The sequence below is a fragment of the Nonomuraea endophytica genome (assembly GCF_014203235.1).
Lineage (GTDB): Bacteria > Actinomycetota > Actinomycetes > Streptosporangiales > Streptosporangiaceae > Nonomuraea > Nonomuraea endophytica.
The window spans coordinates 345,676-400,695 of the sequence record NZ_JACHIN010000003.1; the positions used below are offsets into that span (position 1 = coordinate 345,676).

58 protein-coding genes (2 of these 58 cut by a window edge) are annotated in these 55,020 nt (G+C 70.5%); 37 read left to right on the forward strand and 21 right to left on the reverse strand.

The window, feature by feature from the left end; translation table 11 throughout:
- A protein-coding gene (locus tag HNR40_RS13485) for an SPFH domain-containing protein (RefSeq protein ID WP_184960931.1) crosses the window boundary here: on the reverse strand, positions 1-1,019 show its 5' portion. The gene continues 595 nt to the left of window position 1, outside the view; only the first 1,019 of its 1,614 coding nucleotides appear in the window; it begins with the start codon at positions 1,017-1,019; its stop codon lies beyond the left edge, outside the window.
- A 138-nt stretch (positions 1,020-1,157) separates the two neighbouring features.
- Between HNR40_RS13485 and HNR40_RS13490 the strand changes: the two genes are divergently transcribed.
- From HNR40_RS13490 to HNR40_RS13510, 5 genes are all read left to right on the forward strand, one after another.
- A complete protein-coding gene (locus HNR40_RS13490) occupies positions 1,158-2,063 on the forward strand; it encodes an ABC transporter ATP-binding protein (protein ID WP_376773469.1) in 906 nt (301 codons plus the stop codon).
- The gene (locus HNR40_RS13495; RefSeq protein ID WP_184960933.1) at positions 2,060-2,914 is read left to right on the forward strand and encodes an ABC transporter permease; all 855 of its coding nucleotides are present in this window, start codon (positions 2,060-2,062) and stop codon (positions 2,912-2,914) included. The genes HNR40_RS13490 and HNR40_RS13495 overlap by 4 nt, the downstream gene beginning before the upstream one ends.
- 14 nt (positions 2,915-2,928) lie before the next feature.
- On the forward strand, positions 2,929-3,162 hold the full coding sequence (locus HNR40_RS13500; protein WP_184960935.1) for a helix-turn-helix transcriptional regulator: 234 nt from the start codon (positions 2,929-2,931) through the stop codon (positions 3,160-3,162).
- 30 nt (positions 3,163-3,192) lie between these two features.
- A complete protein-coding gene (uvrB, locus tag HNR40_RS13505) occupies positions 3,193-5,301 on the forward strand; it encodes an excinuclease ABC subunit UvrB (RefSeq protein ID WP_221340302.1) in 2,109 nt (702 codons plus the stop codon).
- 699 nt (positions 5,302-6,000) lie between these two features.
- Entirely contained in the window at positions 6,001-6,765 is a 765-nt protein-coding gene (locus HNR40_RS13510; protein ID WP_184960936.1) for a hypothetical protein, read from the forward strand.
- Here the strand turns inward: HNR40_RS13510 and HNR40_RS13515 are convergent.
- The gene (locus HNR40_RS13515; RefSeq protein ID WP_184960938.1) at positions 6,749-7,291 is read right to left on the reverse strand and encodes a hypothetical protein; all 543 of its coding nucleotides are present in this window, start codon (positions 7,289-7,291) and stop codon (positions 6,749-6,751) included. The genes HNR40_RS13510 and HNR40_RS13515 overlap by 17 nt on opposite strands.
- A 198-nt stretch (positions 7,292-7,489) precedes the next feature.
- Here HNR40_RS13515 and HNR40_RS57175 point away from each other — a divergent pair, with 198 nt between their 5' ends.
- Positions 7,490-8,365, forward strand: coding sequence for a serine protein kinase RIO (locus tag HNR40_RS57175; RefSeq protein WP_184960940.1), 876 nt, complete (start codon positions 7,490-7,492; stop codon positions 8,363-8,365).
- 8 nt (positions 8,366-8,373) lie between these two features.
- On the opposite strand, the gene HNR40_RS13525 is transcribed toward HNR40_RS57175, so the two are convergent.
- The 6 genes from HNR40_RS13525 to HNR40_RS13550 all read right to left on the reverse strand — a co-directional run bounded on the left by HNR40_RS13525 (position 8,374) and on the right by HNR40_RS13550 (position 12,250).
- Entirely contained in the window at positions 8,374-8,997 is a 624-nt protein-coding gene (locus tag HNR40_RS13525; RefSeq protein WP_184960942.1) for a class I SAM-dependent methyltransferase, read from the reverse strand.
- A 7-nt stretch (positions 8,998-9,004) separates the two neighbouring features.
- Positions 9,005-9,787: a MauE/DoxX family redox-associated membrane protein gene (locus HNR40_RS13530; protein ID WP_184960944.1), complete on the reverse strand. Its 783-nt coding sequence runs from the start codon at positions 9,785-9,787 to the stop codon at positions 9,005-9,007.
- Between the two features lie 9 nt (positions 9,788-9,796).
- Positions 9,797-10,393 (reverse strand): cell wall protein, encoded by a 597-nt coding sequence (locus HNR40_RS13535; protein WP_184960946.1) that lies wholly within the window; start codon positions 10,391-10,393, stop codon positions 9,797-9,799.
- 11 nt (positions 10,394-10,404) lie between these two features.
- Positions 10,405-10,851: an RlpA-like double-psi beta-barrel domain-containing protein gene (locus HNR40_RS13540; protein ID WP_184960947.1), complete on the reverse strand. Its 447-nt coding sequence runs from the start codon at positions 10,849-10,851 to the stop codon at positions 10,405-10,407.
- 145 nt (positions 10,852-10,996) lie between these two features.
- On the reverse strand, positions 10,997-11,581 hold the full coding sequence (locus tag HNR40_RS13545; RefSeq protein ID WP_312896328.1) for a Uma2 family endonuclease: 585 nt from the start codon (positions 11,579-11,581) through the stop codon (positions 10,997-10,999).
- Between the two features lie 57 nt (positions 11,582-11,638).
- On the reverse strand, positions 11,639-12,250 hold the full coding sequence (locus tag HNR40_RS13550) for a hypothetical protein (RefSeq protein WP_312896329.1): 612 nt from the start codon (positions 12,248-12,250) through the stop codon (positions 11,639-11,641).
- Positions 12,251-12,469: 219 nt separating this feature from the next.
- Here HNR40_RS13550 and HNR40_RS13555 point away from each other — a divergent pair, with 219 nt between their 5' ends.
- The 3 genes from HNR40_RS13555 to HNR40_RS13565 all read left to right on the forward strand — a co-directional run bounded on the left by HNR40_RS13555 (position 12,470) and on the right by HNR40_RS13565 (position 15,223).
- Positions 12,470-13,270 (forward strand): SDR family oxidoreductase, encoded by an 801-nt coding sequence (locus HNR40_RS13555; RefSeq protein WP_184960951.1) that lies wholly within the window; start codon positions 12,470-12,472, stop codon positions 13,268-13,270.
- Positions 13,271-13,499: 229 nt separating this feature from the next.
- A complete protein-coding gene (gene lipP1 / locus HNR40_RS13560) occupies positions 13,500-14,420 on the forward strand; it encodes a LipP1 family hormone-sensitive lipase (RefSeq protein WP_312896330.1) in 921 nt (306 codons plus the stop codon).
- Positions 14,421-14,428: 8 nt separating this feature from the next.
- The gene (locus HNR40_RS13565) at positions 14,429-15,223 is read left to right on the forward strand and encodes an alpha/beta fold hydrolase (protein WP_184960953.1); all 795 of its coding nucleotides are present in this window, start codon (positions 14,429-14,431) and stop codon (positions 15,221-15,223) included.
- Here HNR40_RS13565 and HNR40_RS13570 read toward each other — a convergent pair.
- Positions 15,212-15,799, reverse strand: coding sequence for a DUF4126 domain-containing protein (locus HNR40_RS13570; protein ID WP_184960955.1), 588 nt, complete (start codon positions 15,797-15,799; stop codon positions 15,212-15,214). The two genes, HNR40_RS13565 and HNR40_RS13570, sit on opposite strands and share 12 nt — an antisense overlap.
- A 175-nt stretch (positions 15,800-15,974) precedes the next feature.
- Positions 15,975-16,874: a choline kinase family protein gene (locus tag HNR40_RS13575; protein WP_184960957.1), complete on the reverse strand. Its 900-nt coding sequence runs from the start codon at positions 16,872-16,874 to the stop codon at positions 15,975-15,977.
- Positions 16,875-17,016: 142 nt separating this feature from the next.
- Here HNR40_RS13575 and HNR40_RS13580 point away from each other — a divergent pair, with 142 nt between their 5' ends.
- Positions 17,017-19,344 carry a GcvT family protein gene (locus HNR40_RS13580; RefSeq protein WP_184960959.1) on the forward strand — a complete coding sequence of 776 codons (2,328 nt, stop codon included), beginning with the start codon at positions 17,017-17,019 and terminating at the stop codon, positions 19,342-19,344.
- Here the strand turns inward: HNR40_RS13580 and HNR40_RS13585 are convergent.
- The 4 genes from HNR40_RS13585 to HNR40_RS13600 all read right to left on the reverse strand — a co-directional run bounded on the left by HNR40_RS13585 (position 19,341) and on the right by HNR40_RS13600 (position 22,688).
- Positions 19,341-20,075, reverse strand: a complete 735-nt coding sequence (locus HNR40_RS13585; RefSeq protein WP_184960961.1) for a GntR family transcriptional regulator — start codon at positions 20,073-20,075, stop codon at positions 19,341-19,343. The two genes, HNR40_RS13580 and HNR40_RS13585, sit on opposite strands and share 4 nt — an antisense overlap.
- Before the next feature lie 4 nt (positions 20,076-20,079).
- The gene (locus HNR40_RS13590; RefSeq protein ID WP_184960963.1) at positions 20,080-21,192 is read right to left on the reverse strand and encodes an NAD(P)H-dependent flavin oxidoreductase; all 1,113 of its coding nucleotides are present in this window, start codon (positions 21,190-21,192) and stop codon (positions 20,080-20,082) included.
- Between the two features lie 33 nt (positions 21,193-21,225).
- Positions 21,226-21,933 (reverse strand): MgtC/SapB family protein, encoded by a 708-nt coding sequence (locus HNR40_RS13595; RefSeq protein WP_312896331.1) that lies wholly within the window; start codon positions 21,931-21,933, stop codon positions 21,226-21,228.
- A gap of 89 nt (positions 21,934-22,022) precedes the next feature.
- Positions 22,023-22,688: an acyltransferase gene (locus HNR40_RS13600; RefSeq protein ID WP_184960964.1), complete on the reverse strand. Its 666-nt coding sequence runs from the start codon at positions 22,686-22,688 to the stop codon at positions 22,023-22,025.
- A 109-nt stretch (positions 22,689-22,797) separates the two neighbouring features.
- Here HNR40_RS13600 and pyrG point away from each other — a divergent pair, with 109 nt between their 5' ends.
- The 7 genes from pyrG (at position 22,798) to scpB (ending at position 28,981) form a co-directional block, all read left to right on the forward strand.
- Positions 22,798-24,459: a CTP synthase gene (pyrG, locus tag HNR40_RS13605; protein ID WP_184960966.1), complete on the forward strand. Its 1,662-nt coding sequence runs from the start codon at positions 22,798-22,800 to the stop codon at positions 24,457-24,459.
- Positions 24,456-25,052 (forward strand): NUDIX domain-containing protein, encoded by a 597-nt coding sequence (locus HNR40_RS13610; protein ID WP_312896332.1) that lies wholly within the window; start codon positions 24,456-24,458, stop codon positions 25,050-25,052. Before pyrG ends, HNR40_RS13610 begins: the two co-directional genes overlap by 4 nt.
- A 6-nt stretch (positions 25,053-25,058) precedes the next feature.
- Positions 25,059-25,964, forward strand: a complete 906-nt coding sequence (locus HNR40_RS13615) for a site-specific tyrosine recombinase XerD (RefSeq protein WP_184960968.1) — start codon at positions 25,059-25,061, stop codon at positions 25,962-25,964.
- Positions 25,965-26,080: 116 nt separating this feature from the next.
- On the forward strand, positions 26,081-27,022 hold the full coding sequence (locus tag HNR40_RS13620) for a ParA family protein (RefSeq protein WP_184960970.1): 942 nt from the start codon (positions 26,081-26,083) through the stop codon (positions 27,020-27,022).
- On the forward strand, positions 27,019-27,837 hold the full coding sequence (locus HNR40_RS13625; RefSeq protein ID WP_184960972.1) for a segregation and condensation protein A: 819 nt from the start codon (positions 27,019-27,021) through the stop codon (positions 27,835-27,837). Before HNR40_RS13620 ends, HNR40_RS13625 begins: the two co-directional genes overlap by 4 nt.
- A 258-nt stretch (positions 27,838-28,095) precedes the next feature.
- Positions 28,096-28,293, forward strand: a complete 198-nt coding sequence (locus HNR40_RS13630; protein WP_184960974.1) for a hypothetical protein — start codon at positions 28,096-28,098, stop codon at positions 28,291-28,293.
- 103 nt (positions 28,294-28,396) lie between these two features.
- Positions 28,397-28,981 carry an SMC-Scp complex subunit ScpB gene (gene scpB / locus HNR40_RS13635; RefSeq protein ID WP_184961682.1) on the forward strand — a complete coding sequence of 195 codons (585 nt, stop codon included), beginning with the start codon at positions 28,397-28,399 and terminating at the stop codon, positions 28,979-28,981.
- Here scpB and HNR40_RS54520 read toward each other — a convergent pair.
- Complete coding sequence (locus HNR40_RS54520) at positions 28,864-29,697, reverse strand: hypothetical protein (protein ID WP_246509032.1); 834 nt, start codon at positions 29,695-29,697, stop codon at positions 28,864-28,866. The two genes, scpB and HNR40_RS54520, sit on opposite strands and share 118 nt — an antisense overlap.
- Positions 29,698-29,997: 300 nt before the next feature.
- On the opposite strand from HNR40_RS54520, the gene HNR40_RS54525 reads away from it, so the two are divergent.
- The 7 genes from HNR40_RS54525 to aspS all read left to right on the forward strand — a co-directional run bounded on the left by HNR40_RS54525 (position 29,998) and on the right by aspS (position 37,204).
- Positions 29,998-30,783: a pseudouridine synthase gene (locus tag HNR40_RS54525; RefSeq protein WP_312896333.1), complete on the forward strand. Its 786-nt coding sequence runs from the start codon at positions 29,998-30,000 to the stop codon at positions 30,781-30,783.
- Between the two features lie 71 nt (positions 30,784-30,854).
- Positions 30,855-31,214, forward strand: coding sequence for a chorismate mutase (gene aroH, locus HNR40_RS13645; protein ID WP_184960976.1), 360 nt, complete (start codon positions 30,855-30,857; stop codon positions 31,212-31,214).
- Positions 31,211-32,287, forward strand: coding sequence for a prephenate dehydrogenase (locus tag HNR40_RS13650; protein WP_184960978.1), 1,077 nt, complete (start codon positions 31,211-31,213; stop codon positions 32,285-32,287). The genes aroH and HNR40_RS13650 overlap by 4 nt, the downstream gene beginning before the upstream one ends.
- Positions 32,288-32,331: 44 nt before the next feature.
- The gene (locus tag HNR40_RS13655) at positions 32,332-33,474 is read left to right on the forward strand and encodes an NAD(P)/FAD-dependent oxidoreductase (RefSeq protein WP_184960980.1); all 1,143 of its coding nucleotides are present in this window, start codon (positions 32,332-32,334) and stop codon (positions 33,472-33,474) included.
- Between the two features lie 100 nt (positions 33,475-33,574).
- A complete protein-coding gene (cmk, locus tag HNR40_RS13660; RefSeq protein WP_184961686.1) occupies positions 33,575-34,258 on the forward strand; it encodes a (d)CMP kinase in 684 nt (227 codons plus the stop codon).
- Positions 34,259-34,296: 38 nt separating this feature from the next.
- Positions 34,297-35,706, forward strand: coding sequence for a ribosome biogenesis GTPase Der (der, locus tag HNR40_RS13665; RefSeq protein WP_184960982.1), 1,410 nt, complete (start codon positions 34,297-34,299; stop codon positions 35,704-35,706).
- Positions 35,707-35,968: 262 nt separating this feature from the next.
- Entirely contained in the window at positions 35,969-37,204 is a 1,236-nt protein-coding gene (aspS, locus tag HNR40_RS13670) for an aspartate--tRNA(Asn) ligase (protein WP_184960983.1), read from the forward strand.
- Here aspS and HNR40_RS13675 read toward each other — a convergent pair.
- From HNR40_RS13675 to HNR40_RS13685, 3 genes are read right to left on the reverse strand one after another with little or no spacing between them, the layout of a single operon-like run.
- Positions 37,155-38,684 carry an MFS transporter gene (locus HNR40_RS13675; RefSeq protein ID WP_184960985.1) on the reverse strand — a complete coding sequence of 510 codons (1,530 nt, stop codon included), beginning with the start codon at positions 38,682-38,684 and terminating at the stop codon, positions 37,155-37,157. The two genes, aspS and HNR40_RS13675, sit on opposite strands and share 50 nt — an antisense overlap.
- Positions 38,681-39,325 carry an LppX_LprAFG lipoprotein gene (locus tag HNR40_RS13680; RefSeq protein WP_184960987.1) on the reverse strand — a complete coding sequence of 215 codons (645 nt, stop codon included), beginning with the start codon at positions 39,323-39,325 and terminating at the stop codon, positions 38,681-38,683. The genes HNR40_RS13675 and HNR40_RS13680 overlap by 4 nt, the downstream gene beginning before the upstream one ends.
- Before the next feature lie 59 nt (positions 39,326-39,384).
- Positions 39,385-39,843 carry a MarR family winged helix-turn-helix transcriptional regulator gene (locus tag HNR40_RS13685; protein WP_184960989.1) on the reverse strand — a complete coding sequence of 153 codons (459 nt, stop codon included), beginning with the start codon at positions 39,841-39,843 and terminating at the stop codon, positions 39,385-39,387.
- A 197-nt stretch (positions 39,844-40,040) separates the two neighbouring features.
- Between HNR40_RS13685 and HNR40_RS13690 the strand changes: the two genes are divergently transcribed.
- From HNR40_RS13690 to HNR40_RS13745, 12 genes are all read left to right on the forward strand, one after another.
- Complete coding sequence (locus HNR40_RS13690) at positions 40,041-40,964, forward strand: cation diffusion facilitator family transporter (protein WP_184960991.1); 924 nt, start codon at positions 40,041-40,043, stop codon at positions 40,962-40,964.
- Positions 40,965-41,080: 116 nt separating this feature from the next.
- Entirely contained in the window at positions 41,081-42,241 is a 1,161-nt protein-coding gene (locus HNR40_RS13695; protein WP_184960993.1) for an MFS transporter, read from the forward strand.
- Positions 42,242-42,425: 184 nt separating this feature from the next.
- Positions 42,426-43,211 carry an MlaE family ABC transporter permease gene (locus HNR40_RS13700; RefSeq protein WP_184960995.1) on the forward strand — a complete coding sequence of 262 codons (786 nt, stop codon included), beginning with the start codon at positions 42,426-42,428 and terminating at the stop codon, positions 43,209-43,211.
- Positions 43,211-44,065 (forward strand): ABC transporter permease, encoded by an 855-nt coding sequence (locus HNR40_RS13705; RefSeq protein WP_184960997.1) that lies wholly within the window; start codon positions 43,211-43,213, stop codon positions 44,063-44,065. The genes HNR40_RS13700 and HNR40_RS13705 overlap by 1 nt, the downstream gene beginning before the upstream one ends.
- A 5-nt stretch (positions 44,066-44,070) precedes the next feature.
- Entirely contained in the window at positions 44,071-45,090 is a 1,020-nt protein-coding gene (locus tag HNR40_RS13710) for an MCE family protein (protein ID WP_184960999.1), read from the forward strand.
- 1 nt (position 45,091) lies between these two features.
- Positions 45,092-46,162 carry an MCE family protein gene (locus HNR40_RS13715; RefSeq protein ID WP_184961001.1) on the forward strand — a complete coding sequence of 357 codons (1,071 nt, stop codon included), beginning with the start codon at positions 45,092-45,094 and terminating at the stop codon, positions 46,160-46,162.
- Positions 46,162-47,187 carry an MlaD family protein gene (locus HNR40_RS13720; RefSeq protein ID WP_184961002.1) on the forward strand — a complete coding sequence of 342 codons (1,026 nt, stop codon included), beginning with the start codon at positions 46,162-46,164 and terminating at the stop codon, positions 47,185-47,187. The genes HNR40_RS13715 and HNR40_RS13720 overlap by 1 nt, the downstream gene beginning before the upstream one ends.
- Entirely contained in the window at positions 47,184-48,212 is a 1,029-nt protein-coding gene (locus tag HNR40_RS13725) for an MCE family protein (RefSeq protein ID WP_184961004.1), read from the forward strand. Before HNR40_RS13720 ends, HNR40_RS13725 begins: the two co-directional genes overlap by 4 nt.
- Entirely contained in the window at positions 48,209-49,243 is a 1,035-nt protein-coding gene (locus HNR40_RS13730) for an MCE family protein (protein WP_246509033.1), read from the forward strand. The genes HNR40_RS13725 and HNR40_RS13730 overlap by 4 nt, the downstream gene beginning before the upstream one ends.
- Positions 49,240-50,583: an MlaD family protein gene (locus HNR40_RS13735; RefSeq protein ID WP_184961006.1), complete on the forward strand. Its 1,344-nt coding sequence runs from the start codon at positions 49,240-49,242 to the stop codon at positions 50,581-50,583. The genes HNR40_RS13730 and HNR40_RS13735 overlap by 4 nt, the downstream gene beginning before the upstream one ends.
- The gene (locus HNR40_RS13740; protein WP_184961008.1) at positions 50,580-51,239 is read left to right on the forward strand and encodes a hypothetical protein; all 660 of its coding nucleotides are present in this window, start codon (positions 50,580-50,582) and stop codon (positions 51,237-51,239) included. The genes HNR40_RS13735 and HNR40_RS13740 overlap by 4 nt, the downstream gene beginning before the upstream one ends.
- Positions 51,240-51,256: 17 nt before the next feature.
- A complete protein-coding gene (locus HNR40_RS13745; protein WP_184961010.1) occupies positions 51,257-51,847 on the forward strand; it encodes a 4'-phosphopantetheinyl transferase family protein in 591 nt (196 codons plus the stop codon).
- Here the strand turns inward: HNR40_RS13745 and nuoH are convergent.
- Both nuoH and HNR40_RS13755 read right to left on the reverse strand, forming a co-directional pair.
- A complete protein-coding gene (nuoH, locus tag HNR40_RS13750; RefSeq protein WP_184961012.1) occupies positions 51,823-53,070 on the reverse strand; it encodes an NADH-quinone oxidoreductase subunit NuoH in 1,248 nt (415 codons plus the stop codon). The two genes, HNR40_RS13745 and nuoH, sit on opposite strands and share 25 nt — an antisense overlap.
- Positions 53,071-53,080: 10 nt before the next feature.
- On the reverse strand, positions 53,081-53,875 hold the full coding sequence (locus HNR40_RS13755) for a helix-turn-helix transcriptional regulator (protein WP_246509103.1): 795 nt from the start codon (positions 53,873-53,875) through the stop codon (positions 53,081-53,083).
- Positions 53,876-54,001: 126 nt separating this feature from the next.
- Between HNR40_RS13755 and HNR40_RS13760 the strand changes: the two genes are divergently transcribed.
- Positions 54,002-54,565 (forward strand): hypothetical protein, encoded by a 564-nt coding sequence (locus tag HNR40_RS13760; RefSeq protein WP_184961016.1) that lies wholly within the window; start codon positions 54,002-54,004, stop codon positions 54,563-54,565.
- Between the two features lie 23 nt (positions 54,566-54,588).
- Here the strand turns inward: HNR40_RS13760 and HNR40_RS13765 are convergent, their stop codons facing one another.
- Positions 54,589-55,020, reverse strand: the 3' portion of a protein-coding gene (locus tag HNR40_RS13765; protein ID WP_184961018.1) for a GntR family transcriptional regulator. Its footprint extends 297 nt past the window's final position; only the last 432 of its 729 coding nucleotides appear in the window; its start codon lies off the right edge, out of view; it ends in the stop codon at positions 54,589-54,591.

Here is a 55,020-nt window from a genome sequence, read left to right on the forward strand (position 1 = left end):
TCGCCCTCGTTCTGCTCCTTGCGCAGCTGGAGCTCGTACTCGTAGGTGTAGGCCTCCTTGGCCACCCGTACCATCTCGGGGGCCGCGAGGTCCATGCGGTATTCCTGGCTGGAGGGCTCGGCGTGGGTGATGTTCACGTCGGTCAGCCGTACCGCGGGCAGGAACTGCTGGTTGAGGCTCTCCAGGATGCCCTGGGTGCTCTCGCCCACCAGGTCGTAGATGTCCTCGGCGCGCTGGGCGTAGATGAGGGAGCGGGTGACCTCGCTGACGGAGTTCTGCAGCTTGGACTGGAAGCCGCTGACCGAGCCGAGCACGAAGATGAACTCCGCCGGGTTCTCGATCCTGAACTGCAGGAACAGGTCGACGCTCGCCTTGACGCCCTGCTGCGTCGGCGCCTCGCTGATCGGGGCGTTGAACGGGTACTCGCGGGTGGTGTTGACGATGTAGCTGACCCGCTTCCACGGGTTGATCAGCGTCACCCGGCCGGGGTCGGCGATCTGCACCAGCTTGCCGAACTTGGTGATGAGCGCCTTGCAGCCCTCGGGCACCATGACGACGCTGCGCCGCCACCACAGGAACACCGCGGCCAGCACCAGCACGAGCCAGTAGTGGGGGCCGAAGAACAGCTCGGTGTTCGGGATGACGCCGCCGAGCGCGCCGATGAGGCCGAGCACCACGAGGATGCCGAGCGGCACCACCACCTTGGCCGTCGTGCCCTTGGGGATCACGACGGGGGAGATGACGTGCATGCCGTTCTCGCTGAAGCTGCGGTTGACGATCTCGCCGGCTTCGTTGAGCGAGGCGCTTCTGGCCTCGATGACCGTGCCCGTCGACACGCCGCCGTCCCGGGCGGCCGCGAAGTCGTGCGGGTTGAGGGCGAATCCAGGAGCTTGGGCGGCGAGTTGCTGCCCGGCTTGGTCCACCGCCTGGCCGACCGCCTGCCGCAGGTCGCCGCCTTGAACCACCGCCTGGGCTATCCCCTGGCCTGCCTGGATCAGGGCCTCTCTGGGTCGTGACATCGCACCTCTCTTTTCCTGTTCAGGCCGCTCTTGACCGTATCGGGTGCGACTTACTGTTCGCTTGCAATGCGTTGTCACAGATGTATTGCGGCAGATAGTAGGTATGCTATCAATGTAGTAGTCCTACTATCGGGAGGGATGATGGAAGCTCTGAGCGAGCTCCCGCTCAACGCGGAACCCGCCCGCGACGACGCCGTCATCGAGGTCAGCGGCCTGCGGATGAACTACGGTCCGCGCGAGGTGCTGAACGGTGTCGGCTTCAGCGTGGGGGCCGGGGAGGTGATCGCCCTGCTGGGGCCCAACGGGGCGGGGAAGACGACCACGATCGAGATCCTCGAAGGCTTTCGCGGGCGCTCCGCCGGGCAGGTGCGCGTGCTCGGCCAGGACCCGGCCCAGGGCGGGGAGGCGTGGCGGGCCAGGATCGGCGTCGTGTTGCAGTCGTGGCGCGACCATGGGCGGTGGCGGGTCAGGGAACTGCTGCGGCACCTCGGGCGCTACTACGAGCCTTACCGCGCGCCGTACCCCACGGACGAGCTCATCGAGGCGGTCGGGCTCACCGAGCACGCGGGCAAGCGCGTCAACCGGCTGTCGGGCGGGCAGCGGCGCAGGCTCGACGTCGCGATCGGCATCGTGGGCCGGCCGGAACTGCTCTTCCTCGACGAGCCGACCGCCGGCTTCGACCCGCAGGCCAGGCGCGACTTCCACGACCTGGTGCACCGACTGTCCGACCTGGACTCCACCACCATCCTGCTGACCACCCACGACCTCGACGAGGCCGAGAAGCTCGCCGCCCGCATCCTCATCCTGTCGGGCGGCCGCATCGTCGCCGACGGCAGTCCCGACCAGCTCGCCCGCGGCGTCTCGCGCGACGCCCAGGTCCGCTGGAGCCGCGACGGCGAGCTGTTCGTGCACGCCACCGAGGACGCCACCCGCTTCGTGCAGGGCCTTTTCGCGCAGTACGGCGACGCGATCGAGGACCTGGAGGTACGGCGGGCCACTCTGGAGGACACCTATATGGCCATCGTGCGGAAGGAGGAGCGGTGAACGCCACCACTCACGCGGTGAAGCTCGGCCTGGCCAGGGGCTGGATCGAGTTCCGGCACAGCCTGACCAGCTCCACCGACATGTACTTCAACGCCTTCGTCGCGGTGGCGTTCGTCGTCGTGCTCTACTTCCAGCGCGAAGTGAAGCTGCCCGGCACGGACGTGTCGCTGGCGGCGGCCACGCTGCCCAGCATGCTCGCCCTGCTCGTCGCCGTGGGCGGCCTGGTCGGCACCGTCGGCACGCTGGCGGTCGAGCGGGAGGACGGCACGCTGCTGCGGGCCAAGGCGATGCCGCACGGCATGACCGGCTACCTCATCGGCAGGATCGTCAGCACCTCCACGGCCGGGCTGGTCACCCTGGTGATCGTGCTGGTGGCGGGGCTGATCCTGGTGCCCTCGATGCTCGGCACGGGGCTGGGCGGCTGGCTCATGTTCGCCTGGGTGATCGTGCTCGGGCTGCTGGCCACGCTCCCGCTGGGCGCCATCGTCGGCTCGCTGACCAGCAACCCGCAGGCCGCAGCCGGCTTCTCCATGCTGACCATCGGCGCCCTGACCTCGACCTCCGGCATCTTCTACCCCATCACCTCCATGCCCGAGTGGCTCCAGGTCGTCAGCCAGATCTTCCCGCTCTACTGGCTCGGCCTCGGCATGCGCTCGGCCTTCCTGCCCGACTCGGCGGTCGCCGCGGAGATCGGCCAGTCGTGGCGGTTCTTCGAGACCACGGGCGTACTGGCCCTGTGGGCGGTGGCCGGGCTGCTGCTCGCGCCGCCCATCCTGCGCAGAATGGCCAAGCGCGAGTCCGGCTCGCTGGTGCAGGAGCGCCGCGAGCGGGCGATGCAGCGGGTGAGCTGAGAAGATAGGCGGCGATGAGCGAGATCGTCTACAACCGCATCGCCCTGCTGCGGGCCGAGCGCGGCGTCACCCGCAGGCAGCTGGCCGACGCGCTCGGCGTCCACTACCAGACGGTCGGCTACCTGGAGAGGGGGGAGTACAGCCCCAGCCTGTACCTGGCGCTGCGCATCGCCGCCCACTTCGAGGTGCCGGTCGAGGTCGTCTTCTCCACCACGCCGTTCCCGCGCATCGGCGAGCGCACGGCGTGAATTGTCAGTGGGGTTGCTTACAGTGGCAGCATGCGACCGGTCACAGATTTGCAGCGCAAGGTGGCGCCCTTCGAGGTGATCACCGAGATGACTCCCTCGGGCGACCAGCCCACGGCCATCGCCGAGCTGGAGCGCCGCGTCACGGCCGGTGAGAAGGACAACGTGCTGCTGGGCGCCACGGGCACCGGCAAGACCGCCTCCATCGCCTGGCTCATCGAGCGGCTCCAGCGGCCGACGCTGGTCATGCAGCCCAACAAGACCCTGGCCGCGCAGTTCGCCAACGAGCTGCGCGAGATGCTGCCCAACAACGCGGTCGAATATTTCGTCTCCTACTACGACTACTACCAGCCCGAGGCATACGTCCCGCAGAGCGACACCTACATCGAGAAGGACTCCTCGATCAACGACGAGGTGGAGCGGCTGCGCCACTCGGCGACGAACTCGCTGCTCACCCGCCGCGACACCGTCGTGGTCGCCTCCGTCTCGTGCATCTACGGCCTGGGCACGCCGCAGGAATATGTCGACCGCATGGCCAGGCTCAAGGTCGGCATGGAGGTCGAGCGCGACCAGCTCCTGCGCCGCCTGGTCGACATGCAGTACACGCGCAACGACCTGGCCTTCACCCGTGGCACGTTCCGGGTCAGGGGCGACACGATCGAGATCATCCCGAAGTACGAGGAGCTGGCCGTACGCATCGAGATGTTCGGCGACGAGGTCGAGAAGCTCGCTACGATGCACCCGCTGACCGGCGAGGTCATCACCGAGGACGACGAGCTCTACATCTTCCCCGCCTCCCACTACGTGGCGGGTGAGGAGCGCATGGCCAAGGCCGTGGCCGGGATCGAGGCCGAGCTGACCGGCCGCCTGGCGGAGCTGGAGGGCCAGGGCAAGCTCCTGGAGGCCCAGCGCCTGCGCATGCGCACCACCTACGACATCGAGATGATGCGCCAGATCGGCACCTGCTCCGGCATCGAGAACTACTCGCGCCACATGGACGGCCGCGAGGCGGGCAGCGCCCCCAACACCCTGCTCGACTACTTCCCCGAGGACTTCCTCCTGGTCCTGGACGAGTCCCACCAGACGGTCCCGCAGATCGGCGCCATGTACGAAGGCGACGCCTCCCGCAAGCGCACCCTGGTCGACCACGGCTTCCGCCTGCCCTCGGCCCTGGACAACCGCCCGCTGAAGTGGGAGGAGTTCCTGGAGCGCATCGGCCAGACCGTCTACCTGTCGGCCACGCCCGGCTCCTACGAGCTGGGCCGGGTCAAGGGCGACGTCGTCGAGCAGGTCATCCGCCCGACCGGCCTGGTCGACCCCGAGGTCGTGGTCAAGCCCACCAAGGGCCAGATCGACGACCTGGTCCACGAGATCCGCGAGCGGGCCGACCGCGACGAGCGCGTCCTGGTCACCACGCTCACCAAGAAGATGTCGGAAGACCTCACCGACTACCTGCTGGAGCTGGGCATCCGCGTCCGCTACCTGCACAGCGAGGTCGACACCCTGCGCCGGATCGAGCTCCTGCGCGAGCTGCGCAGCGGCGAGTTCGACGTCCTGGTCGGCATCAACCTGCTGCGCGAGGGCCTCGACCTGCCCGAGGTGTCCCTGGTGGCCATCCTCGACGCCGACAAGGAAGGCTTCCTGCGCTCGGAGACCTCCCTCATCCAGACCATCGGCCGCGCCGCCAGAAACGTCTCCGGCCAGGTCCACATGTACGCCGACAAGATCACCCCCTCGATGGAGCGGGCGATCGACGAGACCAACCGGCGCCGGGCCAAGCAGATCGCGTACAACGAGGCCAGGGGCATCGACCCCCAGCCGCTCCGCAAGAAGATCGCCGACATCCTCGACTCGCTGCAGCGCGAGGACGCCGACACCGAGCAGCTCATGGGCAGCGGCCGCCAGCAGTCGCGCGGCAAGGCGCCCGTGCCCGGGTTCGCGACGAAGGCGGCCGGGCAGCACGCCAAGGCGATCGCGGGGGAGATGCCGCGTGCGCAGATGGAGTCGCTCATCGAGTCGCTGACCGAGCAGATGCACCAGTCGGCGGCGGACCTGCAGTTCGAGGTCGCTGCCCGGCTTCGCGACGAGATCAAGGAGCTGAAGCGGGAGCTGCGTGACATGCGGGAGGCGGGCGTCAAGTAACGGCGTGGTCCCTCGCCCTTGGGGGCATGGTCCCTCGCTGTCGCTCGGGGCTGTGACAGCGGGGCTCCGCCCCACACCCCGGGCGAGGGAGAACCCTCGCGCTCCCCGCGTGGTTGCGGCTCGGTGAGGCGCGCTGGGTGGTTGGTGGGCTGCGGGCCGTCACGTCGAGGCAGGGGGCGCTGGGGTGGCCTTGCGTGGCGTCCGTCGGGTCCGGACTGTGGCTCGGTGCCTACGCCACTGCACCCGCGTCCCCCGAGCGGGGCTTGCCATCGGCGACCAGGCCTGCCTCGCGTCTGCCCGGTGCCCGGGTCGGCTCCACCGGGCGACCAGCGCTGCTGGCTTTCACCCGGCAGCGGGGGCTGCTGTCCGGCGTGGGCACGGCACCCGGACGGTGAACTGACCCGTCCCCACACCCCTGGGGTTAGGGGGAACCTTCGCGCTCCCCGTGTGGTTACGGCTGGGGAACGCGGGCGGGGTGATCGGCGGGTTGAGGGTGGTTGCCTCAGCGGCAGGACGAGAGCGTCGGTCAGGGTGGGCTTGCCGCATGTGGATGTGGGGGTGATCTGTGGGGGTTTGGCTGGCTTTGGGGGTGTGGGGATGGGGGCTGTGGCGGAGTTGGGTCATAACAAGAATCGATTGCCCCAGCGGTCACGGTAAACACAGCGTAATCTGGCGGTCACCCTTTGAAAGGAGTCCGCCGTGTCCGGACCGCAGGTGTACGAGATGCCCTTGGAGATGGTCAGGCGGCATCCGAGTCTCGTCCTGGAGTTGATGTCAGTGGCTCAGGGTGGGCTGCCGACCGGGTATCGGGATGCGCGGCTTGTGGTGGATGAGCCGGAGGCGCCGATTGTGGAGGTCACGGCGGCCAACGGCGGGCGGATCAATGTGTGTCTGCGGTTTCCGCTGGCGTTGGGCGCGGGGCGGGCGGATGACAGAGGGCTGCTGATGGTCGTCTGTTTTGACGAAGAGGTGGCCGACCAGTTCCGGCATGGGCTGGAGACCGTGGTGGTGGGGCCGCGTGACCTGCGGCGGTGGTATGCGCTGGAGAAGATCGCGGAGTCGCCCGAACTGGCCACGCTCTGGGCGATCGCCAGTGGCGATCCTGACGTTCGTGCGTGTGTGGCCAAGGCGCTGCTGGTGTTGAGGGATGAGCGTGGCGCCCACTACTACTCGTATTTGAGCTCCCGGCTTTCCGCCCAGGACCGGGCCGGGCTGGAGAACCTGATCATGGGCGAGCGCTACCTGCTGATCGAGAACGCGGTCACCGGCCCCTTCTGGGAGGCGGGGCGCTGGTATGGGCGGCGGGAGACGTTGCGGTGGCTGCTGGAGCACCGAGGGCTCAAGGTGGACCAGGTTCAGGACGAGGCCATCGACTCCTGCCGCCGCCAGTCGATCGTGCGGGAGTGGATGCGGCGTGCCCTGACCGCCGCCACCGCCGAGGACGTCTTCATCGGAGTCTGGTAGCCACCCACGGGGCCAGTTCGTCGTAGCCGGCGCCCTTGTTGATGCGGGCGCGCAGGTTCTGGGCCTGGGCGGTGGTGAACATCCCGCCGGCCAGCACCAGCGGGAAGCCGAGGCGCCAGCTCAGCAGGGCCCTCTCGCCGTGCCGGTGCGCGTTGCGCAGCACGGCGGCGCCCACGCGGACCGCGTGCTCGTTCAGCGGCGGCACGCCGGGGCGGTCGGGTTCTCTGGCCGAGTAGCGGAAGCCCTCGTCCAGGTCGCACGGCGGGCACCCGGCCGGGCCCCTGCCCCGGCGGCTGCCGCAGTCGGCGCAGGTCAGGCGGTCGAAGGCGGCGTCCACGACGCGCCACTCGTAGGGCTTGATCTCGCTGACGATCATCTCGGCGAGGTCCGGGTCGTCGGGCAGGGCCTGCTCCGCGAGGAAGGCCTGGTAGCCGTCCTCCACGAGGGTGTCCAGAAGGTCGCCGCAGCGGGCGCACGCGGGGGCGCCGCCGTACTCGAAACAGCCGCATTGCGGGCACCGGTGCATCCGCCCAGCGTAGCGAGGGTTAAATCGGTTGCGGGTCGTCGGCGGGGTGGGCATACTCGTCGGAGCTTCGAGAGGGAGGAGGTCGAGACGATGGCGAATGTGTTCCGCGTGCCTTTTTCCGCGTCCTCAGACCTCTCCACCGGTCAGCCGCTGACCTGATCGCCGCGCCGGTGGGCCTTCACTCTGGAGCCTTTCACCGTGCCGAAGCAGTATCGCAAGCGTGGCAAGAACGCCCTCGACGCCGATGACATCGAGTGGCTTGAGAACAATTACCGCGACGAAGCCGCCGAAGACGGGCCGCCCGCGGGGGATCGCTGGTCCACCTGGGATCTCAGTGTGCCGACCGAGCGTGGGCCGCGGCCGTACCCCGGATGGCTGGTCACCGAGCTGGCCGCGGTCGACACCGAGCTGGGCGTGCTCAAGACCGGCAAGGAAGCCGACGTGCACCTCATCTCGCGCGGCGTGCCCGGCACCGACCGGCAGTGTTTGCTGGCCGCCAAGCGCTACCGCTCGGGCGAGCACCGGCTCTTCCACCGCGACGCGGGCTACCTGGAGGGGCGCCGCATGCGCGACAGCCGCATGTCGCGGGCCATGGCGGGGCGCACGGCGTTCGGCAAGCAGGTGATCGCCGGGCAGTGGGCGGGCGCGGAGTTCGCGGCGCTGACCCGGCTGTTCGAGCTGGGGCTGCCGGTTCCCTACCCGGTTCAGATCGTGGGGACGGAGGTGCTGGAGGAGTTCATCGGCACGCCCGACGGCTACGCGGCGCCGCGCCTGGCCAACGTCTCGGACGACCTGCCCGGCCTCTGGGAGCAGCTCGTCGACGCGATGGTACGGCTGGCGCACGAAGGCCTGGCCCACGGTGACCTGTCGCCGTACAACATCCTGGTCCACGAGGGCCGCCTGGTCATCATCGACCTGCCCCAGATCGTGGACGTGATCTCCCACCCGGCCGGGCCCGAGTTCCTGGACCGGGACGCCCGCAACGTGGCCACCTGGTTCGCCGGAAAGGGCCTGCCCCAGGCCGACCCCGACGGGCTGGCCGCCCTCCTGCGCGCGGAGGCCCGGGTGAACTGAACGGGCACTCAGTGGGAGGCGGTGCCCATGACGTGGAACGCCCACGGCGTGCGCCCGCCGGGGAACAGGAACCGGTCCAGCCGCCCCAGCCGCAACCCGGCGCGCTCCACGCCCGCGACCGTGTCCCGCCCACAGTGGCAGCCGCCGAGCAGGTGCGGGCCCACGGTCGCGTCGATGACCCGCTGGGCCCGCCGGATCCCGGCGGTGTCGGCGCGTACGTGCTCCAGGAACCGGAACTGACCGCCGGGCGCCAGCACGCGGCGCACCTCGCGCAGCGCCGCGGCCTGGTCGCGCACCGAGCACAACACCAGGCACGACAGCACGCCGTCGAACTCCCCGTCGCCCACGGGCAGCCGCTCGGCCGGCCCGTCGACGACCTCGACGGGCACCGGCGCCTCCTTGGCGGCCTGCCGGGCGGCCGCGCGCAGGCGGGGTTCGGGTTCGACGGCGAGCACCTGGGTGACCTCGCGCGGGTAGTGGCGGAAGTTCATGCCGTTGCCCGCGCCGATCTCCAGCACGCGGCCGTGGAGCGGGGCGAGCAGCGCCTGGCGTTTCTCGCGCATGCCGCCGCGCTCCATGGCGTGGCTCAGCCGGATGTAGAAGCGGGCGAAGATCGGGTGCTTGACGTCCACCCCTCCATCACATCACCCGGAGGGCGGGTTCTTCGACGAGGGCGACGCGCACGTCCGCGGGGGCGCCGCCGTACAGGGGGATGGAGAAGACGGCGGTACGGCCCCGCGCCGCATAACTCGCATACCGCAGCCCGTCCTCATCCCAGAAGTCCTGGATGTCCGAGGACAGGTGGGCGGCGGCCGTGCAATAGGCGGGGCTGCGGTAAAGCAGTCGTAGCGACGTCTCCAGCGGGATCAGTTCCGGCTCGCGGACGGCCAGCGGACGCGTCAGCCGTACCAGAAGCTGCCGTGACGGCGTCAGCCAGTGACGGTCGAGCTCGGGCGAGAGGGCCAGCAGGGCGAGGACCTCGGCGGCGGCGATCACGACCGCGAGCGGCTCGATCGGGTACGGCCCGGCCGTCACCGCCAGCACGCTCAAGGCCAGCAGCAGCCCGGCGCGGGCGAACGAACGCCACTCGACCGGCCGGCCGTGGGCGCCCAGGCAGCCGCAGGACGAATCGGGTACGGCCCGCGCGGAGTAGGCCAGGTAGGCGAGGAAGCCGGTGGACAGGACGGCGGCGGCCGTACCGTCCCAGGGGGAGGACGGCGGCGCGAGCAGGACGCCCGCCACCGCGAGCTCGGCCACCGCCACCAGACGGAGCAGAGGGACCGCGCGCGCCGGGCCGAACAACCGGGCCAGCGCCGTCCGCCCGGCCTGCGACCGCATCCGGCGGCTGAGCAGTTTCATCAGGGCCGCCCAGAGCAGGAAGGCGGCGATCACGTAAGGCTGCAGCGCGGCGATCCCTTGCATCACACGCTCCTAGTGCGGGGAGAAGACGGTGGCGATGTCGACTTCGTTGGTGTCAGGCCGCCAGGCGCCCATGATCTGGACGTGCTGGCCGACGCGCAGGAGCGACAGGTCGGCCGACGGCGGCGCGTCGGAGTGGACGGCCACGGACCTGCCGGGCACGACGTGGCAGAGCACGTCCTTGCCGTTGTGGTCGAGGTGGATCTTCTCGTTGGTGATGTTCCTGACATGGCCCTTGATGTTGACGATGTTCAGCCATACCGACTCGGCGGCGAGCATGCCGTCGGGCATGCGGACGCCTCTCGCGTAGAGGCCGTCGCCGGGCCTGGCCTGGTCGAAGCCGACCGGGCCGAGCTTCCAGAGGCTCGTCCCGTCGACGACCCTGATCTGGTGGAAGACCATGTTCGAGCCGAGCACCATCAGGGTGTTGTCCTTGATGGACCGGATGCGGCCTTCGGCGAAGTCGGGGTCGAGGACACCGGGTTCCGGCTGATCCGGAGCGGCGGCGAAGGCCGCCTCGGGGCCGAGCGAACCCATCGCGGTGGCGGCCACGACCGTGGCGCCGCTGCCCAGGAGCGCGGATTTGAGCATCTGCCTGCGTGTGGTCATGCTCAGCTCCCTCAGCCGGTCGAGATCTCGCACGGGCGCAGGCCCGTGGACAGGCTGGCGATCCTGGAATACGCCGCCGGGGTGAGGTCGATCAGCCGGTTGCTGGCGCAGGTGGCGCCGCAGCAGCTGCGCTCACCGCAGAACAGGTCGGTCTGCGGGCCGCAGTCGGCGATGGTGGTGACGATGCTGCCGCCGCCGCACAGGGACGTGGTCCGGTGGCGGAACCCGCAGGTCCGGCGGGACAGGGCGTCGCCGCACCGGTCGGGACGGGTGATGTTCCAGCAGGCGTCGGAGGTGTTGGGCCAGGCGTGCTGCAGGCTCCCCGAGTTGCAGGTGCCGCAGGCACCCTTGCCGGTGGAACTGCAGGGTCCCCAGGCGTTCCCGCAACAGAACCAGGAGACTTCGCCTTGGACCGGGCCGAGTAAGTCGATGGGGTCAGTGGGCGTGCTGCGCACCATGCGCGTCCTCCTTGGGGGGTGGATGGGGGAGGCGGTGCAGCGCTGCGTTGAAACTTTCCGACTCGATCTATCAATAGCATGTAAGGAAGTTTCGTCAACGCCCAAAAATACGGCGGCCCCGATGGGGACCGCCGTGAGGTGTGCTTCAGATGAGCTTGGTGTAGTCGAGATCGATCTCGACGTCGAAGCCGATGTTGGTGCTCAGCTTGCCGCGATGGATGCCGGTGGGGACATAGGCCTTCACGGCCGGTTCCAGCTCGAAGGTGTAGGCGATCGCTGCGCCGTCTTCCTCTTCGACGCGCCAGAAGAACCTGATTCCGGCGTCGGCGTATTTGCTCGGCTTGGTGGTCCGGTCCCGCTCCTCGGACTCCTTGGAGACGACCTCCACGATCAGCAGGACCTCTTCGGGCGAGTAGGACGTCCGCTGCGGCTGCAATGCGGCCGCTCGCGACACCACCATGACGTCGGCCTCGGGGCGTTGCCGCTTGCCCAGTGTCACGGTCATCTCGCGTGCCACTGCCAGGTGGTGCGGCGGTCTGATGCCCGAGGCTCGGTCGATCAAAAGGTTGACCACGTAGGCGTGGAAGTTGGTCTGCGGCGACATCATGTGGAGTGACCCATCGATCAGCTCGACGTGCTTGGGCGCGTCGGGAGGGAGATGATCGAGCATGTCGGCGGTCCAGCCGTCCCGGGGTCCTGGGTAGAACCATTCGGGGAGTGCGGTGGTCACGGCCCACCTCCTCTGGAGCGTTTACGCGACGCAATCATGATGTCACACAGCGTTGGTTCAGGATGGCTCTTGGCGGTTCTGGATGGTCTTGCGGTAGAGATCGTCGATCTCGTCCAGGGGATCGCTGAAGGGGGCCGGGCGGCGGGCCTCGATCTCCAGGTCGGTGCGGGAGGAGAGGTCGTCGATGCCGCCCGAGGCGTGTTGCACCTGTGTGCGCATGAGGTCGGCGCGGATGCGGGCGCACATGGCCGTGAGCTTGGCCTGGTGTTCGCGCAGGCGTTCGGCGGTGACGTGGTCGACGACCGAGGAGATGCGCAACTGCTGGGCGTAGATGCCCAGCTGCTGGTCCTGGACCTCGGCCTGCTTGGCCAGCTCGGCCATCAGGTGGGGCAGGTCGCCCAGGCCCCAGCCCGACGCGTGGGCCTGGTCGATCGCCTGGCGGGTCAGCCCGACCTCACGGCGCAGGTCGAGGCGCAGGCGCTCGATCTCGGCCGCCTCGCCGGTGCCCATCGCGTTGACGTGGGCGCTGAGCCGGGTCGTCGCCTTCTTGGCGGATTTGGCCGCCTTCTTGCCCAGCTTGACCATGAAAAAGATCGCCACCCCGCCGAGCACCAGGAACAGCAGGAAAACGACCAGCAGAATCGCGAAGATCGTTTCGATCGGAGGCACCTCCCGTGCACTGAGCATAGTCCGCCGAATCGGCCGGCATGAGGCTCAGCCAGATCGCGTTCCGCTGCGTTCTTATCGCTGTGACCAACGCCGGACGGGGCTCGGGTAGTTCCATCCGGAGCGGATTCGGCACAGGACAGAAAACCGAGCAAGCTCTTGATTGTGTCAGGGGCCTGTGGTTCAGTGCGTCCATTGTCCGGGCCTCTGGAGGAGCCGCGCATGCTCGACGGGAAGGTCGTCGTCGTCACCGGGGGAGCGCGCGGCATGGGCGCCGCCACCGCCCGTCGCTGCGCAGCCGCGGGCGCGAGCGTGGTCGTCACGGACGTTCTCGCCGAGGAGGGTACGGCTACCGCCAAGGAAATCGGCGGCCGATTCCTGCCCCACGACGTCACCAGCGAGGCCGACTGGGCCCGAGTCGTGGACGAGACCGGCCCCTTCCACGGCCTGGTGAACAACGCCGGGGTCGTCTCCTCCCAGCCGATCGAGCAGACGGCGCTGGACGACTTCGAGCGGGTGCTGAAGGTCAACCTGACCGGGGTCTTCCTCGGCCTGCGCGCCGCCGTCGGACCCATCCGGGCGGCGGGCGGCGGCGCCATCGTCAACCTGTCGTCGGTGGCGGGACTGTTCGCGCTACCCGGCACCTCCGGCTACGGCGCCTCCAAGTGGGGCGTGCGCGGGCTGACCAAGATCGCGGCGCTGGAGTTCGCGGCTGCCCGGATCCGGGTCAACTCCGTGCATCCCGGGATGATCGTCACGCCGATGACCGAGCAGTTCGGGGCCACGCTGGAGGACGGCGCGTTCCCGCTGGCGGCCAGCGGGCGGTGGGGCGCGCCCGAGGAGGTGGCCGAGGCCATCACATTCCTGCTGTCGGACGCGGCCTCCTACATCACCGGCGCCGAACTCGCCGTGGACGGCGGCTGGACCGCCGGAGAGGTCGCCCTCCTCGCCGGGCCCCCCATCCCCACACCACCCACCGCACCCCCACCCCCGCCGACGTCCACGACATCGCCGGCGGCCTGATGTGGGTGAAGGGCTGCGTGGTCGCGGGTTCCGAAGGGGCTGACGTGGTGAAGGGCCCGCCTCCGTGATCGTCCGAGGGGTCTGGCGTGGTGACGGGCGCGGTGGTGGCCCTGGTGTGGGCGGGTGCGGGCGGGGTGGTGGCTCTGGGGCGGGGCTGGTGCGGGGCCGGTTGTGGTGGTGGCCTTGAAGCGGGCTGGGATGGTTGTGGTGAGGGTTGAGGAGGTACGGCGTGGCCGTTGACGAGAGCACGCGGGTGGTCATCGACGTGCTGACCGATGTCTTTCCGAAGATCGGCACCGAGGTGTTCGACGCCGCCGAAGCCCGGCGCATCCTGGCCCAGGCGCCCGCGATGGCGGCGGAGCCGTACCCGGTGGGCGGGGTTGAGGATCGGATGGCGGGTGAGGTGCCCGTGCGGGTCTACTGGCCCGAGGGGGACGGGCCGCATCCCGTGGTCGTGTACTTCCACGGCGGCGGTTTCACGCTGTGCACGCTCGACACCCACGACGGCGTCTGCCGGACGCTCTGTGCGGGTGCGCGGGCGATCGTGGTGTCGGTGGACTATCGGCTCGCGCCCGAGCATCCTTATCCGGCCGCTGTGGAGGACGCCTATGCGGCGACTGTCTGGGCCTACGAGCATGCCGCCGAGCTGGGCGGGGACGCGGGGCGGATCGCGGTGGCCGGGGACAGCGCGGGCGGGAACCTGGCCGCCGTCACCTGTCTCAAGGCGCGGGACACGGGGCTGGGGCCGCCGATCCGGTTCCAGTTGCTGGTGTATCCGGTGACCGACGCGGCGATGGACGCGCCGTCGCACGACGAGAACGGTGAGGGATATTTCCTGACCAATGCGCATATGCGGTGGTACTGGGACAACTACCAGCCGGACCTGGCCCGCCGGGCCGAGCCGTACTGTTCGCCCATCAGGGCCGACGCGCACGGGCTGCCGCCCGCCATGGTGATCACCGCCGAGCACGACCCGCTGCGCGACGAGGGCGAGGCCTACGCCGAGAAGCTGCGCGCGGCCGGTGTCGAGGCGCGGACGATGCGGTTCGAGGGCATGTTCCACGGCTTCTTCGGCCTGGACGACTTCCTGCAGGCCGCCAAGTCGGCCTCCGAGCACGCCTGCTCGGCGCTGCGCGAAGGCCTGAGGTAGGGAGGCACATGCCGTACGCGCAGGTCGCGGAGAACGTCCGGCTCTTCTACACCGACGACGGCGGCGGGGAGGCGACGCCGTTGCTCCTGGTGCACGGCTGGGGCGCCGACTCGCACCAGTGGTCCTGGCACCTCGACGCCCTGGCCGCCGAGCGCCGCGTGATCGCCGTCGACCTGCGCGGCCACGGCTACTCCTCCGTGCCCGCCGAGGACAACACGCCCCGCCGCATGGCCGGGGACCTCGCCGCGCTGCTGGGCGCGCTCGGCGTCGCGAAGGTCGTCGCGATCGGCCACTCGATGGGCGGGCAGGTCGTCTCCATCCTCGCAGTCGAGCACCCTGACCTGGTCGAGCGGCTGGTCGCGATCGATCCGGGGTACGGCATCGCGCCCGAGGTGGCCGGGATGTTCCCCCAGACGATCGCCGCCCTGCGCTCGGAACACGCGCACGAGGCGGCCGTCGAGATCGACCGCTGGTGCACGAACCGGCGCACCCCGGCCGTCATCCGCCGCTGGCACCGGCGCCGCCTGTACGGGATGCCGCCGCACGTGCTGGCCCAGGCGTTCGAGGCGATGTTCGCGCGGGAGGACTCGATCGGCGTACGGCCCGCCTCAGACGCCTACCTGGCGCGAAGGGACTGCCCGGTGCTGTCGCTGTGGTTCGACCCGAACCAGGCGGCCTGGGAGGAAGGCCTGCTCAAGCACCCGGACTCGAAGGTCGTCGTCTGGGAGGGCGCCAGCCACCGCCTGCACGAGGAACGGCCCGACGACTTCGTCGCGCTCGTGCTCGGCTGGCTAGCCGGGTGAGCGGTCGCGGCGGCGGCGCCGTACCTTTCTGATCACCCACCACGCGAGCAACGCCAGCCCGATGAGCAGGACGATCACCAGCAGCGGGATGAAGATCGCCACGAGGCTCACGCCGAGCGAGCCCGCGTCCTCGACCGTGCTCATCACGGGCGCGCCGACCCCGCCGGTGCCGACGTTGACGACCGGGCGGGCCGTGGCTTTCAGCGTGTGTACGGCCAGCGCCACCAGGATGCCGAGCACCCAGCTGAGCCACGGGTTCTCGGTGAGCCAGGTGGAGTTGTCGAGCTCGGCCGCGGCCGAGGTGGCGCTGAACACCACGCCGCCCGAGGCCGGACGGACCGCCGTCTGGATCATGTCGTTGATGCTGTCCACAGCCGGGATCTTGTCGAGCACCACCTCGGCCAGCAGCAGCACGGCGATCACCGCCAGCACGCCCCAGTTCGACAGCCACGCGTAGCCGTCGGGCAGCTTCACGCGGTCGGTGAAGTTGGCCAGCACCCCTACCACGAGCAGCGGGATGTAGGCGTTGAGCCCGGCGGCCGTCGACAGACCCAGGCCGGTGAGCGTGGCGAACATGACACCAACCTAGCCCGCCCGCCCCCAACCTCAGGTCACCTCGGCCACGCCCCGGTGCATCCGCAGGTCGATCAGGGGTTCCGGCTCCTCGGCGAGGCGGGCGTCGCCGGACAGGGCGTGCCCGGCGATAGAGGAGATCACCAGCAGGCTGCCGGGTGCCGAGGTCGTCGGGCTGTCAGTCGGGCCGGGTGGCCTCGTCGAGGAGGACGGGCAGGGCGGGGCCGGTGAACTCGGCCATCGCGCGCTCGTACTTCTCCATGCCCCACGACCAGAAGTCGAAGTCGATGGACTCGTTGGCGCCGTCCTGGATGGCGGCCCAGAGCGTCCAGCCGTACTTGGACATGAGGCCGAGCAGCCGCGCCCGCGCGATGCGGTTGCGCAGGCGGCGGCCGTAGTAGGCGGTGACGAGCTCCTCGAGCTGCTCCAGCGACAGGTCGGACTCGCTCCAGATGTTGCCCAGCTCGAAGCAGGCGTCGTTGTTGCCCGAGTACTCGTAGTCGATCAGCCACAGGCGTTCGCCGTCGTCGATGAAGTTGCCGGGCAGGAGATCGTTGTTGCAGGGGACGGTCCCCTCGTCCTGGACCTTCAACGCCTCACGGATCTGCCCCACTTGAGGCTCGAAATCCCGATATTTCGCAGGGAGGCGGAAATTTCGGGATTGGACGATCTTCAGGTACCCCTTCTGGATCTCGAACATGTCGAAGTCCCGGGAGAATCGTGGCCCGGTGTGCAGCCTCTGGCACGCCTCCGCCACCCTCGGCAGGTTCGCCGAGTCTCGCAGGTCCGCCTCGGTGAACGTACGCCCCGGCAGGTACCCCACCACCAGCACCCCGAGCTCCCGCAGATAGGCGTGGACCGGCGCCCCGACCCCCGCCCGCTCGGCCGCGATCGAGTTGGCGTGCTCGGCGTCCCTGTCGATGCCCAGCAGCCCGCCCTCGCTGGCCGGCACCCTGACCACGTACGCCGCGCCGGGCACGCTCACCTTGTAGTTGCGGTTGGTGAGCCCCCCGGGAAGCTCTTCGACGGTACGCGGCAGGCCCGCCAGCAGGGGAATGCGGTCGAGAACCTCATCCATGGGCGCTCTCCTCGTCAAGATTGACCGGCGATGCTAGCACCGTGCCCCCACCTCTGATCGTGCCTCACACGCCCGCGACACGCGCTCGATCGAGAATGAAACGGTCTAGACCTTTTACGGGGAGCCGGTTAGCGTCGCGAGCATGAGCGACTCGGCCCGGATCGTGATCATCGGCGGTGGCGTCGGCGGCGCCAGCGTGGCCTACCACCTGACCGAACTCGGCGAACGCGACGTCCTGGTCCTCGACCGCGACGAACTGACCAGCGGCTCCACCTTCCACTCCGCCGGACTCGTCGGCCAGTTGCGCGCCGACCCCACCCTGACCCGGATGAACCAGTACTCGGTCGAGCTCTACCGCAAGCTCGACGTCTGGACCGAGTGCGGCGGCATCAAGCTGGCCTCCAGCCCCGAGCGCATGGAGGAGATCCGCCGCCAGATCGGCTGGGCCCGCACGTACGGCCTGCCGCTGGAGGAGATCTCGGTGGCCGAGGCGGCCAAGTTGTTCCCCCTCATGGACCCCGAGGGCGTGGTCGGCGCCGCGTACCTGCCGACCGACGGCCAGATCGACCCCTCCCAGCTCTGCTACGCGCTGGCCGGCCTGGCCCGCGAGGGCGGCGCCACGATCCGCACCCACACCCGGGTCCTCGGCATCGACGTCGAGCGGGGCCGGGTCCGCCGGGTCCGTACCGACCGGGGCGACATCGACTGCGAGGTCGTGGTGAACTGCGGCGGCATGTTCGCCCCGGAGATCGGCCGCATGGCCGGGGTACGCGTCCCGATCATCCCGATGTCGCACCAGTACGTGGTGACCGAGGGCTTCCACGAGCACACCGGCCTGCCCACGCTGCGCGACCCCGACCTGCTCGTCTACTACCGCCAGGACGTCCAGGGCCTGGTCATGGGCGGTTACGAGCGCACATCGGCCCCGTGGCTGGACCCGGTCCCGGCGGACTTCAACGGCCGCCTGCTGCCGGAGGACTGGGACCGATTCACCGAAATTTCCGACAATGCCGCCATCCGCGTCCCCACCCTGGCCGACGTCGGCATCCGCAAGATGATCAACGGGCCGGAGGCGTTCACCCCGGACAACGAGTTCTGCCTGGGCGAGACCGAGGTCGGCGGCTTCTACGTGGCGGCCGGCTTCTGTGCCCACGGCATCGCCGGGGCCGGCGGCATCGGCATGGTCATGGCCGAGTGGATCGTCGAGGGCGAGCCGTCCATGGACCTGTGGCACATGGACGTCCGCCGCTTCGGCCGCCAGTACCGCTCGCCGTCCTACACGCGCAAACGTGTCGTGGAGAACTACGAGACCTACTACGACATCCGCTACCCCGGCCACGAGCGCGCCGCCGGCCGCCCGCTGCGCACCTCGCCCGCCTACGCCTGGCACGCCGGGCACGGCGCCGTCTTCGGCGAGAAGTCGGGGTGGGAGCGGGTCAACTACTACGCGCCGAACGCGGCGGAGCCGTACCGGAAGGAAGAGGAGCCGCGCGGATGGGCGGCGCGCGGCTGGCATCCCGCGATCGGGGCCGAGCACCGCGCCACCCGCACCAGCGCGGGACTGTTCGACGAGAGCTCGTTCGCGAAGATCGAGGTGAGCGGGCCCGACGCGGCCGGGCTGCTGGAGTGGGTCTGCGCCAATCGCGTCGCCCGCGAGCCCGGCCAGGTCACCTACACGCAGGCGCTCAACCGGCGCGGCGGCATCGAGTGCGACTTCACCGTCACCCGGCGCGGCGAGGAGGACTTCCTCATCGTCACCGGCACCGCGTTCGGCTCCCACGACCTCGGCTGGCTGCGCAAACAGGCCAGGCTGCGCGGCTCGGGGGCGCGGATCGCCGACGTGACCGGGCAGTATTCCTGCTTCGCCCTGTGGGGTCCGAAGGCGCGCGACATCCTGGCGACGCTGACCGCCGACCCGCTGGACGCGCCGTTCATGTCCGCGCGCGAGCTGACCGTGGGCGACGTGCCGGTGCTGGCGCTGCGGGTGACGTTCGTGGGCGAGTTCGGGTGGGAGCTCTACTGCTCCACCGAGTACGGCAGGGCGCTCTGGGACACCCTGTGGGCCGCAGGCGAGCTGCACGGACTGATGGCCTGCGGCTACAAGGCCATCGACAGCCTGCGCCTGGAGAAGGGCTACCGGGTCTGGGGCGCCGACCTCGGCCCCGAGACGACGCCTTATGAGGCGGGCCTGGGCTTCTGCGTCAAGATGGACAAGGAGTTCCTGGGCCGCGCCGCGCTCGACCCGTCGCCGCCGCGCAGGCTGCGCCGCATCACGCTGGACGACCCGAGGGCGGTCGTGCTCGGCAACGAGCCGGTGCGCGTCGGCGGCCAGGTGGAGGGCCGCGTCACCTCGGGCGGCTACGGCTACACGCTGGGCGCCTCGCTGGCCTACGCCTACCTGAACGCCGAGCCGGGCACCGCCGTGGAGGTGGAGCTGTTCGGCGAGCGCGTCACCGGCACGGTCGGCTAGGTCCGTACCGTCAGGCGTACCCGGTCGGGGCGGAACAGGTCGCGGGCGTGCTCCACCGGCACGCCCGCCACCGTGTAGGCGGTGCGCTCGACGCGCATGAGCGGCGTGCCCGGCGCCACCTCCAGTTCGGCGGCCTGCTCGCGGGCGGCCACGACCGGGTCCAGGTGCTCGACCGCGCGGCTGGGCGCCAGCCCGTAGCGGGCGGCCAGCAGGTCGTACAGGGAGCCGCCGAGGTCCTCCCGCAGCAGGCCGGGCAGGAGTGCGGCGGGGAAGAACGACAGCTCCAGCGCCACCGGCGAGCCGCCCGCCGAGCGCACGCGGGCGATCTCGTGCACCGGGGCCGCGGGCTCCAGCTCCAGCGCCGCCGCGACCTCGGGCGGGGCCCGGCGCGTACGCGCCCGCAGCAGCCTGGCCTCGGCCGTCAGGTGGGCCCTGCGCATCCGCTCGGTGAACCCGGCCAGCCCCGTCAGGTCGCACTCGACCCGGGGCTCGGCCACGAACGCGCCGCCGCCGCGCCCCTGCGTCCTGACCAGGACGCCGCGCGCCTCCAGCGTCGCCAGCGCCTGCCGCAGCGTCATCCGCGACACGCCGAGCCGTGCCGCCAGGTCGCGCTCGCCCGGCAGCCGGTCGCCCGGCGCGATCTCGCCGCGCCCGATGGACTCCAGCAGCCAGCGCTCGATCTGGACGTGCGCGGGCACTCCCCCGCCCCTGGCCAGCTCGACGAACTCCACCGTTCTACTCTGACAGGCGGCGCAGCCGCTCCACCGCGTCGGCGAACTCGCTCACCATCGCGTAGACCACCTCGCGGGCCGGCCTGACCTGGTCGAGCTGGCCCACGACCTGGCCGACGAAGTAGTTGGCCAGCTCCACCGCGCCCGGCTCGCCGCGCTCGGCCGCCGCGCCGATGCGGGCCATCGCGCCCTCGGCCACCAGCATCTGCAACGGCATCCCCAGCGGGCCAGGGCTCTCCGGCGCGGCGTCCCACTCCTCGGTCCACGCCGACTTCAGCTGCCTGGCCGGCTTGCCGGTGCGCGAGCGCGAGCGGACGGTGTCGAGCGAGGAGGCGGCCAGCATCTTGCGCTTGACCGCCGGGGCCGTCTCGGCCTCCTCGGTGGTCAGCCAGACCGAGCCGCACCACACGCCCTGCGCGCCGAGCGCCATCGCGGCGGCCATCTGCCGCCCGTCGGCGATGCCGCCCGCCGCCAGCACGGGGACCTCGCCCACGGCGTCCACGACCTGCGGCACCAGCACCATCGTGGAGATCTCGCCGGTGTGCCCGCCGGCCTCGGTGCCCTGGGCGACGATGACGTCCGCGCCGGCCGCCACCTGCCTGCGCGCGTGCTCCACGGTGCCGACCAGGGCGGCCACCGGGATGCCGTGCTCGCGAGCCCTGGCCACCATCTCGGGCGGCGGCGGGCCCAGGGCGCTGGCGATGAGGCCGATCGGGTGCTTCAGCGCCACGTCGATCAGCCCGGTCGCGCCGGCCGCCGTCACCCTGCCCGCGAACTCGTCGGCCGAGCGGATCTCCCGGCCGGACCCGGCGGCGACGCCGTACTTGCGGAAGAGGTGCGCGACGAAGTCGCGGTGCCGGTCGGGGATGAAGGCCGCGACGTCCACGCGCGGCCCCTCGATCTTCCCGGGGACGAGCACGTCCACCCCGTACGGCCGGCCGCCCACCCGCTCGTCGATCCAGGACAGTTCGGCGTCCAGCTCGGCGGGGGAGTAGGCGATGGCGCCCAGGACGCCGAACCCGCCCGCGTTGGTGACCGCGGCCACCACGTCCCTGCAATGGCTGAAGGCGAACAACGGGAACTCCACGCCGAGCCTGTCGGCCAGTTCGGTGCGCATGCCGCGACGCTAACCCCCAGAACCTTGTTCGGTCTAGGACTCGTCCTCGTCGTCGTCATCCTCGCCCTCGACCGTCCACGACACCGAGGTCACCGAGGGCTCCAGGCTGAGCCGGCTCGTGGCCGACTCGAAGAGGTTCTCGTCGCGGCGCAGGCTGTCCACGGTCGCGATCACCTCCACCTGCCCGCGCCGGTCGGCCTCCTGCCCCTGCAGGCTGCGCAGCCGCAGCTCCGGCCGGGTCAGCGCGTTGACGACCAGCTTGCGCACGTGCGCCTGGTCGTCGTCCCAGCAGCGCACCTCGAACCGATAGCGGGTACGGCGGGCCGCCCGCCGCCGGTCGAGGAAGCGGCCCAGCGGGCGCATGGCCGTGTTCGCGCCCACGATCAGGAAGGTTCCCGCCGTGGCCATCAGGTACATGCCCGCCCCCGCCAGCGAGCCGACCGCAGCCGCGCACCACAGGGTCGCCGCGGTGTTGAGGCCGCGGATGTTGAAGCCCTCGCGCAGGATCACGCCCGCGCCGAGGAAGCCGATGCCCGAGACGATCTGCGCGGCCACCCGGGTCGGGTCGGCGGTGGCGCCGGCGAAGCCGTACGCGCTGAGCAGTACGAACAGGGCCGCGCCGACGGCGACGAGCAGGTTCGTGCGCAGGCCCGCCATCCGGGCCCGCCACTGCCGCTCGATGCCGATGACGGCGCCGAGCACCGCGGCCGCGATCAGGCGCAGCAGCAGATCGATCTCCACGCCCGGTATCTCCCCCGCCGGGAAGGGCGCGAGGCGGCCTTTGCCGGGTTATGAACGGTTCATGGGGGCTTCGGGCGGCCCGTGGTGGTTCAGCCGGTCGCCTGGCGGTCCAGCGAAGTGATCGCGGAGGTGCCGGGGGAGTGCCAGCCCAGCGCCGGATCGTAGCGGCGCACCAGCTTGGCCGGGATGCCCGCCACCACGCTGTAGTCGGGGAACTCGCCGCGCACCACCGCGCCGCCCGCCACCACGCACTGCCGTCCCAGCCGCGTGCCCGGCAGGATGATCGCGCTTGCGCCCAGCCACGAGCCCGAGCCGATCGAGACCGGGCTGTTGCGCGGCCACTGCCGTCCGATCGGCACCTCGGGGTCGTCGTAGACGTGGTTCTGGTCGGTGATGTACACGTACGGGCCGGTGAACACGTGGTCGCCGATGTCGATCGACTGGTGCGCCACGACGTGGCTGCCGCGCCCGATCGAGCAGCTTCCGCCGATCCGCAGGATCGAGTCGGGGCCCAGGTCCACGCCCGGCCCCATGCCGCACGACAGCGAGACCCGCTCTCCGATGAGCGTTCCCTCGCCGATCTCGATCCACTGCTCGCCGAAGATCGCCCCGGGCGGGAACGCGATCGACACGCCTTCGCCCAGGTGGCGGAAACGGTAGCCTGCCGGACTGGACGGGCTGATCGCCCCGGCTCTGCGCAAAGCGGCGTAGGCGCGGTGAATCAGCGCGCCCGCCGCCCGCCGTACGTGTGACATAGGGCCCAAAGTTACCGCTTGGTCATGCCGTTCGGGCATGTCGGGGACGTTCTTTGATATCCTGAGAGCCCGTGGACACATAGCCACACCTCGAGCCACGGGAGCCCCTTTGCGCAGCGCATCGCAAACCAAGCATCTGTTCGTCACCGGCGGTGTCGCCTCCAGTCTCGGCAAGGGGCTCACGGCTTCCAGCCTCGGCCGCCTGCTCAAGGCACGCGGGCTACGGGTCACGATGCAGAAGCTCGACCCCTACCTCAACGTCGACCCCGGCACGATGAACCCGTTCCAGCACGGCGAGGTCTTCGTCACCGACGACGGCGCCGAGACCGACCTCGACGTCGGGCACTACGAGCGCTTCCTCGACACCGACCTGCACGGCTCGGCCAACGTCACCACCGGCCAGGTCTACTCCAACGTCATCGCCAAGGAGCGGCGCGGGGAATATCTGGGCGACACCGTCCAGGTCATCCCGCACATCACCAACGAGATCAAGGACCGCATCCGGGGCATGGCCGGTCCCGACGTCGATGTGGTCATCACCGAGGTCGGCGGCACCGTGGGCGACATCGAGTCGCTGCCGTTCCTGGAGGCCGTGCGCCAGATCCGCCACGAGGTCGGCCGCGACAACGTCTTCTTCCTGCACGTCTCGCTCCTGCCGTACATCGGTCCCTCCGGCGAGCTGAAGACCAAGCCCACCCAGCACTCCGTCGCGGCGCTGCGCAGCATCGGCATCCAGCCCGACGCGATCGTGCTGCGCTCCGACCGGCCCGTGCAGACCTCCATCAAGCGCAAGATCAGCCTGATGTGCGACGTCGACGAGGACGCCGTCGTCAGCGCGGTCGACGCCGCCTCCATCTACGACATCCCCAAGGTGCTCCACACCGAGGGCCTCGACGCCTACGTCGTGCGCCGCCTCGGCCTGCCGTTCCGCGACGTCGACTGGAAGGAGTGGGAGCAACTGCTGCGGCGGGTGCACCGCCCGGCCAAGGAGGTCACGATCGCACTGGTCGGCAAGTACATCGACCTGCCCGACGCCTACCTGTCGGTCACCGAGGCGCTGCGCGCGGGCGGCTTCGCCAACGACGCCCGCGTCAACATCCGCTGGGTCAAGTCCGACGACTGCGAGACCGACGAGGGCGCCTCCCGCGAGCTCGACGGCGTCGACGGCGTGCTCATCCCCGGCGGCTTCGGCGTACGCGGCATCGAAGGCAAGATCGGCGCCATCAAGCACGCCCGCGAGAACAAGGTGCCGCTGCTCGGCATCTGCCTCGGCATGCAGGGCATGGTCATCGAGGCCGCGCGCAACCTCGCCGGGGTCGACGACGCCAACTCCGCCGAGTTCGACGCCGACACCAAGCACCCGGTCATCTCCACCATGGCCGACCAGGAGGACGTCGTCGCCGGCGAGCGCGACATGGGCGGCACCATGCGCCTGGGCGCCTACACCGCCAAGCTCGGCGAAGGCAGCCTGGCCAGGCAGCTCTACGGCAAGGCCAAGGCCGACGAGCGCCACCGCCACCGCTACGAGGTCAACAACTCCTACCGCGAGCAGCTGGAGAAGGTCGGCCTGGTCTTCTCCGGCCTGTCTCCCGACGGCCGCCTGGTCGAGTACACCGAGCTGCCCGTCGAGACCCACCCGTTCTTCATCGGCACCCAGGCGCACCCCGAGTTCAAGTCCCGCCCGACCCGCGCCAACCCGCTGTTCAAGGGCCTCATCGCCGCCGCCCTCGCCTTCGCCGACGGCCGCGTCTCCGCCAAGGTCGCCAAGTGAAGGACATCGCGCAGGAGTGGGACGTCGTCGCCTCCAAGAAGCACTTCCAGGGCCGGGTGATCGGCCTGCGCACCGACTCCGTGCGCATGCCGGGCGACGACGTCGCCGACCGCGACTACGTCGTCCACCCCGGCTCGGTCGCCGTCCTCGCGCTCGACGAGGACAACCGGGTGCTGCTGCTGCGCCAGTACCGCCACCCGGTGCGCCACCTGCTGTGGGAGCTGCCCGCCGGCATCCGCGACGTCGAGGGCGAGCCGCTGGTCGCCACCGCGGCGCGGGAGCTGGCCGAGGAGGCCGGCTACGCCGCCGACACCTGGTACACGCTGGTCGACCTGATGAGCTCGCCGGGCATGACCGACGAGCGGATCCGGGTGTTCCTGGCGCGGGGGCTGCGCCGTACCGAGATCGACTTCGAGCGCAAGCACGAAGAGACGGACATGCCGCTCGAATGGGTACCCCTCGCCGACGCCGTCGAGAAAGCGCTCATGGGAATGATCCACAATTCCCCGGCCGTGGCCGGTATCCTCGCCGCGTACGCGGCATCGGTCGAAGGGTTCGCGCTGTTGCGGCCCGCCGACGCACCTGAGGAGTGAGCTTTCGTGGAGGCGGTGCTCTCCAGCTACCTCGCCCATCTGGCGGTGGAGCGGGGTCTGGCTGTCAACACGCTCGCCTCCTACAAGCGTGACCTGCGCCGCTACGTCGACCATCTCCAGGCGCGCGGGCGCCTGGAGCTCGACCAGGTGGCCGAGGCCGACGTCCTGGCGTTCCTGTCCGCGCTGCGCGAGGGCGACGGCGACCATCCCGCCCTCGTGGCCAGTTCGGCCGCGCGGGCGGTCTCGGCGGTACGCGGCCTGCACCGCTTCGCCCTGCGCGAAGGCGTCACCGGCCACGACCCGGCCCACCAGGTGCGCCCGCCCCGCCAGCTGCGCCGCCTGCCGAAGCCGATCACCGTCGACGAGGTCGAGCTCCTCATCGCCGCCTCCGGTCCCGAGGGCGCGCCGCTGACCCTCCGCAACCGCGCGCTGCTGGAGGTCCTGTACGGCACCGGCGCCCGCATCTCCGAAGCCGTCGGCCTGGCCGTCGACGACCTCGAAGCCGAGCAGGTACGGCTGCGCGGCAAGGGCGGCCGCACGCGCGTCGTCCCGCTGGGCCGCTATGCCCGCGAATCCCTCGACGCCTACCTCGTCCGGGCACGTCCCGGTCTGGTGGCCCACGGGCGGGGCACGCCCGCGTTGTTCCTGAACGCCCGGGGTGGCCGCCTGACCCGGCAGGGCGCCTGGGAAGTGCTCCAGGCCGCCGCGGAACGAGCCGGACTTGCCGGGATTTCCCCCCACGTGTTGCGCCATTCCTTCGCAACCCACCTCATCGACGGCGGTGCCGACGTTAGGGTGGTCCAGGAGCTGCTCGGTCACGCCTCGGTGACCACCACCCAGGTGTACACGCTGGTGACGGTCGACCGGCTCCGTGAGGTCTATGCCGCGGCGCATCCGCGCGCCCGCCAGTGATCTATAGTCTTTGCGACGTGCGGCGAGTACGGCGTGCCGCCTTGCCGCGTTAAGTGCTGACGCCATAGTGTCCGTCCGGACGGTCCGGTTCGGGATCGTCAGGGAGGTTCGAGCTGGTGACTGTGACGACCAACGGATCGACCCAGGGGAACCCCGAAAACCCCTGGGGTGACACGAAGACGGCCACGCCCACCGCCGGCGTGAACCTGGGCCCCACCCGACGGCCGCGTCCAGTGTTCCCGGAACCAGTCCGGCCCGAGACCCACGGGCCCGCCCGCGTCGTCGCGATGGTCAACCAGAAGGGTGGCGTCGGCAAGACGACCACCACCATCAACCTGGGCGCCGCGCTCGTCGAATACGGGCTGAAGGTCCTGCTCGTCGACTTCGACCCGCAGGGCGCGCTCTCGGTCGGCCTCGGCATCAACCCCCATCAGCTCGACCTCACCGTCTACAACCTGCTGATGGACCGCAACGTCTCCGCCGAGGACGTGCTGCTGGAGACCGGCGTCGACGACCTCGACCTGCTGCCCAGCAACATCGACCTGTCCGCCGCCGAAGTCCAGCTCGTCACCGAGGTGGCCCGCGAGCAGGTGCTCGGCCGCGTGCTCAAGCCGCTGCTGCCGCACTACGACGTCTGCCTCATCGACTGCCAGCCGTCTCTCGGCCTGCTCACCGTCAACGCGCTGACCTGCGCCCACGGCGTCATGGTGCCGCTGGAGTGCGAGTTCTTCGCGCTGCGCGGCGTCGCCCTGCTCATGGACACCATCGCCAAGGTGCAGGAACGACTCAACGACGAGCTGGAGATCGAAGGCCTGCTCGCCACCATGTACGACGCGCGTACCCTGCACGGCCGCGAGGTCCTCGCCCGGGTCGTCGAGGCCTTCGGCGACAAGGTCTTCCACACGGTGATCAACCGCACCGTCCGCTTCCCCGACGCCACCGTCGCCGGGGAGCCCATCACCACCTTCGACCCGTCCTCGCTCGGTGCCAACGCGTACCGGGAGCTGGCCCGCGAAGTGCTGTCGCGCTGGCCCGCTCCTGCGACAATGGCCAGGTGACATCGACCTCGACCGAGCAAGGCGGCTTCCAGGTCCACCTGGACGTCTTCGAGGGCCCCTTCGACCTGCTGCTCGGCCTGATCTCCAAGCACAAGCTGGACATCACCGAGGTCTCCCTGTCGAAGGTCACCGACGAGTTCATCGCCTACATCACCTCACGCGGGCCCGAATGGGACCTCGACCAGACCAGCCACTTCCTGCTCGTGGCGGCGACCCTGCTCGACCTCAAGGCGGCCAGGCTGCTGCCGAGCGGCGAGGTGGAGGACGAAGAGGACCTGGCGCTCCTGGAGGCGCGTGACCTGCTGTTCGCCCGGTTGCTGCAGTACAAGGCGTACAAACAGGTGGCGAAGATCTTCTCCGGCAAGATGGCGGAAGAGGCGTTGCGCTTCCCCCGGATCGTGCCTATGGAGCGGGAGTTCGCCGACCTGCTGCCCGAGCTGATCCTGGGCATCGGGCCCGACCAGCTCGCCCGGATCGCGGCCAAGGCCTTCACCCCGAAGCTGCCGCCGACCGTGAGCGTCGGTCACATCTACCAACCGCTCGCCAGCGTCCGCGAACAGGCGGCTATCCTGGTGCGGCGCCTGCGGCGGATGCGCAAGGCCACCTTCCGCGCCCTGGTCGCCGACTGCGAGGGCACCTTCGAGGTGATCGCCCGGTTCCTGGCGGTGCTGGAGTTGTTCCGGGAGTCGGCCGTGACCTTCGACCAGGTCGAACCTCTCGGCGACCTCCACGTGACCTGGACCGGCACCGACGACGGCGACATCTCGGTCGGCGACGACTACGAAGAACCCGCGGAGAAGAAGACCGATGCCTGAGCACGACACCCCGCCCGCCCCCCGCCGCTCCGCGGACCCGGACCTGCCCGCCTGGATGACCCTCCCCGGCGCCCTGTCCACCACCCCACCCACCCCGGCCCCTCGCCTGCCCGCCGACTCCGAGGACGACCACCCGGCGATGTCGTCGCCGGAGGATGCCACGGACTCGGACTCGGACTCGGACTCGGACTCGGTTGAGGAGGTTCCGGCCCCCTCGGCTGCGGAGGCGTCGGACCAGGTCGAGGACGCTCCGGTCTCGTGGGACTCGGACTCCGTGGGCGTGACCCCGGCCACCTCGACCCCGGCCACCTCGGCCCCGGCCACCTCGGCCCCGGCCACCTCGGCCCCGGCCACCTCGGCCCCGGCCACCTCGGCCCCGGCCACCTCGGCCCCGGCCACGTCGGCACCGGCCCCCTCGGACCCGGCTTCGGACGTGGGGGCTTCGGACCAGGTTGAAGAGGCTCCGGTCCAGCCAGGCTCGGATGCGGTGGCCTCGGAGCCGGCGGTCGCGGTTGTGCCGGTTTCCGGGGAGATTTCGGGAACGGGCGGCGAGGCGGAGCTGTCCGGTGTGGAGGTCGCTGAGGGAACGGGTGTGGAGGCGGGGCTGGGGTTGAAGGCTTCGCTGGAGGCGATTCTGCTGGTGGTGGATGAGCCGGTGGCCGAGGTGACGCTGGCTCAGGTGCTGGAGAGGCCGACCCAGGAGGTCGGACGGGCGCTTTCGGAGCTGGCGGCGGAATACACGGCCGATGGGCGGGGTTTTGACCTGAGAGAGGTGGCGGGAGGCTGGCGTTTCTACACGCGGGCCGAGTGCGCGCCTCTGGTCGAGCGGTTCGTACGTGATGGGCAGCAGACGCGGCTCACGCAAGCTGCTCTTGAGACTCTCGCGGTCGTGGCCTACCGGCAACCGGTGAGCCGTGCCCGCGTGGCCGCGGTACGCGGTGTTAACAGCGACGGCGTCATGCGTACGCTCGTCGCCAGGGGGCTGGTCGAAGAGGCCGGCACCGACCCGGAGAGCCAGGCAGTGCTCTACCGGACAAGCTCATACTTCCTGGAGCGTCTGGGACTGAAGGACATCGGCGAGCTTCCTGAGCTTGCGCCGCTCCTCCCGGACGACGTGGAGAACCTCGAGGAGATAACGAAGTGATCAACAGGCGAAGCACCCCGTCCGGTGATGGACGCGGTCGAGGACGTTCGGGCGGCCACGCGGGCCGCGGCGGGCGTCCCGCCTTCCGCTCCGACGACCGACGCGGCGGCAGCGGGGACCGAGACTCCCTGCGCGCCGACCGGGGCGGTTCCCGGACGACCCGCCCCAGCAAGCCCACCGACCGCCGCGACGACCGTGGCGGCTACCAGGGCCGGGACGACCGTGACCGCGGCGGCTACCAGGGCCGCGATGACCGCGACCGTGGCGGTTTCCAGCGGCGTGACGACCGTGACCGTGGTGGTTACCAGGGCCGTAGCGACGACCGTGGCAGCCAGAGCCAGGGCCAGGGCCAGGGGCAGCGTCGTGATGACCGCGGTGGCTACCAGCGGCGTGACGACCGTGACCGTGGCGGCTATCAGGGCCGTAGCGACGACCGTGGCAGCCAGAGCCAGGGCCAGGGGCAGCGTCGTGACGACCGTGGCGGCTACCAGGGCCGTGACGACCGCGACCGTGGTGGCTACCAGCGGCGCGACGACCGAGGCGGCTATCAGGGCCGCGACGACCGTGGTGGCCAGGGCCAGCGTCGTGATGACCGCGGTGGCTACCAGCGGCGTGACGACCGTGACCGTGGTGGCTATCAGGGTCGTAGCGATGACCGTGGTGGCTATCAGGGCCGTAGCGACGACCGTGGCGGCTACCAGCGGCGTGACGACCATGACCGTGGTGGCTATCAGGGCCGTAGCGACGACCGTGGTGGTTACCAGGGCCGTAGTGACGACCGGCCGGAGCGTTCCGAGAGGGATGGGTTCCGGGCCGCTCGTGGTGGGCGGCGTGACTCCGCTCCCGGTCCCACCAGGGCACGGTACGGCAAGCGCGACGACGTCCAGACGATCGGCGGCAGCCGTACCGGCGCGAGGACTCCCGGCAGGGGGCCGCGGCGGGACGAGCGGCCGGGCAGGGACGACAGGCCGGCGGACCGGTTCAAGACGGACCGGTTCAAGACGGCGCGTCAGCCCGTGCGGGACAGCGCGTTCTTCGAGCCGGGCTACACCGACGAGCGGGACACCACTGAGGTGCCCGGCGGCGTCAGGCTGCAGAAGGTGCTCGCCCAGGCGGGCGTGGCCAGCCGGCGTGCCTGTGAGGAGATGATCGGGGCCGGTCGGGTGACCGTCAACGGCCAGATCGTCCGCCGTTTCGGCGCGAAGGTGGACCCGGCGGCGCAGGTCATCCACGTCGATGGCAAGCGCATCCCCACCGCGCCCGACCTGGTCTACTACGCGCTGAACAAGCCGATCGGCGTCGTGTCCACGATGGAGGACCCGCAGGGCCGTCCGTGCCTGGCGGACTACGTGCAGGAGCTGGCTCCGCGGCTGTTCCACGTGGGCCGGCTGGACACCGAGACCGAGGGCCTGCTGCTGCTCACCAACGACGGCGAGCTGGCCAACCGGCTGACGCACCCGAGCTATGGGGTGCAGAAGAAGTACTGGGCGAAGGTGCCGGGGCCGATCCCGCGTGACCTGGGCCGCAGGCTGCGTGAGGGCATCGAACTGGAGGACGGGCTCGCCCGCGCGGACTCCTTCTCGATCGTGCAGGAGCACGGCCAGCAGGCGCTGGTCGAGGTGGTGCTGCACGAGGGCCGCAAGCACATCGTGCGCCGCATGCTGGAGGAGTCCGGTCACCGCGTGATCGACCTGGCGCGGATCGAGTTCGGGCCGGTCAAGCTGGGCCGGACGAAGGCGGGCACGCTCAGGGCGCTGTCGCTGAAGGAAGTCGGCGAGCTGTACGCCGCCGTCAAGATGTAACCTGGCAGCCCATACCAAGGAGCCCGTACCGCCGCGTACGGGCTCCATGCCTTATGAAGGGGACGAGCACCATGGTCCGGGCGATTCGCGGGGCGATCCAGGTCGACGCCAACGACCGCGACGCGATCATCGAGGCGACGACGGAGCTGGTGAGCACGCTCATGGAGCGTAACCGGCTGACGACCGACGACGTGATCAGCGTGTTGTTCACCGCGACGCCCGATCTGACGGCGGAGTTCCCCGCTCTGGCAGCGCGCAAGCTCGGGTTTCACGACGTGCCGCTCATCTGCTGTACGGAGATCGACGTGCCGGGCGCCCTGCCCCGCGTGGTACGGCTGATGGCGCACGTCGAGACCGACCGACCACGCGGCGAGATCAGCCACGTCTACCTGCGCGGCGCGGTCGCGTTGCGCGAGGACATCGCCCAATGAAGCTCGAGACCGTTCTCATCCTCGGCACCGGCCTGGTCGGCACCTCGATCGGGCTGGCGCTGCGTCAGCGCGGCGTGACCGTCCTGCTGGCCGACCGTGACCTGGGCGCGGTTCGCCTGGCCAGGGAGATGGGCGCCGGCCAGGAATGGCATTCGGGTGAGCAGGTCGACCTGGCGATCATCGCGGTGCCCCCGGACCACGTGGCGACCGAGCTGCGCGGCCTGCAGAGGCGTGAGGCGGCCCGCTTCTACACCGACGTGTCGAGCGTGAAGGCCATGCCGATCGCCAGGGCCGTCGAGCTGGGCTGCGACATGGGCGCCTACGTGGCCTCGCACCCGATGGCCGGCCGGGAGAAGGCCGGGCCGGGCGCGGCCAGGGCTGACCTGTTCCTGGGGCGGCCGTGGGCGTTGTGCGCGACGGAGGCGACGCGGCCCGAGGCGAAGCGGGCGGTGCTGGAGCTGATCGAGCTGTGCGGCGCCAACCCGGTCGAGGTGAGCGCCGAGGAGCACGATCGCGCGGTCGCGCTGGTCTCGCACGCGCCGCACGTGGCCGCCTCCGCGGTGGCCGCCCGGCTGTCGGACGCCTCCGACGTGGCGCTGGGCCTGGCCGGTCAGGGCGTACGCGACGTGACCAGGATCGCCGGCAGCGACCCCGGCCTGTGGCTGGGCATCCTGTCCGGCAACGCGGCGCCCGTCGCCGAGGTGCTGGAGGCGGTCTCGCGGGACCTGACCGAGGCCGCGGCGGCGCTGCGCGCGCTGGCCGAAGGCGACCGGAGCGCGGGCCCCGACGTCACGCGGCTGCTCAAGCGCGGGGTCGCCGGGCACGGGCGCATTCCGGGCAAGCACGGCGGCCCGGCCGCCGCCTATGGCGTCGTCCAGGTGGTCATCGGTGACCGTCCCGGCCAGCTGGCCCGGTTGTTCCAGGTGTGCGATGAGGTCGGGGTCAACGTCGAGGACGTCCGGCTGGAACACGCTCCCGGCCTGCCACTGGGCCTGGCGGAGGTGTCGGTGCAGCCGGACGCGGTAGCCGTACTGCAGGAGGCTCTGCACGAGCGTGGCTGGCAGGTGCCGTAGCGCGCGGATGTCACGTTCGGCGGCGGTGGATCCGTCTTCCTGGCATGACACACATCATGGTTCTGGGAGCCGGATACACCGGGATGATGGCGGCGATCCGGGTCGCGGTGAAGACCCGCCGCCAGGGCGTCAGGGTGACGCTCGTCAACGCCTCGCCGCGCTTCACCGAGCGGCTGCGCATGCACCAGACGGCCGCGGGCCAGCGGCTGACCTGCCACTCCATCGAGAAGGTGATCGCCGGGACGGGCATCACGTTCCTGCGTGACCGGGTCACCGGGCTCGATCCGGGACGGCACGAGGTCACGCTCCAGAGCGGGCGCGTCGCCCGGTTCGACAAGCTCATCTACGCGCTCGGCACCGTCACCGACCGCTCCACCCCGGGCGTCAGCGAGCACGCCCACGTCTACGACGACCACGACGGCGCGGTACGGCTGGCCGATGCGCTGAACCGCCTCACCGAGGGCACGGTCGTGGTCGCCGGCGGCGGCCTGACCGGCGTCGAGTCGGTCACCGAGATCGCCGAAGCCCACCCCCACCTGCGCGTGGTCCTGCTCAGCCGGGGCACGCCGGCCGCGATGATGGGCGACAGTGCCCGCGCCTACGTGCTGCGGGCCATGGACCGCCTCGGCATCGAGGTGCGCGCGGGCGCCGAGGTCGAGAAGGTGCTGCCCGACGCGGTGGCGCTGGCCGGGGGAGAGCTCATCGAGTCCTCGGTCACGCTGTGGACCGCGGGCACCACCGGGCTGCCCCTGGCACGGGAGTCGGGGCTGGCCGTCGACGGGCGCGGGCGGGTCGTCGTGGACGCGACGCTGCGCTCGGTCTCGCATCCCGATGTCTACGCGGTCGGGGACGCGGCGGCCGTCCGCCAGTCGTACGGGGTCATCCACGGCACCTGCCAGAGCGGCATCCCCACGGCTCTGCACGCCGCCGACGTGATCGCCGCGCGGCTACGGGGCGGGCGGGCCAGGCCGTTCCGGTTCGGGTACTTCCACCAGCCGCTCAGCCTGGGGCGGGGCGACGCGGTCATCCAGTTCACCCGGAACGACGACAGCCCTCGGCGGGCGTACCTGACCGGGCGCTGGGCCATCGTCTACAAGGAGGCGGTCACTCGCAGTCCGCTGCCGGGCATGGCGTTGCTGAAGCGGGGCCTGGTGCCCGCTCGCGCGTTCCGCGTCAGCAATGGCTGAGTGCCGAAGCTGGATCGGCGGGTGACGCGGAGGCGGTAGCCTCTTCAGGTTGGGGTAAAGCCGTGAAGAGGGAGAGACCGTGGCCGGTCTGGTCGTCGCCATGGACGGCCCTTCGGGGTCGGGCAAGTCGAGCGCGTCGCGCGGGGTGGCCCGTGCGCTGCGCCTGCGCTACCTGGACACCGGGGCGATGTACCGGGCGATGACCTGGTGGATGCTCGAGCAGGGCGTCGACGTGGCCGATCCGGCCGCCGTCGCCGCGCGCTGCGGCGAGCCCGAGATCATCAGCGGCACCGACCCGGACGGCCCGACCATCCGCGTGGGCTCCACCGACGTCGCCGGGCCGATCCGCACGAGCGAGGTCACCGGCTCCGTCTCGGCGGTGGCCGCGGTACCCGAGGTGCGGACCCGGCTCGTCGCCCTGCAGCGGGAGATCATCGGCACCGGCGGCATCGTGGTCGAGGGCCGCGACATCGGCACCGTCGTCTGGCCGGAGGCGGCCGTCAAGATCTACCTCACCGCCAGCGCGGAGGCGCGCGCCCTGCGGCGCACCGCGGAGCTGTCGGGCACCACGGTGGAGGCGCAGCAGGCCGCCATGGCCAGGCGTGACACCCTGGACTCGACACGTAAGGCAGATCCACTGTCGATGGCGGATGGCGCCATCGAGCTCGACACCACGCCGCTGACCCTGCAAGAGGTCATCGACGCGGTGCTGAGTGTGGTCGCGCGGCAAGGGGGCCCGGGCGGGCTCCGGAGCGAGCGCGACCGGGTAAACGAGCGCGCCTGACCTTCAGGTGCGGTACTCACACGAAGGACGAGAACATCGTGAACACGGGGGACTGGGTCGAGGCTGAGTTCGACGACCTGCAGATCAGCGAGCATGACGACGACGACAGCGGACCGCTGCCCGTCGTGGCCATCGTCGGACGGCCGAACGTCGGCAAGTCCACGCTGGTCAACCGCATCATCGGCCGCCGCGAGGCGGTCGTGGAAGACGTGCCGGGCGTCACCCGCGACCGCGTCGCCTATGACGCCAACTGGCGCGGGCGCCGCTTCACCGTGGTCGACACCGGAGGCTGGGACCCCGACGCCACCGGCATGAACCTGCGCATCGCCGAGCAGGCCCAGGTGGCCGTCCAGCTCGCCGACGTGATCCTGTTCGTGGTCGACGCGACCGTGGGCGCCACCGACGCCGACGAGATCGTCGGCAGCGTGCTGCGCCAGTCCGGCAAGCCGGTCATCCTGGCCGCCAACAAGGTCGACAACCAGCAGCTGGAGCTGGAGGCCTCCGGGCTGTGGGCGCTGGGGCTCGGCGAGCCGTACCCGGTCTCGGCCCTGCACGGGCGCTCCAGCGGCGACCTTCTGGACATCGTGCTGGACGCGCTGCCGGAGACGCCCGAGCTGAAGTTCGGCGAGCAGGGCGGCCCGCACCGGGTGGCGCTGCTCGGCAAGCCCAACGTCGGCAAGTCCTCCCTGCTCAACAAGCTCGCGGGCGAGGATCGGGTGCTGGTCGACCCGATGGCGGGCACCACTCGCGACCCGGTCGACGAGCTGATCGAGCTCGGCGGCAAGCCGTGGCGCTTCGTCGACACCGCCGGCATCCGCCGCCGCGACCGCGAGCTGCAGGGCGCCGACTTCTACGCCGCCATGCGCACCCGCGCCGCGCTCGACAAGGCCGAGGTGGCGGTCGTGCTCATCGACGCCTCCGAGCCGCTCACCGAGCAGGACCTGCGCATCATCGGGCTGGTCATCGAGTCCGGCCGTGCCATGGTCGTGGCCTTCAACAAGTGGGACCTGGTCGACGAGGACCGGCGCTACTACCTGGAGAAGGAGATCGACCGGCAGCTCGTGCGGACCCCGTGGGCGCTGCGCGTCAACATCTCCGCCAAGACCGGCCGGCACGTCGACCGGCTCGTCCCGGCGCTGGAGAAGGCGCTCGACTCCTGGACCACCCGGGTGCCGACGTCGCGGCTCAACGCCTTCCTCACCGAACTGGTCCAGGCGACGCCCCCGCCGGTGCGCGGCGGCAAGCAGCCCAAGATCCTGTTCGCCACGCAGGCGTCCACCGAGCCGCCGAAGTTCGTGCTGTTCACCTCGGGCTGGCTGGAGGACACCTACCGGCGCTTCATCGAACGCCGCTTGCGCGAGGAGTTCGGCTTCGCCGGCTCGCCCCTTGAGGTGACGATGAAGATCCGCGAGAAGCGCAAGGGCGGCGGCTCGCCGGCCAAGAAATGATAAGTTGACCGGCAACGCGTAGACGGAGATGAGTAGTCCGGGGACCACGCGGGTCCAGAGAGCCGCCGGCAGCTGAGAAGGCGGCCCCGCGCCCCGGGCGAAGACACTCCCGAGTGCGGGGAGGAAATGCCCCGCCGGCCTGACCCCCGTCATCGGGTCGTGGAGGCCGCCTCCTCGTGGGGCGGCGAAAGTGCGGTGGCACCGGGAGCTCCCTTCTCCCCCGCACTCCCAAGGGGTCATGCATCTTCCCTGAGGAGTTGTGATGATCTCTCGTGTCCTGTCGGTGGAGCTCGCCGAGCACGCCGGGCAACGAGTCAAGATCGCCGGATGGGTTCATCGCCGCCGGCAGCTGAAATCCGTGTCGTTCCTCGTCGTACGCGACCGTGCGGGCCTGGCCCAGGCGGTCACGACCAGTCCGGACCTGCCGGGCGAGGAGAGCGTCGTCGAGATCACCGGGATCGCCACGCCCAGCGCGCAGGCGCCCGGCGGCGTGGAGATCACCGAACCCGAGATCACCGTGCTGGGCGAGGCGGCCCACCCGCCGTTCGAGCTGTTCCGGCCCGAGGTGAGCGCGGCGCTGCCGACCGTGCTCGACCACGCGCCGCTGGCCCTGCGCCATCCGGCGCTCCGCCTGCCGCTGGAGATCTCCGCGGCGAGCGTGGCGGGGTTCCGCGAGACGCTGGACCGGCTGGCGTTCACCGAGATCCACACGCCCAAGCTGGTCGAGTCGGCCACCGAGTCCGGCGCGAACGTCTTCTCCGTCGACTACTTCGGCCGCCGCGCCTACCTGGCCCAGTCGCCGCAGTTCTACAAGCAGATGATGGTCGGCGTCTTCGAGCGGGTCTACGAGGTCGGGCCCGTCTTCCGCGCCGAGCCGCACGACACCGCCCGCCACCTGGCGCAATACACCAGCCTCGACGCCGAGCTCGGCTTCGTCGCCGACCACCGCGACGTCATGGCGGTCCTGCGCGAGGCCGTCGCGGGGATGGTCGAGTCGGTACGGCGCCGCGTCTCGCGGGCCCGCGACCTGCTGCCCGAGGTGCCGGCCGAGATCCCGGCGGTGCACTTCTCCGACGTCAGCGACGAGCCCGACCTGTCACCGGCGCGCGAGCGCGAGCTGTCGGAGTGGGCGCTGCGCGAGCACGGCTCGGACTTCCTGTTCGTCACCGGCTACCCGATGACCAAGCGCCCCTTCTACACCCATCCCGACCCGGCGCGGCCCGGCTACTCCAACGGCTTCGACCTGTTGTTTCGCGGGCTGGAGCTGGTCACGGGCGGGCAGCGGCTGCACCGGCACGCCGACTACCTCGCCGCGCTGGCCGAGCGGGGGGAGGCGGCGGAGCCGTACCGGGGATATCTGCAGGCTTTCCGGTACGGCATGCCGCCGCACGGCGGCTTCGCGATCGGCCTTGAGCGCTGGACGGCCCGGCTGACCGGCGCGGCGAACATCAGGCAGGCGACTCTGTTCCCGCGCGACCTGCATCGCCTCTCGCCTTAGGCATCCAGAGGGCCACCACGGCGCCCAGCAGGCAGAGCACGGCGGTCACCAGGAACATCTCGGTGTATTCCACGTGCAGGGCCGCCTTCACCTTCGCGGTGTAGACGGCCAGCTGCTGGGCGTAGGTGGCCGCGTCGACGCCGACGGGCAGCGGGGTGTCGAGGTCGGCGGTCAGCGACTGGAAGCGGTAGAAGCCCCAGGCGGACACGCCCGCGATGCCGATGAGCATGCCCATCATCCTGGCCACGACGACGGCGGCGGAGGCGACGCCGTGCTGGACGGCCGGGGTCACACGCAGCACGGCGGCCGAGATGGGCGCGATGACCAGGCCCAGGCCGAGGCCGGCGACGATGAGCGCGAGGTCGATCGGGTGCCCGGTCAGGTCGAGCGGCCAGCGGTTCATCAGCACGTAGCCCACGGCGGCGATGAGCAGGCCGGCGACGGTGACCGGGCGGTCGCCGAGCCTGCGGGCCAGCACGCCGCCGAGCACCGCGCCGACCGGCAGCGCGATGAGGAAGCGGCCCAGCACCAGCGAGCCTTCCAGCGCGTCCAGGCCCAGCAGCGTCTGCGCGGTGAACTGCACGAACACCATGGTGACCAGCAGCGCGGCACCGGCGAGGAAGCTGACGCCGAGCGTGGCCAGCAGCGGGCCCTTGCGGGTGCCGGCCAGGTCGAGCAGGCGTACCGGGGAGCGGATCTCCCACCAGACGAACACCGCGCCGACGGCGAGGCCGGCGGCGATCGCCGGCAGGCCCCAGGGCGGCAGGATCGCCTTGGCCGGGTCGTTGTTGTAGAAGCCGACGACGAGCAGGGCCAGCGCGAGCGCGAGCAGGGCGCCGCCCACGGTGTCGATCTTGGCTGCCGCCGGGGCGACCGGGACCGCCGGGCGGCCGGGAACGGTGCGCTGCACGGCGATCGCGGCCAGTGCGGCCAGCGGGAGGTTGATCCAGAAGATGGCGTGCCAGCCGCCCAGCTCCACCCCGAACAGCTGGAAGGCCGGGACCAGGGCCAGCACGCCGCCGTAGAGCGGGCCCAGGGCGCTGCCGAGCTCCTGGGCGGCGCCGACCGCGCCCAGGGCGACGGGGCGCTCGCGCTCGTCCCACAGGTCGCCGATGAGCGCCATCGTGATCGGCAGCAGCGCGCCGCCCGCGATGCCCTGCAGGGCGCGCCCGCCCACGACCATGGGCAGCGATCCGGCCAGCGCGGTCAGCAGGGAGCCCAGCGCGAACACCGCCAGGCAGGCGTGGATCAGGGGACGCTGGCCGTAGCGGTCGGACAGTTGCCCGAGCAGCGGCATCGCGGCGATGTAGCCGAGCAGGAAGCCGGTCACCACCGGCGTGGCCCGCTCCAGGTGGTTCAGCGGCACGCCGACCTCGGTGGCGATGTCGATCAGGACGGTCACCACGACGTAGGCGTCGAGGGCGGCCAGCAGCACCACCGTCCCGCCCACGCCGAGGGCGACCCGGCGCGCCGTCTTCATCCCGCGGGCGGGGTGATCGTGACCGGGGCGTCGTAGTCGCTGAACGAGACGATCACCGAGCCGTCCTGCAGCGGCAGGGTGGCCTTGGTCAGGCGGGAGGAGGCCTTGTCGACCAGGAGCTGGCCGTTGACGCCCTGGGCGACGCCGGGGATCAGCTTGCCCAGGACCTCGGGCGAGAAGGTGGCCGCGACCTTGTACGCCGTGCCCTCCTCACCCTCGACCCGGGGGTCGGTGGCCGTCGACAGGAGCTTGGCGATGCCCTCGCCGGGCGACAGGATCAGCGACGGGTCGTAGATCTGGGCCAGGTCCTTCTTCGACATCTTCTGGAAGCCGCCGGTGGGGCCCTTGAAGTGGACGGTGTCGCCGACCACGAAGAAGCTGATCTCCTGCAGGCTGCCGAGCACCTCGATGGTGAGCGTGCCGTCGGCGTCGCCGGCGGAGGTCAGCCGGCCGTCGGCCTTGCGTATCTGCACCTTGGGCTTGCCCTCGGTGGCGATCGCGAACGAGGCGGACTTGACCACCTTCATCGCCTCGGCGGACTTCTTCATCAGGTCGGGACCGCTGGGCAGCGCCGCTCCGCCGCCGGACGAGCAGGCCGCGGCCAGCGCTAGAGCAAGGACGATCAGCAGCTTTCTCAGCATGTCCGGATCGTAGCGAGCGTGCGGGAGCCGCCGGGCCGGTCGCCGATATCGGTTGGGTGTCAGCGCAACTTCTTGAGGTGCTCCACGATCGGCGTGTACGCGGCGTCGAGCTCGTCGAGCTGGTCGTCGGTGAGCCGGTCCACGAAGTGCTCGCGGACGCTGGCCACGTGGTGGGGCGCCACCCGCTGGATCGTCTCCCAGCCCTGCTCGGTGAGCACTGCGAACGTTCCACGACGGTCGTCGCGGCAGTCCTCCCTGACCACCAGGCCCTTGGCCTCCATGCGGGAGATCTGGTGCGACAGGCGGCTGCGTGACTGGATCGTGGCGTCGGCCAGGTCGCTCATCCGCATCCTGCGCTCCGGGCTCTCGGAGAGGTTGACCAGGATCTCGTAGTCGTTGAGCGACAACTCGAACTCCTGCAACTCCCGATCGAGGCGGTGCATCAGCAGCTTGTGCAGAGCGAGATGAGCACGCCATGCGCGCTGCTCGGTGTCGGTCAGCCAACGAGGGGCGTTCATGATCTCAATCTACCTCTCGCGAGCGCCTGCTCCCCTCCTCAAACCCTCCCGGACCTGTGTCGAAACCCGCATACCCATGTGTTCCCGGAGCCGCTTCGCGCTTTGGTGCGCGCTTTCGTGGGCGCTTCGTTGTGGAGTCACCTGATTTCGAAGCTGCTCACGTAGCGTTTCAAGATCGCTCACGTAGAGTGAGGCTCATGGCGGAGGGTGCGGGGGAGAGCTTCTGGACGGTGCTGGTCGCGGGCCTGGCCAATCTGGCCATCGCCGTGGCCAAGCTGGTCGCGGGCCTGATCAGCGGATCCGCCGCGATGCTGTCGGAGGCGGCCCACTCGGCCGCCGACACGGTGACGGAGGTCCTGCTCCTGGTCGCGGTCCGGCAGACGGGCAAACCGGCCGATCGCCGCCATCCTTTCGGGTACGGCAAGGCCGGCTTCTTCTGGGCGATGATGGCGGCGGTGGCCACGCTGGTGGGCGGGGCGGGGTTCTCCATCACGCATGGGGTGCACACGATCGTCCACGGCGAGTCGCTGGGCGACTTCACCCTCTCCTACGTGGTGCTGGCGGTGTCGTTCGTCATAGAAAGTGTCTCGTTCCTGAAGGGGTTCTCCCAGGCGCGCCGGGAGGCGCGGCGGTGGGGGATCGGGCCGGTGCGGCTGGTCGCCCGCACCTCCGACACCGCGCTCAAGGCGGTCATGCTGGAGGACGCCGCCGCGCTGGCCGGGCTGCTCATCGCGGCGGGCGGGCTGCTGGGTTCGCAGCTCAGCGGGTCGGCGCTGTGGGACGGGGCGGCGTCGGTCGCGATCGGGGTGCTGCTGCTGGTCGTGGCGGTGGCGTTGATCGCGGCCAACGTCTCGCTGCTGATCGGGCAGGCGGCGCCGAGGGTGGTGGAGACGGAGATCCGGGCCCTGCTGCTGGCCCAGCCGGAGGTGGCCGACGTGGTCGAGCTGCTGACCATGTATCTGGGGCCCGGGCGGCTGCTGGTCGCCGCCAAGATCGACTTCGACGACTCGGCGAGCGCGGCCGGGGTGGAGATCGCGTGTGACCAGGTGGACCGGCGGCTGCGCGCGCACGTGCCCACGATCTCCCAGGTCTTCCTCGATCCGACGCCGACCCGTCGCTAGGGCTGGCCGGAACTTTTCGGATATTGGCCTTCCGGCCACTCGTGGCGTCGTGGTGACCCCGAAATGATTGCAAGCGCCTCATAAAGGCGTTCGCAATACAACGGAGGTACGGAGACATGCCCATCGGGCTTCTCGCCCTCGCCCTCGGGGGCTTCGGCATCGGACTCACCGAGTTCGGCATCATCGGACTGCTGCCCGAGGTGGCCGCCGACTTCGGCGTGAGCGAGCAGGCGGCCGGCTACCTGGTCTCCGGCTACGCGCTGAGCGTCGCCGCCGGTGCCCTCGCGCTCACCGCGGCGACGGCTCGCTTCGACCGCAAGAAGGTCCTGCTGGCGTTGATGGTGCTGTTCATCGTGGGCAACCTGACCTCGGCCCTGGCGACCGCCTACGGCACCATGATGATCGGCCGTGTCGTCGCGGCCCTGTGCCACGGCGCCTTCTTCGGCGTCGGGTCCGTGGTGGCCGCCGACATGGTTCCCGAGGGCCGCCGGGCCGGCGCCATCGCGCTGATGTTCGGCGGGCTCACCGCGGCCAACGTGCTCGGCGTTCCCCTCGGCACCCTGCTCGGCCAGCAGCTCGGCTGGCGCGCCACGTTCTGGGCCATCACCGTGATCGGCGTCGTCGCCCTGGCCGGAATCCACCTGCTCGTCCCCTCTGCCCCGCCGCCAGCCAGGACCGGCCTGCGCGGCGAGCTGGCCGCGTTCCGCCGCCCCCAGGTCTGGCTGTCGGCTGCGGTCACGGTGCTGGCGTTCGGCGGCATGTTCGGCGCGTTCACCTACATCGCCTTCACCCTCACCGAGGTCACCGGCTTCGCCGCCGCCACGGTCCCCTGGCTCCTGGTCCTGTTCGGCGCGGGCACGTTCGCCGGCAACTACGCCGGCGGCAAACTGGCCGACCGCGCCCTGACCCCGTCGCTGGCCGCCATCCTGGCCGCTCTCACCGTGGTCCTGGCCGTCTTCGCGCTGACCGCGGGCAGCAAGCCCATGACCGTCCTGTCGCTGCTGCTGATGGGCGCCGTCGGCCTCGCCACCGCGCCCGGCCTGCAGGTGCGCATCATGAGCCACGCCCAGGACGCGCCCACGCTGGCCTCCGGCGCCAACATCGCCGCCTTCAACGTCGGCAACGCCCTCGGCGCCTGGCTGAGCGGCCTCGCGCTGGCCGGCGGGCTGGGCTTCGTCGCGCCGTTGTGGGTCGGCGCCGCCGTGACGGCCGCGGGCCTCGTCGTCCTGGCCTTCGCGTCGGTACGGCCCCGCCGTCCGACCCCATCGATGTCCTGATCCACAGTGGTAACGGGGTTGTCACATTTCGTGGTGGGCTGACAACAGGTGAGCCGGGTCTCATAGCTTTTGCGCAAATTCAGTAGAAAGCATCGACCTACTGGACAACTCGTCAGTAAGGTGACTGCTCCGGAGTCGCCCCGGTTCACGAGGTGGTCATGACGGTAACCAAGGCGGAGCGCTGATGGCCGGTTACGTCGGCCGGAAGGCCGGTTCGGCCCTGGGACAGGTGGGTGAGCTTTTCGTCATCGTCCTGGAGGGCCTGCGGCGTACCTGGGACGTCAAGAGCTGGTGGTGGGAGTTCGTCGATCAGTGCTGGTTCCTGGCCCGGGTGACGAGTGTGCCGGTGCTCCTGGTCTCGCTGCCGCTCGGCGCCACCGTCGCCCTCCAGGTGGGCGAGCTGGCCTGGCAGCTCGGCGCCGCCTCGGCCACCGGCAGCGCCGTCTTCGTCGGCCTGATCCGCGAGGTCGCCCCGCTGGCCAGCGCCCTGCTCATCGCCGGCGCCGGGGGCAGCGCCATGACCTCCGACATCGGCGCCCGCCACATCCGCGACGAGCTGAGCGCGATGGAGGTCATGTCGGTCAACCCCATCCACCGGCTGGTCACGCCGCGCATGTGGGCGGCCAGCACCGTCGCCGTGTGCCTGTGCCCACTGGTCATCCTGGCCGGAGCCTCGGGCGGCTACTTCTTCAACGTCGTCGTCCAGGGCGTCACCCCCGGCGCGTACTTCGACGGCGCGCTCTCGCTCGTCGTCGGCTCCGACCTCTACGTCACCCTCTTCAAGGCGTGGGTGTTCGGCTTCATCGCCGCCGCCGTCGCCTGCTACAAGGGCATGACCTGCGCGACCAGCCCGGTCGGCGTCGGTCGGGCGGTCAACCAGTCCACCGTGGTCACGTTCATGCTGGTCTTCGCGTTCAACTACGTGATCTCCGCCGTCTACTTCCTCGCCTACCCGCCCAAGGCGCTGTGATGGCCACCCGTACGGCGGGCCTCAGGTTCGCCCGGCAGGGCCGGGAGATCGGCGAGAAGTTCGCCACGCTCGCCGACTGGCCGTTGTTCGTCTGGCGGGTGGTGTTCTACTCCGTACGCGACATCGTCCTGCGCCTGCGCTACTTCAAGGTCGTCATGCGGCAGGTCAGCGATGTCGTGATCGGCGTGGGCGCCACGGTCATCGGCGGCGGCATGATCTTCGTGGTGTTCACGATGGCCTTCGTCGTCGGCGCCACCGTCGGGCTCCAGGGCTACCAGGGGCTCCAGGCGATCGGCGCCGAGTCGTTCATGGGCCTGGTGGGCAGCTTCGCCAACGTCCGCGAGATCACGCCGATCATCGCGGCCACGGCGCTGGCCGCCCAGGTCGGCTCGGCGTTCACGGCGGAGCTGGGCGCGATGCGGATCTCGGAGGAGATCGACGCGCTGGAGGTGATGGGCATCAACGCCTTCACCTACCTGATCTGCACCCGGGTGGTGGCGGCGCTGCTGGCGCTGATGCCGATCTACCTGATCGCGTTGTTCGCCAGCTTCTTCGCCACCCGGCTGATGAGCACGGTGCTGTTCGGCCTGGCGCCCGGCGTCTACGACTACTACTTCTACCTGTATCTCCCGGTCAGCGACATCGTGTTCAGCGTCGCCAAGGTCGGGGTGTTCGCGTTCACGGTCATCGTCATCCACTGCTACCACGGCTTCTACGCCACCGGCGGCCCGGTCGGCGTGGGGGTCGCGGCCGGGCGCGCGATCCGCCAGTCGATCGTCACGATCGTCCTGCTCAACCTGCTGTTGTCGTACCTGTTCTGGGGTGGCGGCGGCAGCGTGAAGCTGACGGGGTGAGGGGCATGGGACGCAAGGAGCTCACCCTGCCCACCCGGATGGCGATCGCCGCCCTCGTGGTCGTGGCGCTGGTGGCGGCGACGGTCTTCATCGTGCGCAACGCCTCCCAGGTGAGCGGGACCCGGATCGACGCGGTCTTCGGCCGCGCCGGGCAGGGCATGGACTCGAACTCGCCGGTCAAGATCCGCGGCATCACCGTGGGCGACGTGACCGGCGTCTCGCTCAACGCCAAGGGGCAGGCGGTGGTGACCATGCACCTGCAGCCGGGCGTGCGGGTGCCGCAGTCGGCGGTCGCCTCGATCGAGCCGACGTCGGTGTTCGGGCCCAAGTACGTCAACCTGAAGCTCGGCTCGGGGGAGGGGGCGGGGCCGTACCTCGGCAGCGGGGCGATCATCACGAAGACCGAGGACCCGCTGGACCTGTCCGACACGCTCGGCGACGCCTACCGCGGCCTGGACGCGGTCGACCCGCGCGAGGTCACGGTCATCGTGCACACGCTCGCCAAGGGCCTGGAGGGACAGGGCGAGGACCTGCGCGAGCTGATCGACGACGCGGGCACGGTCGTCGGCGTCGCGCACAAGCACCGAGGGCTGGCCCAGCGGTTCCTGCGCGACACGGCCGCCCTGTCGGGCGCGCTGGCCGACAAGGGCGACGAGCTCGTGGCCATCAGCGAGGACGTCAACACCATCACCCCCGACCTGCTCAAACGGGCCGACAAGGTACGCGCCCTGCTCAAGGAGATGACCGACATCTCCGACCTGACCGCGCACGGCCTGCGCAAACACCGGCAGAACCTGCGCGCCGGCGTGCACTCCGGCGAGCGGGTGGCCGCGCTCATCTACGCCCAGCTCGGCCTGGCCGGAGACGGCGTACGCGGGCTGCGCACGCTCGTGGACCTGCTCAACGAGCTGATCGAGGCGCCGGGACCGGGCGGCGCCCGGCAGATCCAGGTGGAGGCGTTCGTCTCGACCGACATCTGCGAGCTGATCGTCGGCGCCTGCGGCCCGACGGACGGGAGGCGCTGAGGTGGCGGCCCCCGCCAGGACCTCGCCGCAGATCGTGCGGCGCCGCTGGACCCTGGCGAAGTTCGCGCTGTTCTTCGGCGTCGCGGCGGGCCTGATCGGGCTGATCACCGTCCAGATCGCCCGGATCGGCACCGGCGCCGGCTACAGCCTCGTCGCGACCTTCGACGACGTCTCCGGCCTGGTGGAGGGCGACCTGGTCAAGATCGCGGGCGCGCCGGTCGGTCAGGTCGACACCATCAAGGTGGTGAACGGCAGAGCCGAGATCACCATGGAGGTGCAGGAGGGCATCACCGTGCCCTCCGACACCGAGGCGGCGATCCGCTGGCGCAACGCCGTGGGCCAGCGCGTGGTCTACCTGCTGCCCGGCACCGCCAAGGACCGCCTGCCGCCGGGCGCGCGCATCGCCCGCACCGCCTCGGTCGTGGACATCGGCGAGCTGGTCAGCGACCTCGGCCCGCTGACCAGGAGCCTGGACCCCGAGCAGATCAACCAGCTGCTCACTGCCGCCGCCAAGGCGCTCAAGGGCAACGACAAAAACATCCCGAGGCTGCTCGACAACGTCAACGCCATCACCGGCACGCTCACCGAGCGCAAGGAGACGATCCGCGGCCTGCTGAAGGACTACGCGACCGTCAGCGGCGTGGTCGCCAGGCGCGACGAGCAGATCTCCCAGCTGGTCGACAACCTGGTGGTGCTGTCGGAGGCGTTCGCCAGCAACAGGAAGCTCATCGACGACTCGATCGTGGAGCTGAGCGCGACCCTGCACACCTCCAACGAGGTGCTCGGCAAGAACGCCGACGAACTCGGCGCGCTGGTCGACAACCTGTCGCGGCTGACCGGCGGCATCCGGCGCAACGTGGGCACCATCGAGAAGACGGTCAACACCTTCCGCCCGCCGTTCGAGCGCGCCTACTCCAGCGTCAACCGCGGCCACTACTTCATCTCCGCCGTCCCGTGCGTGGCCCTGGGCCCGTCGCCGTGCCCGTACCCGATGACCACGCCGCCCCCGCTGCGCGGCAGCAAGAAGATCGCCAGCACCAGCGACCTGCGGAAGCTCATGGTGGGTGACTGATGGCCCTGAAGTCCTTCCGCGACCGCAACAAGATCGTCGTCGGCCTCGTGTCGATGGCCGTGCTCGGCTCGCTGCTGGTCGCCACGTTCCTGGTGGGCAGCCTGGGCCTGCTGGAGGGCGGCTACACGATGTCGGGGACGTTCACCGACTCCGGCGGCTTACGCGGCGGGCAGGACGTGCGGGTGGCGGGCGTGCGCGTCGGCGAGGTGACGGAGGTCCGCGCCGACTACGCGCGGGGCCACGTCGTGGTCACCTGGCGGGTCGACTCCGACGTACGGCTCGGTCGCATCACCCGGGCCGACGTCGCCCTGTCCAACCTTCTGGGCGGCCGCTACCTCAGGCTCACCGGCCCGGTCGCCGCCCCCTTCATGGACCAGCTCCCGGAGGCGCAGCGCCGCATCCCGGTGGAGCGCACCGGCACCCCCACGCTGATCAACGACGCCATCAAGGACGCCACCCGCCTGGTCAAGGCCCTGGACACCGACGCCGTGGACGACCTGCTCACCGAGCTCGGCAAGATCGACACCAGCAAGCGCGGCCGCATCACCCGCCTGCTGAAGAACATCGGCGACCTGTCGGACACCATCAGCGAGAGCGAGCCCGAGCTGCAGAAGCTCCTCGACAACGGCACCCGGATCATGGACCTGCTGGAGAAGAAGGACAAGCAGCTCGCCCGCCTGATCGACGCCATCGAGATCATGCTGAACGAGCTGCGCGGCCGCAGGAACGAGCTGCGCACGCTGCTGGGCGACGGCAGCGACCTGGTCCAGAGCACCACCAAGCTGATCAACGAGCACGAGAAGTCGCTGGTCCAGGTCCTCGACGACAACGGCGCGATCACCACCCGGCTCAACGCCAGCAACCAGGAGTTCAACAAGCTCGTGGCCTGGATCGGCCCGACGTTCTCCGGCCTGGCGACCATGGGCGGCCAGGGGCCCTGGATCGAGGCGATCGCCACCGGGCTCGGCCCGATCAACCCGGAGGTGCTGGGCGCCATCGCCAAGGACAGGAAGAACGACCGATGAGAGTGCTGAAGCTGCTCGTGGCGACGCTCCTGCTGGTCTCCTCCGGCGGGTGCGGGCTGATGGGCGGGGCGGCGCCGTACACGATCACCGCGATCTTCTCGAGCGCGCCCTCGCTGTACGAGCAGGCGCGCGTGAAGGTGATGGGCCTGGACGCCGGGTACGTGGAGCGGATCGCGATCGAGGGCGACAAGGTCCGGGTGACGATGTCGGTGGACGCGGAGGTGCCGCTGCCGGAGCAGGTGAAGGCGGTGGTCGCGCCGCAGAACACGCTCGGCGAGCGCAACGTGGTGCTGTATCCGCCGTGGAAGCCGGGGGAGCGGCGGGCCGGGCCGGGGACGGTGATCCCGCTGGGGCGTACGGACCTGCCGGTGGAGATCGACGACGCGCTGGACGCCTTCACGAAGCTGACCGACGCCCTGGACGACGAGAAGCTCGGCGACGTCGCGGGCAACCTGGCCGACGGTGTGCGCGGGCGCGGCAAGACGATCAACAACGCGCTCTCCGACACCGCCGAGCTGACCGGCACGCTCGCCAAGCAGGATCAGCAGCTCATCGACCTGGCCAAGGGCCTGAACCGGCTGGCCACCAGCCTCAACGACCGCCAGGGCCAGGTGACCAGGGCCATCGACGCCTTCTCCGAGGCGAGCGCGATCCTGGCCGAGGAGCGGCGCAGGCTGCGCGGCTTCATCTCGGGCATGGCGGACTTCGTCCGGCGCGGCGACGTGCTCATCGAAGAGTATTCCGAGCGCCTGCCCAGAGCCGCGGGGACGCTGGCCGAGCTGGTGCTGACCGTGCGGGCCAACAGCGAGTCGCTGGCCGCGGGCATCAAGGGCGCGGCGGACTTCGCCGACGTGCTGGTCGAGGCGTGGGACAGGAAGAACCACCTGCTGAAGATCCGCGTCGTGCTCAACGCGATGACCAGGGCGTGGCTGCAGCCGTTGTTCGACGCGCTGAACCTGGGCAAGGTGCCGTGCCTGCCCGGCCGGCTCAGCAACTGCCCGTTCCAGAAGAAGAAGGGCGGATGATGAGAGCGCGCGCCCTGACCGGCCTGCTCGCCCTGGCGATCACCACCTCGTGCTCGCTCCAGGCGCTCGGCGGGACGAGCGGCGATCTGACGATCCACGCGACCTTCGACGACGTGCAGAGCCTGGTCACCGGCCACAGCGTGCAGGTCTCCGACGTCAAGGTGGGCTCGGTCACCGAGATCCGGCTGCAGGGCTACCAGGCCAGGGTCACCATGGAGATCGACGGCGCGCACCGGGTCCCGCGGGGCACCACCGCGACGGTGGCCAAGACCTCGGTGCTGGGCGAGAACTACGTCCAGCTCACCCCGCCGCCGGGCAAGGACCTGTCGACCGGCCCGTACCTGCCCGCGGGCGCGACGATCACCGACACCTCGGTGGAGCCCGACATCGAGCAGGTCACCGAGAAGGCCGGCCCGCTCATCGAGGCCATCGGCGCGCAGGACGTCAACGGCATCCTGGACGCCGCCTCGACCGCCTTCGCCGGCAAGGGCGGCGACGTCAACAAGCTCATCAGGCAGACCGCCGAGGTCACCGACAGCTACGCCGCCGCCCGCACCGAACTGGCGGCCACCGTGGACTACCTGGCGCGGCTCGGCGACGACCTGGCCAAGGGCGAGAAGGAACTGGACAAGCTGCCCGGCACGCTGGCCGCCGCGACCGCCAGGATCGCGCACGGGCGCAAGCACGTGAAGAAGGCCATCGTCGCACTGACCGGCCTGGCGAAGGAGGCCAACGGCACCGTCTACCCGCGCCACGCGGCCCGCCTGCGCACGATCATGCGCGAGCTGGACGGCGTCACCGACGCGATGGTGCGCGGCAAGGAGGACCTCAAGCGCCTCATGGCCAGGATCCAGTACTTCATCGACACGCCGCCGATCACCGTCAACGGCCAGGTGCTCATCTACGTCTGGCTGAAGGGCCTGCTGGTCAACGACAGCAGGGGCGTCATCCCCAACGACATCAAGGTGGAGCCGCCGGCGCTGCCCAACCAGCTCAAGGACTTCCAGCTGCTGTGGGAGCCGCCGCGATGAAGAACCTGCGCATCTACCTCAACCTGGGCTTCTTCGCGCTGCTGGGCATCGTGATGACGATCTGGGCGTTCACCACGATCATCAAGCTGGACGCGATCGAGCAGCCGTACCGGGTCTCGGCCGAGTTCGAGTCGTCACCCGGTCTGATCCGCGGCTTCGACGTCGCCTACCTGGGCGTGCGGGTCGGGCGGATCGGCGACGTACGGCTGGCGCCCGGCAAGATCGTCGTGGGCCTCGACATCGAGCGGGAGGTCCGGCTGCCCAAGGCGCTGACGGCCGAGGTGCGGCGCAAGTCGGCGATCGGCGAGCCGTACGTGGAGCTGTCCCCGCCCAAGACGATGACCGGCCAGAACCTCGCGCCCGGCGACACGATCCCGCTGCGCAGCACGTCGGTGCCGCTGGACTACAAGAAGTTGTTCGAGGGCGTGGGCAAGCTGCTCAACGCGGTCCCGCCCAAGGACGCCAAGACGATCACGCACGAGCTGGCCGTGGCCCTGGAGGGGCGCTCGCCCGCGATCAGGAGCATCATCGACGACGCCCACGGCCTGACCGACACGCTGGCCGACAACTCCGCCGTGCTCGACGAGCTGTCGGTGCAGCTCACCGAGCTGACCCACACGCTGGCCGGGAAGCGGAACGAGCTGGCCTCCGGGATCGAGAACACCGAGCTGGTGACCTCCTCGCTGGTGGAGTCCCGGCAGGACCTCAACGCGTTCCTGGACCAGGGGCCGGGGGTGTTCGCGCAGATCGACGGGCTGCTCCAGCGGGCCAGGCCGGGCTTCTCCTGCCTGCTGTCGGCGGCCGGGGCGCCGCACAAGCCGATCTTCTCCTCGGCTTCCGAGCGGAACATCCACCACCTGCTGAGCACCATGCCGACCGCGCTGAGCCTGGCCGACGACATCAGCGACCGCCGCGACGGCACCGTCTACGGGCGCAACATGTTCGTCTTCAGCGTGCCGGGCGGGCCGAAGGTGGCCGAGGAGTACGCCGAGCCGCTGGGGCCGCCGGCCATCCCGGGCCTGCGCGCCTGCCCGAAGCGGCCGCCCGCCGCTCTTGAGGCCGCCGAAGAGGGCCCCCGCGAGGAAGAGGAGAAGGAACGTGCGGCCCGGCCCGTGACCTCCGAGAAGAACGTGACCTCAGAGAAGAGGACGGAGCCCCCGAAGGAAGCGACAGAGACTCAGAAGAAGGACGTCCCCGCCAGGACGGCCTCGGCCGACACCCCACTCGACCACACACCCCTGATTGTCGCGATTTTCCTCGCCGTCGTCGCGGGTGGTGGCATCGTGGGCTGGATCGCGGTGGGCCGTGCCGCCCGCCGGCGCGAAACGGAGCTTTCATGACCACCGACCAGGAAACCCCCGCGAAGGCTGAGTCTGAAGTAGAGGTTGAGACCGAGGCTCAGGCGAAGGTCGACTCCGGGTTCCGCATGAAGATCATGGGCGCCGTGGCCGCCATGCTCGTCGCCGCCCTCGCCGCGACGGCGGTGCTCCAGTGGATGTCCGCGGGCCGCGCCCAGGACGCCCGCGCCGCGCTGGAGGCCGACCGGGCGCTGCGCCTGGAGGTCTCCCAGGCCGCGCACACCTTCGGCCAGTCGCTGCTCAGCTATGACTACCAGAGCCTGCAGGCCACCAGGACCAAGCTCATGGCCATGGCCACCGGCGACTTCCTCAACACCTACGACGACGCCTTCGGCGGCGTGATGGAACAGGTCATCGTCAAGCTGCAGGCCGTCTCCGTCGCCACCGTCCGCGACGTCTACCTCGCCGACGTCGACCAGTCCTCAGCCCATGCCATTGTGGTGGTGGACCAACAGGTGACGACGGCCAAGGCGATCAGAAGCGTCAAGGACTCGCACCTGAAGATCGCTCTGGTGCGGGAGAAGGGGTCATGGAAGGTTCGCGAGGTCACGGTGCTCGGCGCGGCCCAGGAGAACCAGTACAACAAGGACGGCACGCCCCTGGCCGACCCGAGTCCCACCCCGACCAAGAAGAAGTAGCCGCCACGGCCGTCGTCATGGGCGCGCGATCCGAGCAGGTGCGCGCCCCCGCCGCCTGGCTCACCGACGTCGAGCGCGCGCGTGCGGCCCGCTTCGTGCACGAGGCCGACCGCCGCGCGTTCGTCGCCGCCCACCTTCTGGTACGGCTCAGCGCCGCCGCCTGCCTGGACGCCGACCCGGCCACGCTCACCCTGTTGCAATACTGCGAGATCCATGGGGAGGGGCACGGCCGGCCGTACCTGAAGGAGTTCCCCGACCTCGGCGTCAGCCTGAGCCACACGCGCGGCTACGTCGCGGCGGCGGCGGGACCGGGCAAGGTGGGCATCGACGCCGAACGGGTCCCTCCGGGCGCTTTCGACACCGCCCTGGCCGCCCAGATAGCCGCGCCCACGAGCGTCACCGACAACACCGAGCTGATCCGGCTGTGGGCGCGCAAGGAGGCGCTCATCAAACGCGGCGAACTGTCCCTGGACACGGTCCGCACGCCGATCGTGTGGGATGCCCACCACGTGCTCGAATGGCAGGAGCCGCCGGACGTCGTGGTGGTGGCGGTCACCGACGTCAAGGCCGAGCGCGTCGGCGGTCAGGGCCTGGAGCCGTCGTCGTAGTGCGGGAGGTCGAGCGGCGGCACCGGGAAGCCGCCGGCGGCCGGCTCGCGCTCCAGCTCCTCGAACTCCGCGGCGACCCTGGCCCTCCCGGCCTCCTCGCGCCGCTGCCGCACGGTGTCGAACCGTAGCCAGACCGCCAGCGCGCCGGCCACGACGGCCACGCCGAGGCCGATACCCAGCGGCTCGCCGCCGTTCACCACCAGGTTGCGCACCGCCGCCACGACCATGATCCAGGCCAGGCTGACCGGGATCAGCACCTTCCAGCCCAGCGCCATCAACTGGTCGTAGCGGACGCGCGGCAACGAGGCGCGTACCCACACGACGAAGCAGAAGACCAGCACGAACTTGACGAAGAACCAGAGCGGCCCCCACCAGCCCTCGTCCGGCAGGCCGAACGGCGCCCGCCACCCGCCCAGGAACAACGTGACGGCGATGCCGGAGGCGGTGAACGTGTGCAGGTACTCGCCCATCATGATCAGGGCGAACTTCAGCGACGACGAGTACTCGGTCTGGAAGCCGCCGACCAGCTCGCCCTCGCCCTCGGGCAGGTCGAACGGGATGCGCGCGGCCTCGCCGAACATGCAGACCACGTAGACCAGGAACGACGGCAGCAGCAGCACCGCGAACCAGGTCTGCGCCTGCGCCCCGACGATCTCCGACGTGGACAGCGTCCCGGCGAACAGGAACACGCCGACGAAGGAAAGGCCCATCGCGATCTCGTAGGAGACCACCTGCGCCGCGCTCCGCAACCCGCCCAGCAGCGCGTACGGCGAGCGCGACGACCACCCGGCCAGCACCATCCCGTACACCGACACCGCGCCCATGGCCAGCATGAACAGCACCGCCACCGGAAGGTCCACCAGCTGCAACGGCGTCCGCACCCCGAACAGGTCCACCACCGGCCCGAACGGCACGATCGAGAAGGCCAGGAACGCCGGCACCACCATGATGACCGGCGCCAGCAGGTACAGCACCCGGTCCACCGCGCGCGGGAAGAGGTCCTCCTTCAGGCCCATCTTGATCGCGTCGGCGACCGACTGCAGGATGCCGTACCGGCCGGCCCGGTTGGGCCCGCGACGGTGCTGCATGCGCGCGATCAGCTTGCGCTCGAACCAGACCCCGAAGACGACCCCGAGCGCCAGGAAGAGAAAGAGCATCACCGCCTTGACGATGATGATCCACAACGGGTCCTGGCCGAAGTCGGCGAGGGTGGGATCGGCCATGAACGTCACGCTATTCGGCGAGCCGATCGGTGTATTGAACGAATGCGAACAGCTGTCTCGGCGTCATCTCCGTCATCGCCCGGACCTCCCGGGTGAGGTGGGACTGGTCGGCGTAACCGCAGGCGATGGCGGCGTCCAGCCGGGCCGCCGGCTGTCTCCACGCGTCCACGGTCCGCTGGAACCGGGCGATCCTGGCCACCGTCTTGGGCGACAACCCCACCACCCGGCGGAACCCGAGCTCGACATAACGACGGCTGACGCCCAGCTCACCGGCGAGCGCCGCGATCGTGGCCGGCCCGGCCGGATCCTGCAGCCGCGACCAGGCGCGCATGACCAGCTCGTCGCGGCCCGCGCCGGGACGCAGCCACGCCGTCAGCCGCTCCTCCAGCAGGCCGAAGCGCTCCGCCCAGCCCGCAGCCGAGGCCAACCGGCCGGTCAGCTCCTCGGCCCGCGCGCCCAGCAGATCCTCCAGCCGCACGGTCGTCCCGGTCACCTCGCGCAGCGGCGCGCCCGTCAGCGCCGACATCCCGGCCGGGGTGAGCCCGAGCGCCACCCCGTGCCGCCACGGCGACCGGGCCGACACCGTCACGGCGGCGCGCGGGCCGGTGACGATCGAGCCCATGCCGGTGAAGTCGACGATCAGCGTGGCCGCGTTGAGCGGCAGCATCCGGCTGGGCAGGTCGGCCTCGCCGGTGCGGAACCCGGCCCACCCCAGCACGTACGGACGCAGCCACGGCGGCGACAGCCGGGCGGTCATCCGGTACGGCTCCGCCCGCGGCCGCGTGGGCAGCGAATGAATCGCCATCACCCGCCCAGCCTGCCCTAACCCCACCGGCCCCCTGACATCGGGCCGCCTCCCGAGGCGAACCGCATGGTCGAGTCGTGCGTTCCGCATCTGCCCTTTGAGCGCCCGCGGGCCGAGTTTTGAGTCATGACAACGACAACGCGGCAACACCCCCTCCACTGGCTCAGGAACCGCTGGCCCACCGCCCTCGCGCTGGCCATGTCCGCCCTCACCGCCGGAGGCGGCCAGTCGGACGCGGCGGTGGGCTCGCTCGCGGGCACGCTGCTGATCCTGCCGCTGCTCTACCTCGTCGTCGCCAAGCTCGGCCGCCGGGAGGCCACCTGGCCGGGGCTCGTGATCGGGCTCGCGCTCGTCGTCGGGCTGCGGCTGCTGGACGTGGTCGAGCCCGCGTTCGTCTATTCGGGGATGGCGCTGGTCGTGCTCGTCTGGGGCGCGGTCGACGGGCAGCTCAGGAGCTCCGGGACGCTGCGGGCCCAGGCGGTGGGGATGCTGGTGTTCGGGGCGCTGGCCTTCGCCGGGCTGATCGTCGATCCGGAGATCGGGCGGTATCTGGTGGCGGCGGGGTGGTTCTTCCACGGGGTCTGGGACTTCGTGCACCTCAAGCTGGACAAGGTCGTGGCCCGCAGCTACGCCGAGTGGTGCGGGGTCGTGGACGTGGTCATCGCCGCCCAACTGGTCTTCATGCTCTAACGCCGGACGTTCAGGTTCATGCTCTAACGGCGGAAGTTCAGCACGAACCGGATGCGGTCGCCCTGGATGCGGCGCCGTACGAAGAGGACGGGCGCGCCGTCGGGGTCGCAGCTGACGCCCTCGCGGACCAGCAGCGGGCTGCCGATGGCCACGCCCAGGTGCTCGGCGTCGCCGATGTCGGCGGCGGTCGCGCTGAAGGCCCGCCAGTCGTACTGCAGGGCCACGCCCAGGGAACGCACCACGTTGCCCTCCGGCGGCAGCCGGCCGGGCAGCAGGTGGCTGGGCAGCCAGTAGGTGCTGATGGCCCAGGGCTCCGACTCGATCCAGATGAGCGTGTCGATGCGGGCCACGTCGGCGGGACCGCGCCCCAGGTGGGCGGCGGCCTCGCGGTCCTCGGGCGCGTTCGCGGCGGTGGCGGTGGCGACGATGCGCTCGATGGCGCCGTCCACGCCTTC

Excerpts from the sequence above, each read along its gene's own strand:
- HNR40_RS13490 (WP_376773469.1), top strand. The coding sequence starts at position 1,158 with ATGATGGAAGCTCTGAGCGAGCTCCCGCTCAACGCGGAACCCGCCCGC.
- HNR40_RS13500 (WP_184960935.1), top strand. The coding sequence starts at position 2,929 with ATGAGCGAGATCGTCTACAACCGCATCGCCCTGCTGCGGGCCGAGCGC.
- uvrB (WP_221340302.1), top strand. The coding sequence starts at position 3,193 with ATGCGACCGGTCACAGATTTGCAGCGCAAGGTGGCGCCCTTCGAGGTG.
- HNR40_RS13515 (WP_184960938.1), bottom strand. The coding sequence starts at position 7,291 with ATGCACCGGTGCCCGCAATGCGGCTGTTTCGAGTACGGCGGCGCCCCC.
- HNR40_RS13530 (WP_184960944.1), bottom strand. The coding sequence starts at position 9,787 with ATGCAAGGGATCGCCGCGCTGCAGCCTTACGTGATCGCCGCCTTCCTG.
- HNR40_RS13535 (WP_184960946.1), bottom strand. The coding sequence starts at position 10,393 with ATGACCACACGCAGGCAGATGCTCAAATCCGCGCTCCTGGGCAGCGGC.
- HNR40_RS13540 (WP_184960947.1), bottom strand. The coding sequence starts at position 10,851 with ATGGTGCGCAGCACGCCCACTGACCCCATCGACTTACTCGGCCCGGTC.
- HNR40_RS13555 (WP_184960951.1), top strand. The coding sequence starts at position 12,470 with ATGCTCGACGGGAAGGTCGTCGTCGTCACCGGGGGAGCGCGCGGCATG.
- HNR40_RS13565 (WP_184960953.1), top strand. The coding sequence starts at position 14,429 with ATGCCGTACGCGCAGGTCGCGGAGAACGTCCGGCTCTTCTACACCGAC.
- HNR40_RS13570 (WP_184960955.1), bottom strand. The coding sequence starts at position 15,799 with ATGTTCGCCACGCTCACCGGCCTGGGTCTGTCGACGGCCGCCGGGCTC.
- HNR40_RS13575 (WP_184960957.1), bottom strand. The coding sequence starts at position 16,874 with ATGGATGAGGTTCTCGACCGCATTCCCCTGCTGGCGGGCCTGCCGCGT.
- HNR40_RS13580 (WP_184960959.1), top strand. The coding sequence starts at position 17,017 with ATGAGCGACTCGGCCCGGATCGTGATCATCGGCGGTGGCGTCGGCGGC.
- HNR40_RS13590 (WP_184960963.1), bottom strand. The coding sequence starts at position 21,192 with ATGCGCACCGAACTGGCCGACAGGCTCGGCGTGGAGTTCCCGTTGTTC.
- HNR40_RS13600 (WP_184960964.1), bottom strand. The coding sequence starts at position 22,688 with ATGTCACACGTACGGCGGGCGGCGGGCGCGCTGATTCACCGCGCCTAC.
- HNR40_RS54520 (WP_246509032.1), bottom strand. The coding sequence starts at position 29,697 with ATGGTCGTCACGCCGCTGGTAGCCGCCACGGTCGTCGCTACGGCCCTG.
- aroH (WP_184960976.1), top strand. The coding sequence starts at position 30,855 with ATGGTCCGGGCGATTCGCGGGGCGATCCAGGTCGACGCCAACGACCGC.
- HNR40_RS13650 (WP_184960978.1), top strand. The coding sequence starts at position 31,211 with ATGAAGCTCGAGACCGTTCTCATCCTCGGCACCGGCCTGGTCGGCACC.
- HNR40_RS13655 (WP_184960980.1), top strand. The coding sequence starts at position 32,332 with ATGACACACATCATGGTTCTGGGAGCCGGATACACCGGGATGATGGCG.
- cmk (WP_184961686.1), top strand. The coding sequence starts at position 33,575 with ATGGACGGCCCTTCGGGGTCGGGCAAGTCGAGCGCGTCGCGCGGGGTG.
- aspS (WP_184960983.1), top strand. The coding sequence starts at position 35,969 with ATGATCTCTCGTGTCCTGTCGGTGGAGCTCGCCGAGCACGCCGGGCAA.
- HNR40_RS13675 (WP_184960985.1), bottom strand. The coding sequence starts at position 38,684 with ATGAAGACGGCGCGCCGGGTCGCCCTCGGCGTGGGCGGGACGGTGGTG.
- HNR40_RS13680 (WP_184960987.1), bottom strand. The coding sequence starts at position 39,325 with ATGCTGAGAAAGCTGCTGATCGTCCTTGCTCTAGCGCTGGCCGCGGCC.
- HNR40_RS13685 (WP_184960989.1), bottom strand. The coding sequence starts at position 39,843 with ATGAACGCCCCTCGTTGGCTGACCGACACCGAGCAGCGCGCATGGCGT.
- HNR40_RS13690 (WP_184960991.1), top strand. The coding sequence starts at position 40,041 with ATGGCGGAGGGTGCGGGGGAGAGCTTCTGGACGGTGCTGGTCGCGGGC.
- HNR40_RS13695 (WP_184960993.1), top strand. The coding sequence starts at position 41,081 with ATGCCCATCGGGCTTCTCGCCCTCGCCCTCGGGGGCTTCGGCATCGGA.
- HNR40_RS13700 (WP_184960995.1), top strand. The coding sequence starts at position 42,426 with ATGGCCGGTTACGTCGGCCGGAAGGCCGGTTCGGCCCTGGGACAGGTG.
- HNR40_RS13705 (WP_184960997.1), top strand. The coding sequence starts at position 43,211 with ATGGCCACCCGTACGGCGGGCCTCAGGTTCGCCCGGCAGGGCCGGGAG.
- HNR40_RS13710 (WP_184960999.1), top strand. The coding sequence starts at position 44,071 with ATGGGACGCAAGGAGCTCACCCTGCCCACCCGGATGGCGATCGCCGCC.
- HNR40_RS13720 (WP_184961002.1), top strand. The coding sequence starts at position 46,162 with ATGGCCCTGAAGTCCTTCCGCGACCGCAACAAGATCGTCGTCGGCCTC.
- HNR40_RS13725 (WP_184961004.1), top strand. The coding sequence starts at position 47,184 with ATGAGAGTGCTGAAGCTGCTCGTGGCGACGCTCCTGCTGGTCTCCTCC.
- HNR40_RS13730 (WP_246509033.1), top strand. The coding sequence starts at position 48,209 with ATGATGAGAGCGCGCGCCCTGACCGGCCTGCTCGCCCTGGCGATCACC.
- HNR40_RS13735 (WP_184961006.1), top strand. The coding sequence starts at position 49,240 with ATGAAGAACCTGCGCATCTACCTCAACCTGGGCTTCTTCGCGCTGCTG.
- HNR40_RS13740 (WP_184961008.1), top strand. The coding sequence starts at position 50,580 with ATGACCACCGACCAGGAAACCCCCGCGAAGGCTGAGTCTGAAGTAGAG.
- HNR40_RS13745 (WP_184961010.1), top strand. The coding sequence starts at position 51,257 with ATGGGCGCGCGATCCGAGCAGGTGCGCGCCCCCGCCGCCTGGCTCACC.
- nuoH (WP_184961012.1), bottom strand. The coding sequence starts at position 53,070 with ATGGCCGATCCCACCCTCGCCGACTTCGGCCAGGACCCGTTGTGGATC.
- HNR40_RS13755 (WP_246509103.1), bottom strand. The coding sequence starts at position 53,875 with ATGGCGATTCATTCGCTGCCCACGCGGCCGCGGGCGGAGCCGTACCGG.
- HNR40_RS13760 (WP_184961016.1), top strand. The coding sequence starts at position 54,002 with ATGACAACGACAACGCGGCAACACCCCCTCCACTGGCTCAGGAACCGC.